Here is a 56,062-nt window from a genome sequence, read left to right as displayed (position 1 = left end):
CAACTTTGGGTTCAACTTTGGGTTCAACTTTGGGTTCAACTTTGGGTTCAACTTTGGGTTCAACAATTACAGCCTTGGGTGGGGCTGGTTGCTCTGGTGCCGCTACTGGCTTGGGCGTCTCCGTTTTTGCGAGTTTTGGCTCAGGAGTTGTCGTGTTTGCAGGTGCTGAGGGTTCTTCGATACGTGCTTCCGGCACCTCTGCCGCTTGTGCGGGAGTTGGCTTATTGGCAACAGGGGCTATTTCGTTATCGATGACCACCTCATCATCGGGTAACTCAAGGATGGGTTCACGATTAGCCTGGCGGTTAACAACCGTGATTTCAACATTGTCGTGACTGGATTCGACCACTCTGTCCTTAAGCACAAAAGGCAGGATAATCAACATCAGGACCACCAGGGTAATCGCCCCTACCAACCGCCTGCGAGCGGTTTTTTTGAGCAACAGTTCATTGTCGGTCACAGCATCTCTAGCCATAATGTTTTGAAGTTCTCACTCAGGTCAATGCGCAAACAGGACAGCCTTTACAAGGCCCACTGATCAGGCGTTAATTCCAGTATCGCGGCCACCGTAAAGAATGAACCGAACACAATAATTTTATCATTTTTTGCAGCCTTTTTATAAGCGGACTGTAATGCAGCGGCCAAATCAGCATACGGGTAAATATGTTGGGGAGAAACATATGGGGTTAAACAGGTTTGCAGGAAGTCTATGCTGGCGGCGCGAGGATGCTGTATAGGTGCAACATGCCACTCATCGATCACATCATGCAAAATATCTACCACGCTGGCGATATCTTTGTCAGACAGCATGGAAAATACGGCAATCACTTTTCCACCTTCTACGCTGAGGCGCTGCAAATTATCGCGCAAGGCACGGGCAGCATGGGGGTTATGCGCCACATCCAGAATCACATCAGGTGAGCGGTGCCAATACTGGAACCTGCCGGTCACCTCCGTCCCAGTCAACGCCTGTAATAGCTGCGCTTCTGCCACGGGCAATCTGTCATGGAGCGAGCGCACGGCAAACATCACATTGGCGGCATTGTTCCATTGATATCGGCCAAACAAACTTAAGCTGCCGATATCCAGTTGACCCTGCGCATCACGATAGTGGGCTTTTTGCGTATCACTGATATCAATCTGGTAATCGATTCCAAAGCGATTCAATGTTACCCCCAGTGAGCTGGCATACAGCAACAAAGAAGCGGGAGGATTGGCATCACCGCAAATGGCTATCTGCTGCTGGCGATAGATGCCTGCTTTTTCATGACCGATCAATTCACGCGTATCGCCAAGGAACTCCATATGATCCAGGTCGACATTGGTCACGATGGCACAATCCGCATCGACGATATTTACCGCATCCAGACGTCCACCCAAACCAACTTCGAGCACTACGACATCGAGAGGTGCTTGTTCAAAAGCCCACAATGCGGCCAAGGTGCCCATTTCAAAATAAGTCAGCGTAATATCAGCACGCGCTTGCTCTACCGCGGCAAACGCGTCACATAATTGCCCATCGGCGATTTCTTCGCCATTGAAGCGCACGCGCTCCTGATAATGCAGCAGATGCGGGGAGGTGTAACAGCCAACGCGGTACCCGGACAAAGTGTAAATACGCTCAAGCATGGCACAGGTCGATCCTTTACCATTGGTCCCCCCGACAGTAATGACGGTAAAGGGAAATTTCAGTTGCAAGCGGTTTGCGACAGTTTGTACACGGCCCAAACCCATTTCAATGGATTTGGGATGTAGCGATTCGATGTAACCGAGCCAGTCTTCAACGGTTTTTGGCAGCTCGGGTATCACAGGTGGCATCAGGCAGCTTTGGTCAGATTCAACAAGCTGGACAATAACTGACTCAGTTTTGCACGCATTTCACGGCGGTCTATGATCATATCAATGGCGCCGTGCGTCAGCAGGAACTCTGCGCGCTGGAAACCTTCCGGCAAGGTCTCGCGAACAGTCTGCTCAATCACGCGCGGTCCGGCAAAACCAATCAGCGCATTCGGCTCAGCCACAATCACATCGCCAAGCATGGCAAAGCTGGCGGACACACCTCCCATGGTCGGGTCAGTCAGGACGGAGACATAAGGCAGTCCGGCCTCAGATAACTTGGTCAAAGCCGCACTGGTTTTAGCCATTTGCATCAATGACAAAAGCCCCTCCTGCATACGCGCACCGCCACTGGCAGAAATACAGATAAATGCACATTTATTATCGATCGCCGCCTGCACGCCACGCACAAAACGCTCACCGACTACAGATCCCATGGAGCCACCCATGAACTTGAATTCAAACACCGCGGCGACCACGGGCACGCTTTCTATCGTACCGCGCATGACAATCAGTGCATCTTTTTCTTTTACATCACGCTGTGCAGCTTTCATACGCTCAGCATAAGTTTTACTATCCTTGAACTTCAACGCATCCACTGGGGTGACATCGGCCCCAATCTCAACACGCCCTTCTGCATCAAGCAGTACATTGAGACGGTCACGCGCCCCCAGCCGATGATGGTGTCCACATTGAGGACACACTTCCAGGTTGGCATCCAGATCTGTCCGGTAAAGAACCGTCTGGCAAGCATCGCATTTATGCCACAGCCCCTCAGGCACATTGCGCTTCTGCACGGAGCCAACGGCGCGTTTAATCTTTTGTGGAATCTTGTCTAACCAACTCATAATCTCTCCTGCTTAAATATTGCGATGAGGTATAGCTTCGCTCTTGGCGGCCTATACGGAATCAATCGCAGTACGCAATTCCTTCATTAATGTCTGCACATTACTGATCAGATTATTTGCATCCGACCCCTCAATCGCCAGCACCATACGGCTACCAACCACTACCGCGTCAGCTATCGCAGCCACTTCACGGGCAGTCGCAGCATCTTTAACTCCAAAACCAACCCCGATTGGCAGCGTGGTTTGCTTGCGAATCTCTGCGACACGCTTTTTAACTTCAGTAATATCCAGGTTTGCAGCACCCGTCACGCCCTTGAGGGAAACATAGTAAAGAAAGCCCGTCGCCTGCTTCACAATCAACTCCGTACGCGATGGTTCTGTCGTAGGCGACAACAGGAAAATACTATCCATCCCCGCATCGGCAAGCTCGCGATTAAATGCTTCGCACTCTTCTGGTGGATAATCCACCGTCAGTACGCCATCGACACCTGCCTCTTTAGCCAATGCGACGAATTTCGCACTCCCCATGGCTTCAATCGGATTTGCATAGCCCATCAGCACAATCGGCGTCGCTTGATTGGTTTCACGAAAGGTTTTCACCATTTCCAGTACCTTACGCAGCCCCATTTTGTGCACTAGGGCGCGCTCGCTGGCGCGCTGGATAACAGGACCGTCGGCCATCGGGTCAGAAAACGGGACGCCAAGCTCAATCATGTCTGCCCCGGAACTTACCAACGTATGCATCAGCGTGACTGTTTGGTCAGGATGCGGATCACCTGCCGTGATATACGGAATCAGCGCCTTTTTGCCTTGCGCTTTGAGTGCGGAAAATACAGATTGAATGCGTGACATAAGAATATTTTTTTAATGAACTCAAATAATGACGTGTTTTGCTATCCTGCCGAACGATGAACTCACCCCTGAGATCGGCAGGCGCAAAAGTGTCACAGTGTAATGTTAGCCAGGCGTGCCACCGTATTAATGTCTTTGTCACCACGGCCAGACAGGTTCACCAGAACGACCTGGTCTGGGGACATGGTTTTTGCCATTTTCTCGGCATGTGCTAGAGCATGACTGGTTTCCATGGCAGGAATAATGCCTTCAGTACGGCACAGATTATGAAAGGCCGCCATGGCCTCATCGTCGGTAATGGCCACATATTCAGCACGCTTGATATCTTTTAACCAGGCATGCTCAGGACCTACACCCGGATAATCGAGACCTGCAGAAATCGAATGCGTCTCGATGATATTGCCATCTTCGTCCTGCATGAGGTAAGTACGGTTACCATGCAACACACCAATCGGGCTATTTGCGGTCAGTGGCGCCGCATGCTGGCCTGTGTGCAGACCATGTCCGCCAGCCTCCACACCTATCAGGCGTACACCTTCCACATCAATGTAAGGATAGAAAATGCCCATTGCATTGGAACCACCGCCAACACAGGCCACCACGGCATCTGGCTGTCGGCCTATCATTTCCTGCATTTGCTCTTTGGCTTCAATACCAATCACCGCCTGAAAATCACGCACCATCATCGGGTAGGGATGAGGGCCTGCCACAGTACCGATAATATAGAAAGTATTGGAGATATTGGTGACCCAGTCACGCATGGCTTCATTCAATGCATCTTTCAGGGTTTTGGAACCACTTTCGACGGGGACTACCGTGGCCCCCAGCAGCTTCATGCGAAAGACGTTCGGTGCCTGGCGTTTGACATCTTCGGCACCCATATAGACAACACATTCCAAGCCTAAACGCGCAGCAATCGTGGCCGTTGCCACGCCATGCTGTCCGGCACCGGTTTCGGCGATGACGCGAGGCTTGCCCATGCGCTTGGCCAACAAAGCCTGGCCGATTGTATTATTGATTTTATGCGCACCGGTGTGGTTTAAATCTTCGCGCTTAAGATAAATTTGCGCGCCACCCACCTTTTCGGAAAGACGCTTGGCATGGTAAATCGGGCTGGGGCGACCAACAAAATGCTTGAGGTCGTAAGCAAATTCTGCCAGGAATTCAGGGTCATGACGATATTTTTCATACATCACGCGCAGTTCTTCCAAGGCCTCTACCAAGGTTTCTGCAACAAAAACGCCACCAAAAGGTCCAAAGTGGCCGCGCTCATCAGGCATGTCATAGACTTTCATGCTTTACTCCGTCTCTCGTTTGTTACTCTAACCACCCATTACGTGCAGCATCACACTGCATCACCTGCTGCATGAATGCAGCTATTTTTTGTGCGGATTTTATTCCCTTTTCTACTTCAACACCGCCACTGACATCCAAAGCATAAGGATGTACCTGATGCATGGCTTGGGTCACATTGTCAGGATTCAAACCACCCGCCAGAACCAGCGGCTTTTGCATGCCAGCAGGAATCACCGACCAGTCAAAGGCCTCGCCTGTTCCACCTACCGCTTTTTCTGAATAGGTATCCAGCAACAATGCAGTCGCCGATGCAAAATCAAGCTCGCATTGTATCAAATTTACCTCTGGTTTGACGCGGATTGCTTTGTAATATGGCAGATTAAATTGCGCGCAATAGTCCGCAGATTCATCGCCGTGAAACTGCAAACAATCCAGGCCTGCGGTCACAATCGCCTCACGCACTTCGCTGGCTGATGCATTCACAAACAAACCGACTTTGCTGACGAATGGCGGCAACATCGCCGTGATCGCCTGCACCTCAGCGGGCAGGACAGCACGTGGGCTAGGGGCATAAAACACAAATCCTAGCGCATCTGCGCCTGCACTAATCGCTTCTAATGCATCCTGCTGACGTGTGATACCACAAATTTTAACCCTGGTTCTTGTCATCAAATGTCCTAATTTCCCTCATCCCAGCGCGCCTCGCAATGAGGCAATTGCCAGCAGGCATCATAATCGACACCAGTGAAATACAAACCATCGGGCATGAATGTGGGGGGGGAAAGCCGCCTGTCCTTATGCTCAAGCAACTCAGCAAACCCTCTCGCACTCAGCTTGCCCTGTCCGACATATACCAACGCGCCCACCATATTGCGAATCTGGTGCTGCAAAAACGCATTTGCCCGAAAACTGAAAATGAAGCACTTGCCGTGCCGGATAACCTCCGCCCGCTGCATAGTACGTACCGGACTGCTTGCCTGGCACTCGCTGGCGCGAAAAGCGCTGAAATCATGTTCACCTACCAGTAACTGAATGGCTTGCTGCATCACGTCAGTATTAAGCGGTCTATGATACCAACCTACACGGCCGTGCTGGCTAGCGGGGGCAACTGGATGGTTAAACAATATATATTGATAGCTGCGGGCGCGTGCACTAAAGCGGGCATGGAAATCATCCGCCACCTCATTTGCCCACAATACCCGTACCCATGCGGGCAAATGGGCATTTGTGCCGCGTATCCAGGCGCTTAATGGTCTGACCACGGAAGTTTCAAAATGTGCCACTTGCATCAATGCATGTACGCCAGTATCGGTCCGTCCGGCAGCATGTAATCGCACAGGTTCGCCCCCCACCTGCGCTATCGCCCTTTCCAGGGCATCCTGAACACCTGCGGCATTCGGCTGGCTTTGCCACCCTTGAAAATAGGCGCCATGATATTCAATGCCAATCGCAATTTTCATGGCGCCTAGTATAAATGCTGCATGCAATAACACCTAATGCAACAGTTAAAAAAACAAGGCCGGAAATCCCGGCCTTGTTTTACGCAATTTTAGAGAGCAACTCGTTGGCGCGCTGTCGCTGACGCTCGCCGCCTTCGGCCAGCACCTCCTCAATCAACTCCTTGGCACCGATGGCATCTTCCATATCTATGTATGCCTGGATCAAGTCCAGCTTGGTATTCACTTCTTCCGGCTCATCTTCCGGCGTATCTAAACTTGTAGCAGTGGTATCTGCGACATCGAGAGAAATCTCGGGGAATGCAACTTCGTCTGAAGTCGTTGCAGGTGTCGCGACTTCGTTTAAAGACTCGACTGGAGATGCCAGATTGATCTCATCAATATCCAATACGTCATCATCAGGCGCCTGCTTCGTTGTATCGTTTGGACCACCCAGCTCTAGTGACAACTCTGGCAAAGACTCAAAAACAGCATCTTCAGTCGAGAGTGCTTGTTCTCCACTGCCCATTTGTAATGGCTTGTTGGCGCCCGTTTCAGCCACACTGATATCATCCTCGAGGTTCAATGAAGGCAAGTCCAGTGATTTAGGTGTTAACGCTACATCAGCATCCATGGAGACATCGTCATTCAAAGCGGTTTGGGCAGAAGGCTCAACCTCAAAACGGAGAGGTTCTTCAGCTTCCGGCTCTGCTCCAACTTCAGCCGCAAATGATGCTAGCTCGCGCTGTGCCTCATCAGGCTGTGTATCGGCAAAATCAATCGATGGCTCAACCTGGAATGCATTCGTGGTCTCAGTTTCAGGTTGCAAACCAGGGACTTCATTCGTCTCATTTTGTGCGGTGACACTCTCCTTGCGTTCATCAGAGGCTTGTTCCTCAGATGCGCTGGCAGCAGCGACGGCTTGCGAAGCCTCATCAAACTCCAGTGCTGGCGCCTCAAAGTTGAAGTTATATCCCTCTTCTTCAGCTTGCGCTTCATCGGCTGCAATCACAGCAGGCTGTACTAATTGCGCACTAGCGTCGTCTGCGGAAACCGTACCATACAGTGGATTCTCCGGGTCCACTTTCTGGCCCATGGCGGTCACTTTGGACCAGGTAGCATCTGCCGGGCCTATTTTGGCATAAATCTCACTGGCCAATGATTCAAAAGCGACTTTATTGCCAGTCGCCTGATAAATCTCAAGCAATTTCAACTTGAGCTCCTGTCGCTCTGGATCTTTCTGGATCGCATCCTTAAGGATTTCCTCGGCCTGCGCGTCGCGGCCATAGGCCATGTAGACTTCAGCTTCTGCAATCGGGTCTACATCATGCGAATCTATCATGCCACCCACGCCACTTTGCGAGAAGTCGGTCAGGAAGGAAGTATCACCGGAAGCAGCAGCCTGTGTATCACCAAATACGGTGTTATTTTGCATCTCGGTTGCTGGCGATGTCACAATCACGTCTTCAAACGTATCAATCTGTTTTTTACGGCGTATCCTGATCAAGGCCCAGACACACAGCAATATTGGCAATGCGATCAAAGCCCAGGGCAATACCGGGCTTATGTTTTTCAGACGCTCCAGCAACACATGCATAAATGAAGGCGGTTGACCTGCCTCCTCCGCAAAGGGTGCCGGTACTGGTGGCTCAGCCTTGGCTGGCTGCTGCTCAGCAGCAAGCTTATCCTGTGCTTCTGGAGCTGGTGCCGTTTGAGCTTGCTCCGCAGGTTTTTCCTGTGTTGCAGGCTCTGTTTTTACCCCAGTTTGGGATTCGGTCGCCTGCGCAGCATTTTTCTCAGCTTGCGCCATGGCATTATTTTTCATTTCCATGAGCTTCTTCATGTCTGCAACTTGCTTCTCTAGCGCCGCAGCACGCGATTGCTCTTCTTTAATGGCATTTTCCTTGGCAATCGCCTCTTCCTGCGCGGCGGTTGCTTTGCTAGCTGCCTTATCTGCCTGTGAGGTCGATTTTTCATCTCCCGCAGACAACTTCAATACATCTTTGCCAGCGTTGGCTTGCGAGGCTGGCTTGTCACCTGCACTGCCGATCTTGCCAGCCGATTGCTGGGCATTCCCCCCCATGTTGCTTGGCTCAGACTCTTTGACCACTTTAGCCAATGTGTTTTTGTAAGCTAGCCAGTTCGTCGTGTGTTCAGCAACTACGTTCCTGGCTTGCGGTCGGCTGATACTTTCCAGAGTGGCCTGGTCGGGCATCCGAATAATCTTCCCAACTTTTAGGCGGTTCATGTTCTTGCCATCAAATGCCTGTTGGTTGGATTGATACAGAGCAGCCAGCATTTGCTCCGTGCTGATATTGTCAGGTTTCATCTGCCGGGCAATTGCATATAAGGTATCGCCACGTTCTGTAGTCACTGAATCCGAGGGTGTCTCAGTGGTTTCAGGGGTTTCTTTAGGTATGGCCTTTGGCTTGACTGACTTTGCCGATTTTTTCGGCTCAATTGCAGCAGGCTCGCTTGGCGCCGTTTCGGTGGCTGGCGTAGTAGCAGGTTGAGTCGAACTGGGGGATGGTGCTTGCTGGCTGGTAATTGGCAAGCCAGCCGATTCGGAAACATAATTGGAGTTAAAGCCTGGGGGATCAAGCAAAAGCGTATACTCTTTGACCAGACGACCTGTCGGCCAATCGACCTGGATCAACATATCAAGAAAAGCTTCGGTAATCGGCTGCGTACTGCTTAATTTGAGTACAGGCTGACCTTTGGTGTTATTGCCAACTTCAATCTTGATAAATGGGTAAGAAGCCGGTTTTTCCAGCATCTGGTCCTGGTAGACCTGTTCACTGGCTAACGCTGCCTGAATACTATTCAGTTCATTAGGCGTCACCGCCAATAGCTCAATTTCCGCATTCAGCGGTTCCCCAAGTTTTGAGCTGGAAATCATGGTTCCTAAACCGGCTGCGTGCACCGAAAAGGCTGTACTCAAACTCAAGGCAAAGGCTATTTTTTTTAATTGAAATTTACTCACCGATTAACCCTTAGTAATTCATGGCGTTTGTCAAAATAGCATCATTCACCCAGCCACGCAAGCGCACCCAGGCGGCTTGAGAGCAATAAATACAGGATTTGAGGCTACAATAACCATTAAACAGGATTGCACCAAAAGCAAAAGCCCGAAAAGACCATGATTTTATTGATAAATCATAGCTTTACGGGCTGCTACTTAAACAATTACTTAAGATTCGACCAGAATCCTCAACATTCTGCGCAAAGGTTCGGCAGCGCCCCATAACAACTGGTCACCTACGGTAAATGCCGACAAGTATTCACCACCCATCGCCAGTTTGCGCAAACGCCCTACTGGCGTCGCCAGACTGCCGGTAATCGCTGCCGGGGTGAGTTCCCGCATACTGACCTCACGCTCATTGGGAATGACTTTAGCCCAGTCGTTCGCTTCAGCCAGCATCTGATTGATTTCATCCAGCGGCACATCCTTGCGCAGCTTGATAGTCAACGCTTGTGAATGGCAACGCATGGCGCCGATACGTACACACAAACCGTCAATCACAATCGGGTTCGCTTCACGACCTAAAATCTTATTGGTCTCTACGCCGCCCTTCCATTCTTCTTTACTTTGACCATTCCCTAAGTCCTTGTCGATCCATGGGATCAGACTGCCCGCCAATGGCACACCAAAGTTAGATTTAGGCAACTCTTCGCTACGGATGGTATCCGCCACTGTTTTATCGATCTGCAAAATGGCAGAAGCTGGATCCGCCAGCAAATCAGCCACGGAGGCATTCACTACGCCCATCTGGCTAATCAGTTCACGCATATTCTGCGCGCCTGCGCCTGAAGCCGCCTGGTAGGTCATGGAAGTGGCCCACTCGACCAGGTCAGCCTTAAACAGGCCATTCAGCGCCATCAACATAAGTGAGACGGTACAGTTGCCGCCGATCCAGTTTTTGCCGCCATTGGACAATGCATCTTTAATCACATGCATGTTCACCGGGTCTAAAATGATCACGGAGTCTTTTTCCATGCGTAAGGTAGAGGCCGCGTCAATCCAGTGGCCGCTCCAGCCGGTTGCGCGCAATTGTGGGAAGACGTCACTCGTGTAATCGCCACCCTGGCAGGTCACAATCACATCCATCTGGCGCAAAGCATCAATATCCTTGGCATCTTTCAGCGCAGGAGTATCTTTTCCAACTTTAGGCGCAGCCCCTCCCGTTTGTGAGGTCGTAAAGAATTGCGGTTCAATATCCGCAAAATCGTTTTCCTGCATCATGCGCTGCATTAGCACGGATCCAACCATGCCACGCCAGCCTACAAACCCTACTTTTAACATAGTGACTCGATATTTCAGCCGGACAACCCGGCATTACAGTGATTATTTGGAAGATTTTTGAACAGCTTCACCCGCCTGCTCTATATCCTTGCCCATGCCATTGATCGTATTGCAACCAGCCAATACCAACACAGCCAACACCAATGTCATCCATTTTGTCATCCATTTTGTCATCTATTTTCTCCCAAGTTAATCTCTAAAGTTACCAAATTTTAAAGGGAAATCAGTGATATTTTTTTTCACAAACGCAATCGCCTCTTGCAATACGTCACGTTTGGCACCGTTTACCCGCACGGTATCCCCCTGAATCGTCGCTTGCACTTTCATGCCACTATCTTTAATCAGTTTAGTGATCTTTTTTGCCAGGTCACTATCGATCCCGTCACGCACACGCAAATCCTGCTTGACCTTGTTACCAGAGACCTTCTGCACATCTTTGTGTTCCAGCCGCTTGGAGGATTCCGGCTCTTTTTTCTCCATGGCTGGTAACAAAATGTCTTTTACCTGGTCAAGCTGAAAGTCATTATCCCCAAATAGGGTAATCACTTTGTCTTTTTCGTTGAACTCAACCTTGGCCGACGTGCCTTTGAAATCATAACGATTGGTGATCTGCTTCACAGACGCATCTATCGAGTTTTTCAAATTAACCATATCGACTTCAGACGTAATATCAAAGCTTGGCATATTTAATCCTCACAAGCGATGACAGGACAAGGCGTGAGCGCGCAGACAGTACACTCAGTACGGCAAGCGCTCACAACGCAGTCCTGTCGAGCATTCACAATTATTCGAAGTGGCAGACGTAGTCTACGGTCTCGATCACTTCTATATCAAAACTGGAGTTACCTGGCACCGTGAACTTCTCACCGCCTTTATAAGTAGTCCAGTTCTCTTCGCCTTTTTGACGAACCTTGCACACACCGTCATTTATTTCCATCAACTCAGGTGAGCCGGTATTAAAAGTCAGCGTGCTTGGGAAAATCACACCCACGGTACAGCGCGTGCCATTCGGGAACAACACGGTGTGGCTGACACATTTGCCATCAAAATAGACGTTGGCTTTCTTTTTTACACTGACGTTATCAAATTGCGCCATTTTTAATTCCTAATGAATACAAGTTACGACTATATCTTAAAAGTGAGCGAGCGGATGAAGTGCAAGGCGCACGGAATGCAGAAACCGGAGTGTACATTGAGTACATGAGGATTTCGAGTGCCACCCACGCAGCAATTCGCTCACACAGCCAGTTTTTACATGGCTGCAACGATCTGGTCACCCATCTCGGAGCATGACACACGTTTAGTGCCTTCTTCGTAGATATCACCGGTGCGGTAGCCAGCAGCCAGTACTTTCTTCACTGCATTTTCAATACGTGTCGCAGCAGCCTCGTTATCAAAGCTGTAACGCAGCATCATGGCCGCAGACAAAATGGTCGCAATCGGGTTAGCCAGGTTTTTACCTGCGATATCCGGTGCTGAACCATGTGATGGCTCATATAGACCTTTTTTGCTTTCATTCAGTGATGCAGAAGCCAGCATACCGATAGAACCGGTCAGCATTGAAGCTTCATCAGACAAGATGTCACCAAAAATGTTACCGGTCACCATGACGTCAAACTGCTTAGGATTACGGATCAGCTGCATAGCCGCGTTATCAACGTACATATGGCTCAGTTCCACTTCCGGATACTCTTTCGCCACATCAATGACGATTTCTTTCCAGAACTCGGTGGTTTCCAGCACATTGGCTTTGTCCACAGAACACAATTTCTTGCCACGTTTCATGGCAATGTCAAAAGCCACGTGCGCAATACGGCGAACTTCTGGCTCGCTGTAAATCATGGTATTGAAACCTTCACGCACACCCTGCTCGTTGGTACGCATGCCACGTGGCTGGCCAAAGTAAACGTCACCAGTCAGTTCACGCACGATCATGATATCCAGGCCAGCAACCACTTCTGGTTTAAGCGTAGAGGCATTCGCCAGTTCAGGGAACAGTACCGCAGGACGCAGGTTAGCAAACAAACCTAAATCCTTACGGATAGCAAGCAAGCCACGCTCAGGGCGCAAAGGACGATCCAAGTTGTCGTATTGTGGGCCACCGACTGCGCCCAGTAATACGGCGTCGGCTTTGCGACAGATTTCCTGTGTGAACTCTGGGTATGGATGACCGAACTGGTCATAAGCCTGGCCGCCAAGAGGCGCTTCGGTGAAGGTCATGTCCAAACCTTCTTTTTTCAAGACTTCCAGTACGCGCAACGCTTGCGCAATAATTTCAGGGCCAATGCCATCACCAGGCAATACAGCAATATTTAATGCCATTTTAAAATTCCTTATTTTTTGACAGCCACTCTCTTAATGAAGGCAGCCTTATTCATTTATGCGAACAACCAGGGTTGCGCCGCCTGATGCTTTTCTTCAAATGCCTTGATCTTGTCTGCATGCTGCAAGGTCAGGCCAATTTCATCCAAACCATTCAGCAGGTTGTGCTTACGGGTAGGCGTAATATCAAAACTGAATGACTGACCGGATGGTGTGGTCACTGTTTGTGCTTCCAAATCCACGTTCAGTTTGTAGCCTTCATTGGCGAAACATTCTTTAAACAGGGTATCTACCTGCTCGGCAGAAGCCACAATCGGCAAAATACCGTTTTTGTAGCAGTTATTAAAGAAAATATCCGCAAAGCTAGGTGCAATAATGACACGGAAACCTTGGTCTTCAATCGCCCAAGGTGCATGCTCACGCGAAGAGCCACAACCAAAGTTGTCTCGGGCCAGCAGTACTTGCGCACCTTGGTAACGTGGCTGGTTCAACACAAAATCCGGGTTCAGTGGCCGTGTGCTGCAATCCATGCCAGGCTCGCCATAATTGGTGTAGCGCCACTCATCAAACAGATAAGGACCAAAGCCGGAACGCTTGATCGACTTCAGAAACTGTTTCGGGATAATGGCATCCGTATCCACATTGGCACGATCCAGCGGGCAAACCAGGCCATTTAAAGTTGTAAACGCTTTCATAGTGTTCTCCTCTTATGCGCTACGCACATCCACAAAGTGACCTGCAATCGCAGCGGCAGCAGCCATTTCCGGGCTCACCAGGTGCGTACGGCCCCCCGGGCCCTGACGGCCTTCAAAATTACGGTTAGAGGTCGAGGCGCAACGCTCACCGGGACTCAAACGGTCTGAGTTCATGGCCAGGCACATGGAGCAACCTGGCTCACGCCATTCAAAACCAGCCTCAATAAAAATCTTGTCCAAGCCTTCAGCTTCGGCCTGGCGTTTTACCTGGCCAGAACCGGGAACAACCATCGCTAGCTTAATATTGCTCGCCACTTTTTTACCTTTGGCGACGCTGGCCGCGGCACGCAAGTCCTCAATACGAGAGTTGGTGCAAGAACCGATAAAGATTTTATCCAGCTGGATTTGCTCAATCGGCGTATTGGCGGTCAGGCCCATATATTTCAGCGCGTTCTCAATGCTGGTGCGCTTGGTCGCATCGGCTTCCTTTGCCGGATCCGGCACGGTAGAACCAATAGGCAACACTTGCTCAGGTGAAGTCCCCCAAGTCACTTGCGGTGCAATTTCAGCGCCATTTAATACCACCACGGTATCAAAGGTGGCATCTGCGTCAGAACTCAGCGTGTTCCAGTAAGCGACAGCCTTAGTCCAGTTATCGCCTTTAGGCGCATGTAAACGGCCTTCAAGATAAGCGGCTGTTTTTTCATCAGGTGCCACCAGGCCAGCACGAGCCCCAGCTTCAATCGCCATGTTACACAGTGTCATACGGCCTTCCATAGACAGGCCTCGAATCACTTCACCACCGAACTCAATAGCGTAACCTGTACCACCAGCGGTACCGATTTTACCGATAATCGCCAGCGCCACGTCTTTCGCCGTCACGCCTTTGCCTAATTTGCCATCCACACGTACCAGCATGCTTTTGGATTTTTTAGCCACAAGTGTTTGTGTTGCCAATACATGCTCAACTTCGGAGGTACCAATCCCGTGGGCCAACGCACCGAAAGCACCGTGCGTAGAGGTATGACTATCTCCACAGACCACGGTCATGCCAGGCAAAGTGGTGCCATTTTCGGGGCCAATCACATGGATAATGCCTTGGTCCTTGTTTTTAAAAGGGAAATACACCAACGCACCAAACTCTTTGATGTTGTTGTCCAGCGTTTCCACTTGTAGACGGGAAATCGGGTCTTCAATGCCTTTGTCCCAGTCTTTGGTCGGCGTATTGTGATCAGGGTTGGCCACGATACTGGAGTTACGCCATGGCTTGCGGCCAGCCATACGCAGACCTTCAAACGCTTGCGGGCTAGTCACTTCGTGGACCAGGTGACGGTCGATATAAATCAAACAGGTGCCATCAGCCTCTTCATGCACCACATGCGATTCCCATAATTTGTCGTACAGTGTTTTACCTGCCATGACAGTTTCCTTTCTTACCACGCAAATATTTATAAAACCCGCGCAGAATACCTAAGTTTCAATACCCTTACAAGAAGATAGTTTATACTAGTATCAAGACTACTACTTTAATGCTGTGCTTTTCACGCAAGCTATTGAACCCAAAGGAAAAACATTTATGGATACTAGACGTCAGGAACTTGCTGAGTTTTTGCAAGCAATACGCCAGCGTGGCCGTCCCGAAGAATTTGGGTTTCCATCAGGCGCCCGTAGACGCACACAGGGATTACGACGCGAAGAAGTCGCGCAGCTCGCGGGCATCAGCGCGACCTGGTATACCTGGATAGAACAGGCCCGAGAAGTCAATGTCTCTGCAGAGGCCTTGGCCAGACTCGCCAGTGCGCTCAAATTAAGCAAGTCTGAACGCAGTTATTTATTCGATATGGCAGACAGACGCGATCCACAAGCACACCAGACTGAAGTGGATACTGCACCAGAAACACTGGTAGCGATGCTGGCCGCGATGCAGATTCCTGCCTATATCATGGGCCGCACCTGGGATATTCTCGCCTGGAACCGGCCTGCCAGTACATTATTTAGCGGGTTGCTGGATCAAGAATGGCCGTCCGATCAGCGCCCTAACCTGCTGCGCTTTGTATTTGCAAACCCACTGGCAAAGCAGTTTGTCGTGAACTGGGAGATGCGGGCACGCCGTCTGGTGGCGGAATTCAGGGCAGATAGCCGCTCACGTCTGGAGGAATCGGATGTCAAGCAACTGGTGGATGAACTCAGCACGGCCAGTACGGAATTCTCCCAGTTCTGGAAACAACATGATGTACTGGAGAGACAGGGGGGGCAGCGCGAATTCCAGCATCCTCAATCAGGCCTGATTCATTTCCAGCAGGTGACCTTGCGCCCGGTGGAGCAAGAACATTTGAAACTGGTTTTATTACAACCTGCTGAATCAGGCAGCGACTAATGGTTTGACTGTTTGCACTAGTTTGTATTCGAGTGCATCTTTGAGCGCGAGCCATGACGCCTGGATAATGTCCGATGATACGCCTATCGTCGCCCAGCTCGATTGCTGGTCAGACGACTCGATGAGCACCCGTACCTTGGCGGCTGTGGCCAAATTGGAATCAAGCACACGCACTTTGTAATCTGTCAGCTTGATGTCCCTGATGGCAGGATAAAAAGGCTCCAGTGCCTTGCGCATGGCTTTATCAAGCGCATTAACCGGACCATCCCCTTGCGCCGTCGCAGTTGCCTCCCTCCCCCTGACAGTCAAATGTATGCTGACAGAAGAGTTGAGGCCATCCGCAGAAGGCTCGTAGATATTGACGTTATATTGTTTAAGGCTGAAAAACGGTTCAAATTTGCCTAGCAGCTTTTGCATCAGCAAATCAAAAGAACCCTCGGCATTTTCAAACTGGTAGCCTTCATGTTCCAGTGCCTTCAAATGCTCCAGTACATTCACGGCCGCATCGGATTCTTTGGTCAGGCTGGGATCAATTTGCTGCAACTTGCGTAAGATGGCTCCGCGCCCGGCTACTTCAGACACCAGTATCTGGCGCTCATTACCCACCATACCCGGATTGATATGCTCGTAAGACTTGGGATTTTTATTCACGGCATCAATATGCATGCCGCCTTTGTGCGCAAAAGCATCCTGGCCTACATAAGGTGCCTTGTCATTGAAGGCCACATTAGCCACTTCACTGACAAAACGCGCAGCTGCGGTCAACTCAGAAAGCTGTACCTGTGAAATGCAGTCAAAACCCAACTTGAGCTGTACGTTGGGGATGATAGACACCAGGTTGGCGTTGCCACAGCGTTCACCGATGCCATTAATGGTACCTTGCACTTGTATGGCACCGGCCTGTACCGCCGCAACCGAGTTAGCCACTGCCATTTCACAATCGTTATGGCAGTGAATGCCAATCTGCACGGTCGGAAACTGTTTTACAACGGTTTCAGTGACGGCAAAGATTTCGTTCGGGAAAGTGCCACCATTGGTGTCGCATAAAGCCAGCACACTTGCGCCAGCTGCGACGGCTGCCTCTAAGGTTTGCATCGCATAATCGGCATTCGCCTTATAGCCGTCATAAAAATGCTCGGCATCAAACACCACTTCTTTACCCTGCGCCGTTAGATAGGCAATGGTGTCAGCGATCATCGAGAGGTTTTCCTGCAAGGTCGTACGCAAGATATCGGTGACCTGGTAATCCCAGCTTTTGCCAAAAATCGCCACCGCTTGTGTATTGGCCGAAAGTAAAGATTGAAGGTTTTTATCTTCCGCAGCGGTGATGCCGATACGGCGTGTGCTGCCAAAAGCAATGATTTTGGCATGTTGCAATTGCAATTCGCCGACGCGTGCAAAGAACTCCAGGTCTTTGGGGTTAGATCCTGGATTGCCAGCTTCAATGTAGCCTATACCTAACTGGTCCAGGCGTTGCACAATCTTGAGCTTGTCCTCCACCGAGAAGGAAACTCCTTGCGCCTGCGCGCCATCACGCAGCGTGGAATCGTAGGCAATGACGCGTCGGTTGGCCATAAAATTACTTTTTACGGTTGTGCAAGTTAGCGGCGATACGCATACGCAGTGCGTTCAGCTTGATAAAGCCGCCCGCATCTTTTTGGTCGTAGGCGCCCTTGTCGTCTTCAAACGTTGCAATGGTAGAGTCAAACAGCGAGTCGGTTTTGCTGTCACGGCCCACCACAATGACATTGCCCTTGTAGAGCTTGACGCGCACCCAACCGTTCACAGTCGCCTGTGTGTGGTCGATCAGAGTTTGCAAGGCAATACGCTCTGGGCTCCACCAGTAACCGTTATAGATCAGGCTGGCGTAACGTGGCATCAGGTCATCCTTGAGGTGCGCCACTTCGCGGTCCAGCGTGATGCTTTCAATCGCACGGTGTGCCTTGAGGATGATGGTACCGCCAGGCGTTTCATAGCAACCGCGTGACTTCATGCCAACATAACGGTTTTCCACTAGGTCCAGACGGCCAATGCCGTGTTTGCCGCCAATACGGTTCAGTTCAGCCAGGATTTCATGGGCTTTAAGCGCTTTTCCATTCAGGCTAACAATGTCACCATTCTTGAATTCGATATCCAGGTACTCAGCAGCATCGGGGGCTTTTTCTGGGGAAACGGTCCAGCGCCACATATCTTCTTCTGCTTCTGCCGCGGGATCTTCCAGATGGCGGCCTTCGTAGGAAATATGCAGCAAATTGGCATCCATGGAATATGGACTGCCGCCTTGCTTGTGCTTCATTTCCACCGGAATGCCATGTTTTTCGGCATAGGCCAGCAGTTTTTCACGGGACAATAAATCCCATTCACGCCATGGCGCGATAATTTTGATATTCGGATTCAATGCATATGCGCCCAACTCAAAACGCACCTGATCGTTACCTTTACCGGTAGCGCCGTGTGAGATGGCATCGGCTTTGGTTTCGTTGGCGATTTCGATTAAACGCTTGGCAATTAGTGGACGAGCAATGGAAGTGCCCAGCAGGTATTCGCCTTCGTATACGGTATTGGCACGGAACATAGGGAATACAAAATCACGCACAAACTCTTCACGCAAGTCATCAATGTAAATTTCGCTGACACCGAATTTCTTGGCTTTTTCACGCGCCGGTTCCAACTCTTCCCCTTGGCCCAGGTCTGCCGTAAAGGTCACCACTTCACATTGATAGGTGTCTTGCAACCACTTCAAAATCACGGAGGTATCCAGACCACCGGAGTAAGCTAACACCGCTTTTTTAATATCGCTCATCTAAAATTATCCCAAACTGAATTCAACAGGCCTGTGAAAACTAGCCACTTTTTCTAACAACCACTCTTGAAGCTTGCGCTTATGAAACTTTTCCTAACAGCAGGTACTCCATGAGCGCCTTCTGCGTGTGCAACCTGTTTTCCGCCTCATCCCACACCACACTTTGCTTGCCATCGATCACTTCAGCAGACACTTCTTCACCACGGTGTGCCGGCAGGCAATGCATAAATACGGCATCAGCCTTCGCCACCTTCATCATATCTGCATCGACTTGCCAATCGGCAAAGTCTTTACGACGTTCTTCGTTTTCGGCCTCAAAGCCCATCGATGTCCACACATCAGTGGTGACCAAATCCGCACCGCGCGCAGCTTCCATCGGGTCAGCAAACGATTCGAAATGGGACGTGCCATAGAGATTGGCGCGCTCTGGTTCGACTTCATACCCAGGTGGCGTAGACACATGTACATTGAAGTCCAGCACCTCTGCCGCTTGCAGCCAGGTATTGCAGACGTTGTTACTGTCACCAATCCAGGCCACGGTCTTGCCCTGGATAGAGCCTCTATGTTCGATAAAGGTAAATATATCCGCCAAAATCTGGCATGGGTGATACTCATTGGTCAGGCCATTGATCACCGGCACGCGTGAATTTTGCGCAAAACGCTCAATAATGCTTTGCTCAAACGTACGGATCATCACGATATCGCTCATGCGCGAAATCACTTGTGCCGCATCTTCTACCGGCTCGCCACGCCCCAGCTGTGAGTCACGGGTATTCAAGTAAATGGCTGAGCCACCCAATTGCTGCATACCGGCTTCAAAAGACAAACGTGTACGTGTACTGGCTTTTTCAAAAATCATGACCAGCGTGCGATCAACCAGAGGCCAGTATTGCTTGTAGTCTTTAAACTGCGCTTTAATCCATTTTGCACGGGCGAAAATATGCTCAATCTCGTCGCGGGCCAGGTCATTAAATTGCAAAAAGTGTTTGATACTCATCATATGTTGGGCGCCTTTTCAATCAAGCGCTTGCTTTTAAAAAATTTAATATCAGTGGCGTCAATCTATTGACCAACTCATCGGCTTCCTGTTTATTCATGACCAGGGATGGCAACAGACGGATCACTTTCTCGGCAGTCACGTTAATCAGCAACTTCGCCGCCAACGCCTGCTTGACCAGATCAGCACATGGTTTGTCCAGTTCAATCCCTATCATCATGCCCGCATTGCGTATGTTGACGACACCTGCAGCGCCTTTGATTGACTCGGTAAACTGCTGGCGGATATAATCGCCAACAACTTGTGCATTTTCGCGCAGTTTTTCTTCGGCAATAATCTCCAGCGTCGCCAAACCGGCAGCTGTCGCTAATGGATTACCGCCAAAAGTAGATCCATGTTTGCCAGGCGTGAAAGTTTCCGCCGCCACACCACGAGCCACACACGCGCCAATTGGCACACCTGAACCCAGACCTTTGGCCAGGGTCATGACATCGGGCACGATGCCGGTATGCTGGAAGGCAAACCAGGTGCCGGTTCTGGCAATCCCGGATTGCACTTCGTCCAGCATAAGCAACCAGCCATTGGCGTCACAGATTTCGCGCAAGCCTTGCAGGTAAGCCTTGAGGCTGGCGGGAATATGGATACCGCCCTCACCTTGCACTGGCTCAACCAACACGGCAACCACATTGTTTTTATGTGAGGCAATCGTTTTAATCGCTTCTATGTCATCAAACGGCACGCGCAAGAAGCCGCTGACCAAAGGTTCAAACCCTGCCTGCACTTTGCGGTTACCAGTGGCGGACAAAGTTGCCATCGTCCGGCCATGGAAGCTTTGGTCCATGACGATGATCTCGGGATGGTCTACGCCTTTGTTGTGACCATACAGGCGCGCAAGTTTGATCGCGGCCTCGTTGGCTTCACAACCGGAATTACAGAAAAACACACGGTCCATGCCCGAGAGCTCGGCAAGCTTGTCAGCCAGCGCTGCTTGCTCTGCTATTTGGTAGATATTTGACACATGAATCAACCTGGCAATTTGCGCATTCAATGCTGCCACGAACTTAGGATGAGCATGGCCCAGCCCATTCACGGCCACGCCAGACAGCGCATCCAGATAGCGATCACCGGCAGTGTCTGTCAGCCAGACACCCTCGCCTTTGACAAAAGTCACCGGCTGCCTGCCATAGGTGTTCATTAAGTGTTCCGAATGCATTTCAAACCCTTTTTCAAAAAACAAAAACGGCGGCTTAAGCCGCCGTAAACGTCTTAAACCCGCTAAAAACCCAATACTGCGCGATGGCTCAATCCATTGGCCATGAAAAATAACATGGGCAGTGAGAGCACTAAATTAGTACGTGATGCCAGCATGGCCACACGTCGCGCTTTATTTTTTTCATCATCGTCTGCAGCAACGATGCCAAGAATTTTTTTCTGGTTAGGCCAAATGAATAGCCAGACATTCAACAACATGATAGTGCCCAGCCATGCCCCAACACCAATCAGCTCAAAACCCTGATGCAAAGCAAAGGCATCGGTGAAGTGAGCACCAAGCAAGGCTGCACCTGCGAGCCAAGTCACAACGGCTGACCAGCGAAACCATAGCAACGCACGTGGCGCGATATGCTTGTTAATGCCAGCGGCTGTTCCATCGGCTACGGCGGCCTTTAAACCGGCCATTTGCACCAAGTTAAAGTAATATAACAAACCGACCCAGGTAATTCCTGCCAGGAAATGGATCCATCGTGCGAGTGCTGGTAGCAGTTCCATGAATCAGCCTCCAGCCACAATAAAATTTTTCAGGAAAAAAACCAGAGCCAGGGTTAATAGCAGCCCTGATATGATGGACCCAGTCACAGATTCCAGCGGATTTTTCATACGTACCCCAATCATCTATCCCACAATCGCCCTGACGATCCGGCAAACTCAGCTTAAGCCCTTGATAAAGACTTGCACATGTTCGCCCTAACCTCAAGTCAGGACTCGTTTTTTTGTAGTTTTGAACCATTTCTGGTGAATGCTAGAGATTACCGCAAAAGCCTGGTGTTGACAAGTTTACGCCATCGCCATCCCGGTGAGCAAACACACAGCGACTTGAGCCGAATGCAGCGTGTTTTTCGATTTATATTATAATGCGCGGCGGCATTATCATTGTGCGTTTGACATCCAGGCGCCTCAACACAGGGGAATCATATACCATGGCAACAACTGATCTCGATGTATTGCTGGTCGGTGGCGGCATTATGAGCGCTACGCTGGCAGTTCTGCTACATCGACTCGACCCAACCCTGCATATTTGCATGGTAGAACAACTGGAAGATGTTGCCCTTGAAAGCTCAGATGCCATGAACAATGCCGGCACAGGTCACGCCGGTTATTGCGAACTCAACTACACGCCCAAAGCCAAAAATGGGGATATTCAAATCCGTCGGGCACTGGAAATTAATGCCGCATTTGAAGTTTCCTTACAGTGCTGGTCTACGCTGGTCAAAGAAGGCATATTAAATGCGGCGGACTTTATCCAACGCGTGCCACATCTAAGTGCCGTTTGGGGGAATGAGGATGGTGCTTTCTTGCGCAAGCGGTTTGAGTTATTACAAGCACACCCGCTGTTTGCCGAGATGCAGTGGAGTGATCAACTCAATATACTCAACGACTGGATGCCTCTGATGATGTCTGGCCGCCAGTCAGCTGAAAAAATATCAGCAACGCGTGTGGCCCATGGCTCAGATGTCAATTTTGGTGCCCTGACACGCCAATTGGTCGCTTACCTCAAAACACGCCCCAACTTCACATTGCTGACACAGTCCCGGGTCACCAAACTTAAGCAACAGCAATCACGTGAGCACACAAGCTGGCAAGTGCGCATTCAGGATATGGTGTCTGGTCACACGCAACACTATCATGCAAACTTTGTCTTTTTGGGTGCCGGCGGAGGCGCACTGCCCTTGTTACAACAATCAGGCATCCCAGAAGCACATGGCTACGGTGGCTTTCCAGTCAGTGGCCAGTGGCTGATCTGCAATAACGAACAACTGATCCGGACGCATCACGCCAAAGTGTATAGCCAGGCGGCGGTAGGTGCTCCGCCCATGTCCGTACCGCATCTGGATACACGCATGATACAAGGCAAACCCGCCCTGTTGTTTGGCCCCTATGCAGGATTCACAACGCGTTTCCTGAAACAAGGGTCGCGCTTTGACCTGGCCAAATCGGTCAAACTCAAAAACATCAAGAGCCTGCTCGGTGCCGGACGCCATAATCTGGATTTGACCAAATATCTGATCAAAGAGGTGTTTCAAAGTCACGAGGAGCGCATGGCGTCTTTGCGTGTCTTTTTACCAGATGCGCGTAGTGAGGACTGGCAACTGGCGCATGCTGGCCAACGCGTCCAAATCATCAAGCGTTGCCACCAGCACTGGGGCAAGCTGGAATTTGGCACTGAAATTGTCGCCAGTGCCGATGGCAGCCTGGCCGCACTACTTGGGGCCTCACCTGGCGCCTCTGTCAGCGTAAAAGCGATGTTGGATGTACTACAACGATGTTTTGGTCAGAAGATGCAGACCCAATCGTGGCAGGACACGCTTAAATACCTGATTCCCTCTTTTGATGAATCGCTGATTGACGATAAAGCACTGCTTTCTCGCGTTCGCAAAAACACCTTAAGCACTCTGAACCTAGGCTAAGCTCAAGCGGTTTGCGCTGCAAAAAAGTGTCTCAAATTGATGACATTTTTAAGGGAAATTGAAAGTAGGCTATGAAAAAATTTGAATTTCATCCGTGCTGTTGCGGTCATGTATAAATGATTTCTCTTGGAAACTACTTATCTATGCGTTCGTTTTTGCCAGATTATTCCGCTCTCAAAGCTCCTACATTTAAAACACTAGGCGCTGGATTTGCCACCCTTCTTTTACTCGGCTGCCAGGAAACAGAAGCCCATAAAGTGCAGGCAACCACTCCTGATTTTGGCCAAAATGTCATTATTCTAGACCCAGGCATGCCATCAGATGATATCCAGCAAAAACTTGACACCCTGTTCAAACAGCAGGAAAGCAACCAATTTGGCCCTGAACGCTACGCGGTGTTGTTTAAGCCTGGTGTTTATCACAACAAAATCAAACTTGGCTTTTACACTCAGCTATCAGGCTTGGGGCAATACCCGGACGATGTCATGCTGCAAGGCGGCATTGAAGTCAAAGCCACCTGGCATGAAGAAGACGCCACACAAAACTTCTGGCGCAGCGTGGAAAACTTGTCTGTCACACCGGATAACGGCACCATGCAATGGGCCGTCTCGCAAGCGGCGCCACTACGCCGCATTCATGTACGTGGCAATATGCTGCTGGATGACAATGGCGGCTGGTCCAGCGGTGGTTTTATAGCCGACAGCCTGATTGACCAACAGATCAACTCCGGTACGCAACAACAATGGCTCACCAGAAATTCGACGCTGGGTAGCTGGACCAATGCCAACTGGAATATGGTGTTTGTCGGCGTTAATAATGCACCCAATGCTGAACACTGGCCCAACCCGCCTTATACAGTGGTAGAGCAAACGCCTGTGATGCGTGAAAAACCTTTCCTGACCATCAACCAGGCTGGTGCTTACGAGGTATTTGTGCCTGCTTTACACACCAACACACAAGGCATTTCCTGGCAAGACGCGCATTTGCAAGATGAATCACTACCGATTGACCAGTTTTACATTGCAAAAGCTGCCACAGACACTGCAGACAGCATCAATGCAGCTTTGAATAAGGGCAAGCATCTTTTGCTGACCCCCGGCATTTACAAGCTGGACAAGGCGTTGCAAGTCACCCGCCCCAACACCATCGTCCTTGGTCTTGGGATTGCGACTTTGGAGCCTGTGGCCGGCAACGTAGCCATGACGGTGGCAGATGTGGATGGCGTCAAACTTGGTGGCATCTTGTTTGATGCTGGTGAAAAAAACTGTGACACCCTGCTGCAAGTGGGTGAACGTAAAAGTGCTGTCAGCCATGCAGGTAATCCCATCACCCTGCAAGATGTTTTCTTCAGGGTCGGCGGTGCTGCTGTCGGCAATGCAACCCATAGCGTGATTATCAATAGCAATCACGTGATTGGTGACAATTTGTGGGTATGGCGGGGTGACCATGGCACCGGTATCGGCTGGGCAAGTAACAAAACTAAACATGGCATTGTCGTCAATGGTGATGATGTCACTATGTATGGTTTATTTGTCGAGCATTTCCATGATTACCAGACTGTTTGGAACGGCGAAAACGGTGCAGTCTATTTCTATCAGAGTGAGGCACCTTATGATGTACCAGACCAGCAAGGCTGGATGAATGGTAGCGTCAATGGCTTTGCTTCTTATAAACTTGCTGACCATGTGACCCGCCACACAGCCATAGGCATGGGCATTTATTGCTTTTTTAATGAAAATCCCAGTGTCAAACTCAATAGCGCGATTGAAGCGCCGCAGGGGCCCAACATCCGCTTCAGCCATGTGACCAGCGTTTCACTAGGTGGAACAGGCGAAATCACACATGTCCTGAATGATGTTGGAGAGACCGCCAAATCTGGTCATGAAGTGAGCAGGCTTCCATAAGCCTACGACGCGAACAGCCAGTTTTCAGGCTGTTTGCGACCCATAAAGCCGCTGGTAAACGCCACCAGTGCGATTGACCAGAGCATCGTGCTGGCCTTCTTCAATAATGCGGCCACTATCAAACACTAATACGCGGTCGGCTTCTTTTACCGCAGATAACCGGTGCGCAATGATAATTGTGGTGCGGCCACGCAGGAATTTGCGCATGGCTTGATGCAACAAGGCTTCGGTATGCGTATCCAGCATCGAGGTTGCCTCATCCAGAATCACGATTTGTGGCTGCTTGAGCATCATGCGAGCAATGGCCAGGCGTTGACGCTGCCCGCCAGATAACCTGACTCCGCTGCGACCCAACGGTGTATCCAGCCCTTGTGGCAGATCACGCACAAACTGCGATAGCTGCGCCACTTCCAGCACCTGCCACAAGTCTTCGTCGGTATAAGGCTGATCCAGGCTCAAGTTCTGCCGCACGCTATCATTAAACAGCATGGGATGTTGCAAGACGACCCCGAGATGTTCACGCACCTGGGCATAACCCAATTGTTCTATTGCCTGACCATTAAACAGGATTCGACCTTGATTGGGTGCATACAAGCCAAGTAATAGCTGCACCAGTGTCGATTTACCTGCGCCCGAAACCCCAACCAAAGCCACTTGCTCACCCGGCGCGATAGTCACTGAGACCTCTGCCAGGATAGGATCGCCTTCGCCATATGAAAAGGTGACATTCTGTAAACTGATGGCGGCGGGAACCTGACCGGAAAATGCATGAACTGTGGCTGCATAATGCGGTTCCTCTTCTGCGGCGAGTACCTGGTTGATCCGCCCCAGCGCGGCTTTGGCAGCATAAAATGAGACCTGAACTGACAGCAATTCCTGCACCGGCCCCATCATGAACCATAAATAGCCAAACACGGCGATCATTTGCCCGACTGACAGTGTGGAAAACACGACCATCAACATGGCGACGGCACGAAAGATTTCAAATCCAAACAGGAACACACCAAAAGATAAACGCGACAAGGCATCTGATTTCCAGCCAGAAGCAGTGGCTGCTTCACGGACAGCCTCAGCCGCCTGTTTGGCTTTATCCAGAAAGCGTTTGTCGCTATTGGTGGCGCGCAATTGCTGCATCACTTCCAGGGTCTCAGTCACAGATTGCGACAGCATTTCAAAGGCGCTATTTTCACGCTGCTTCCACGCTTTAACCTTTTTACCCAGCACCATGGTCAGTGCAATGACAAACGGGTTCACTAACAGGATGATCAACGCCAGTTGCCAGTGCATCCATAACAGCACAATAGCCACCCCAATCACGCTCAATATGGCTACCAGCACTTTGGCAATCGTCTCACCCAAAAACTTGTCCAGGGTTTCAATATCTGTGAGTAATCGTGCCGTCACCTGCCCCGCGCCCAGGTTTTCATACACCTGCATGCGGATGCGTGAGAGTTTATCGAGCAAGGTCTGGCGAACGCCCAGGGTCACTTGTTTGGACAAACCAACAAAAATGCGGGTGGTGGCGACACCAAGCAGCACACTGCCCAAGCGCAGACTCATAGTCATCAGCGTCACCAGCAGGATGATGGTGGTCGCGCCAAGCCAGGTTTGCGGCAACAACCAGGTCATGAACTGGGTCAGCCTGCCAGGTTGATTCAACAGTACCTCATCGACCAGCAGAGGCATCAGCAAAGGAATAGGCACGGCTACAACGGCGCCCATAAAAGCCAGCGCCTGCCCTAACCACAACCGCTCGGACTGCTGACGTAATTGCAGCCATAAATCTCGCAGTGTCAGCATACAATCAAGCCCAATTAAGCTTTACCGCCAGCCAATACTCGTTGCCTGCGAATTTCATATAAGGCAATCCCGCTTGCCACGCTCACATTCAAACTCTGTACCGATCCAAACATCGGAATGGTAATCAGCGAGTCACAGGTTTCTTGCGTCAACCGGCGCATACCATCGCCCTCAGCCCCCATCACTAACGCAATCGGGCCCTCCAGCTTGCTATTGTGCAAAGTGCCAGGCGCATCCATGGTGGTACCAACAATATGCACGCCAGCCTCTTTCAACTCACGCATGGTGCGCGCCAGGTTAGTCACCGCAATAAAAGGCACGGTCTCTGCGGCGCCGCTGGCAACCTTACGCACGGTACCATTCAAACCAACAGAACGGTCTTTAGGCGCGATAATGGCATGGACACCCATGGCATCCGCCACACGCAAACAAGCACCAAGATTGTGAGGATCCTGTACGCCATCCAGGATCAGGAAAAATGGCGCTTCATCGAGATCTGATTCCAGAACATCATGAATATCCTTGTAAGGCATGGGTGTTTCCACCACGCGTGCAATTACCCCTTGGTGACGGCCATGTGCACCGATAAAACCATCCAGGCGCTGACGCTCAGCTTGTATCACTCGAATATTCTGTGCCTTGGCCATTTCGAGCAGGTCACGCATGCGCGCGTCAACTCGCTCCTGGTCAATAATAATTTCCTGAATGCTGTTGCCATGCTGACGCATGCGACTCAACACCGCATGAAAACCAAACAAAATGCGGGTTTCTGACATAGTGACTCCTAAATTTCTTTTGATGACCTTTGCAAACCATACGCAAAAGCTTAAATGAATCACGCAGCAAACAGGGTAAAACTGCTTGCTGCGTGTATTGGCTACTCAATCACATGCATTGTGATTCAAGACGCTATTATCGGGCTTTTGCCTTTGGTTTGCCTTTATTTTTTTGTGCCGAATGACGGCCTTTGTCTTTTGCGGAACGCGATTTACCTGTCGCGGGCTTGCCTGCAGAAGCCGAAGCGGGCTTACCACGTGAGGACTTGGACGCTGGAGCAGCTGGTTTTGCAGCCGTCGCCGCGCTTCTGGCCCAGGCCGCTGGCGTCGCTTTCGCTGTAGTGCTCCCGGGCTTAGATACCCTCACCTTTTTACTGACAGACTGAGGCTCATCACCCCCTGCATCGCCACCTTCAATATCGGCAGACGCTTCTACTGCGCCAACCAGCGTAAAGTCTATGCGTGATGTTTCCAGATCTACGCGTACAACCTTAACTGTTAAGCGGTCGCCCAGGCGATACCTGACGCCCGTACGCTCACCAACCATTTCATGCCTGGCCTTGTCATGGATAAAGTAGTCATTCCCCAGGTCGGTCACATGCAACAAGCCTTCGACATACACCTCATCCAGCGCAACAAACAAGCCAAAACTGGTGACGCCAGCCACGGTGCCGCTAAATACTTCACCGACTTTGTCCTGCATATAAAAGCATTTCAGCCAGTTGGTCACATCGCGTGTGGCGTCATCGGCACGACGCTCTGTCATTGAGCAATGCACGCCTAGCTGATGCCAGTCTTTGGCCTGGTAGCGCTTACCCTCCACCACGGCCTTGATGGCACGGTGTACCAGCAAATCCGGGTAGCGGCGGATGGGGGAAGTAAAGTGGGTATAGGCCTCGTATGCCAAACCAAAGTGGCCAACATTATCCGGGCTGTACACGGCCTGCTGCATGGAGCGCAGCATCACGGTTTGTAATAACTGTGCGTCCGGGCGTGATTTGATACGCTGCATCAATTTGGCATAGTCTTTGGCACGTGGACTTTCACCACCACCCACACCAAAACCGAACTCGCCCATAAACAGGCGCAACGCTTCCAGTTTCTCAGGCGTTGGGCCTTCATGGATACGGAATAAACAGGTCTGCTCGTTCTTGAGCAAAAAGTCGGCGGCACAGACGTTAGCTGCCAGCATGCACTCCTCAATCAGCTTGTGCGCATCATTGCGGACGACAGGTACAATCTTGTCGATCTTGCCGTTATCGTTGAACACCATCATGGTTTCCGCAGATTCAAACTCCACTGCACCGCGTTTTTCACGTTGTGTCAGCATCAAGCGAAATACGCTATTCAAATCTTGCAGATGCGGCAATAACCACGCGTACTCCTCGCTCAGGGCTGCATCTTCGTCCTGCAATAAGGCAGCCACTTTGGTATAAGTCATACGTGCTTTTGAAAGCATGACTGAAGGGTAAAACTGGTATTGTTTGACCACGCCCTGGCCGTCGATCTGCATATCGCACACCATACACAGACGTTCCACATCCGGATTTAGCGAACAAAGGCCATTAGACAAAGCCTCTGGCAACATGGGGATCACGCGCCGCGGAAAATACACTGAGTTACCGCGATCATAAGCCTCTTTATCCAGCGCATCGCCTGGCTGTACATAAAAACTCACATCGGCAATCGCCACCACCAGGCGCCAGCCCTTACCTTGTGGTTCGGCAAATACCGCATCATCAAAGTCTCGGGCCGTTTCACCATCAATGGTAATCAATGGCAAAGCACGCAAATCCTTGCGCCCCTTGTAATCTTTGGCTTGTACGGTTTTAGGAAAGTCTTCCGCCTGCTTGAGCGCAGCCGGGTTGAATTGATGCGGCAAATGGTGCTTGCGTAGCGCAATCTCAATCTCCATGCCACTGTCAGCATAGTTACCGAGTATTTCCACCACCTTGCCCATGGGCATGGAGTGTGAAGACGGATACTCCGTCAGCTCAATGGTGACGATCTGCCCGACCTGTGCGTCCATATCCAAGTGATAAGGGATCACAATATCCTGGCTGATGCGTTTGTCTTCTGCTGCCACAATGGTGACACCTTGCGCACGGATCACACGCCCTACCAGGGTCTTATTGGCACGTTCCAATACTTCGACAAGTTTGCCCTCAGGGCGGCCTTTGCGGTCTACACCCGCCAAGCGCACCATGGCGCGGTCACCATGCATGACCAAAGTCATTTCTTTAGGCCCAAGGAAAATATCTTCGGGATTCTTGGTTTTATCGTCTGGGACAAGAAAACCATAGCCATCGGTATGGCCAAACACAGTCCCAGCGATCAAATGAATTTTATCCGGTAAACAAAATGCGCCCTTGCGGTTGCGCATCAACTGGCCATCGCGTTCCATCGCGCCCAGCCTGCGGTTAAAGATGTCCCGCTCATCATGACTGATGTCCAGCAGCACATAAATCTGCTCGGCACTCAGGGGAACCCCCTGGTCTGACAACAACTGCAACACCAGCTCCCGACTGGGTAAAGGTGTCTGGTATAACTCGGCTTCTCGCTTGGCCTGCGGGTCATTTGCACGCAGGGATTTTTTAGTTTTTCTGGTTGACAATATTTATTCTTCCTTTAAAATGCACAGCTTCTTTAGCCCAGATGGCGAAATTGGTAGACGCGCTAGTTTCAGGTACTAGTGTTTAACGACGTGGAGGTTCGAGTCCTCTTCTGGGCACCATCAAGCAGCTTACCAGCTGCGCCAAATTAGACTCCCAAGCAATCGTTATTCTTACTGTACTCAAAAGAATTTGCCTGGCTACTGCTTGAATCAACATAAAGCAAGTTTAACACTCTTTCCCACTCGCGCCTTAATTAAGTCAAACTTCTCTTTGGACAAGCTAAACCATGATTTCATTCCAGCGCTTTGGCTCCATCATTTAATATCTTTTGAGTGTAGTGGTAAATTTCCAGTGCCATTTAATGCTCTAAGTATCGTGTCAGGTAAAGCTGTAACTTTAATTAATTGCCCCTAATCTCCTTAGTTTTAATTATCTTTTTTAGACCCACTTCCTCTCTGTACGTTTTTAAAACTCTTGATCACAACCAAACAAAAAGACCCAGGCATGACCATGGATCTCCTATCACCGTCGGTGAGGCCCGGCTAGTGCAATTAGTATTCTCTGAATAGCCACAAACCCAGTGAACACCTTTCAAAAATCGCATGAGCAATTTATTTTGATCAACGGCTCTTTTTGAAGGAACGAGCAAAAATAAAAAAACCCCGGTCACCCGAGGCTTTTTAGAAACTACCGTTTTTAATTACTTATCGGTTATTAAAAAAACCAATATTCATCACCCTGTCATTCACAAAAGTGACTTCGGTTTCTTTATAAGTATGTTTATCATCGTATCTCACCAAGTTTTTGTAGTACCACATTTCAACCTGCACAGGCTTGGAGTTGTCTTGTTGCTTACCCATGGTGCCTATCATGTTATTGGCATTACTTGGCTTGACAGACTGTTGCTTTTTAAAAGGCTGTCCGAGCTTTTCAATAATCAATTTTTTTGATTTGCCACTAAAGCCGCTGATAAATTCATCTTCTGTGTAAGTTTTACCGGCGAATGCGCTTGTCGCCGCCATCAGCACTGAAGCTGCTACCAGTATCGCCGAAATTTTTGCATATAACTTCATGTTTACTTCCTGTTATCCAAAATCGAGTTGCTGAATTATTATTTGGTGCAAGTATAACTGCTTATCGCCCGATTTGGTTGACCTGGCATGCCAGCAACATGGCTAAAAATGCAGTTGCAGTCCATCATAACCAACGACGACATTGGCTGGTAGCCGGGGTTGCAAAGCGTTGTATTCGAGTTCGTGTGTCATGTGTATCAGCACATTACGCTTGGCGCCTATGCGCTCAATCAAGCCCAGTGTTTGTTCCAGGCAGACATGGGTGGGATGCGGTTTTTCACGCAGGCAGTCAATCAGCAGGACATCGACGCCTTGTAACAAGGCATACGAGCTTTCGGGGATCTCTGACACATCGGTCATATAGACAAAATTACCGATACGGTAAGCGTAGATGCGGATCTTGCCGTGCATGATGGGGATAGGGATGATCATTTGCCCGGCGGCTTCAAAAGGCCCCTCAACGACATTGGCAGCCAGCACCGGCAAATCCCAATATTGGGGAATTGGGTCGCGCAGGGTATAGCCAAATTTTTCCTGAATATGGCTAATCGCCTCAGGGTAACTGTAGAGCGGAATCTGGCAGCGATTCACTTGGCAGAAGGCGCGCAGGTCGTCAATACCATGCAAATGGTCTGCATGTGTGTGGGTATAAAGCACCGCATCTACCCGGTTCATCTTTTCACGCAACGCTTGCTGGCGTAAATCAGGAGAGGTGTCGATGAGGATGACCCTGCCGTCATCGAGGGTCACCATGCTGGAGCAGCGCGTGCGCTTGTTACGGGTATCGGTGGAGGTGCAGGTATCACAACGACAGCCAACGGCAGGTGTGCCCGCACTGGAGCCTACGCCTAAGAGAGTGACTTGCATGGCTGGGCGTGCTTGAATAACTTGAAGAAATTGGCTGTTGTCGTATCCATGAATTGCTGTAATGGTACGTCTCTCAAGCGGGCAACCTCTTCAGCGACATGCCGCACATACGCTGGCTGATTGGTTTTGCCACGGAAAGGGATAGGAGCCAGATAGGGGGAATCGGTCTCTACCAGAATTTTATCTAATGGCACCTTTTGCGCGACGTCTTTCAAAGCCTGCGCATTCTTGAATGTCACAATACCGGAAAACGAGATATAAAATCCCATTTCAATGGCTGCCTGCGCCACTTCCCAGCTTTCGGTAAAACAATGCATGACTCCCCCGATCTCTGCTGCGCCCTCTTCCTCCATCAGGCGTAGCGTATCCTCGGCCGCATTGCGTGTGTGGATAATAAGCGGTTTACCTGTGGCCTTGGCTGCGCGGATGTGGATACGGAAACGGTGACGCTGCCACTCCAGATCGCCCGTCAGGCGGAAATAATCCAGCCCTGTTTCGCCAATCGCCACCACACGTGGATGGTTAGCCAACCTGACCAACTCCTCCACCGTCGGCTCTTGTATGTCTTCGTAATCCGGATGCACGCCGACTGAAGCGTATATATTCGGATGCTGCTCAGCAATCGCCAGCACTTCGGGGAATTTGTCCAGTGTCACGGAAACGCACAGGGCATGCCCGACTTCATTGCTACGCATGGTGTCTAGCACCTGGTCCATATTTTGGACCAGTTCGGGGAAATTAAGATGGCAATGCGAATCGACTAACATGTGACTTAAAGAAGCTCTATAACAGGATTAAAATGGGGCTAAATGGTATTGGATGGTCGGCTGGATTTGAGTGCTGCACCCAGGATGGTTTCAATGCGTTTCTTGGCTTCGACACCACCATCTTTGTCCAAGAACTGTATGCCTATGCCTTGTGGCTTGTTGTTAACCGCTTGCGGCGTAATCCAGATGACTTTACCGACTACCTTAAGCTTGTTTGGATCATTGAGCAAGGTGAGCAGCATAAATACCTCCTCCCCCATTTTAAACGGCTTGCTGGTGGGGATAAACAAGCCTCCCCCCTTGACAAAGGGCATGTAAGCGGCAAACAGGGCCGCTTTTTCACGGATAGCCAGCGACAAAACACCTGGTTTTGCAGCAGCGGGTGGTAAGGTATCGTTCATTGCCTAAGCTCCAGAATGCCTGGCGATGCTAGCCAAACATTTTTTTATACTGCAGTAATAGCTGTTCCAGCTGTAGCTCCTGATTGAGCGGATGCTGTGCTGTCATTTTAAAACGATTTAGTTGTTGTTGAAATGCCAGCAATCGCGATAAATTGACACCAGATGCCAGGGTTTGCATAGGCCCGGCATCACCAGGATGGTAACGCAGTGGTTGCTGGTTGCAAGATAACCATACATCCAGCAACCACTTTTGCAATGCCTGTATGGCCTGCTCCATGCCAAGTTTGATCAACACGGGTACCACGGCGATGACATCCATCTCAGCCCCTCGCAGCAATTGCGGCCGGAACTGCTGATACCAGCTATGCAAATCCAGCTCGTCCTGTAAGACCGTCGTGGGCGCACCACCGCTGTAGTGCCACACCCACTCCGCATGAGCAACTGATTGTGACTGCAGCCATTGCAGGCCCTGCTCAATGCTGGGCACAGGCATTTCCACCTGCATGCAACGGCTTAAAATCGTTGGCAGCAAGGCTTGCCGCTGATGTGACACCAGCAAAAACTGCGTCCGTTGCGGTGGCTCCTCAAGCAATTTCAATAACGCATTGGAGGCAGCAACATTCATGGCCTCAAGCGGATGAATCAACACCACGCGTATGCCATCCACTCTATGTGTGCTCAAGGCGAGGTAATCATGCAAGGCGCGGATCTGGTCAATCAAAATCTGCTGCCGTTTGCGCGTTTTCTTTTTACTGCCTTCGCTGCCACTGTCATCATCTTCAGGGGTGATTTCCCTGAAGTCCGGATGTGCGCCTTCCGATAGCCAATAGCAGGATTCGCACTCGCCACAAGCCATCCCATTTTGGGGTTGCAGGCACAGCAAACCGGCAGCCATGGTGCGTGCAAAATCCAGCTTGCCTATGCCAGCTTTTCCATGAAACAGCAAGGCATGGTGGCGGCTATCCCCTGCTTGCATCCATTGCGAAAACAGTGAATATTGCCATGGATAAATCTTTTTAATCATATGGATAAAATGATTTCTTCAACTGTTTTCTTCACTTCTTCGATCGGCCTATGTGCGTCGATGACGCGGAACCTTTGCGGATAATCGGCAGCCCTCTTTAAGTATTGAGACCGTAATCGGGCAAAAAATTCCGCCCCCTGGGCTTCAAACTTATCCGGCGTACGCGCGCTCGCCAGGCGTTGCAAACTAACTTCAACCGGTACATCAAACAGCAAGGTGACGTCAGGCTGCAACTCACCTTGCACCCATTGCTCCAATTGTTGCATCTTATGCATGGGCAAACCCCTGGCCCCACATTGATAGGCATATGAAGCATCGGTAAACCGGTCTGACACCACAATCGCATCACGTTGCAAGGCAGGTAATATCACCTGCTGCAAATGTTCGGCACGGGCGGCGAACATGAGCAAAGATTCTGTTTCCACATGCATCTCCCTGTGCAACAAGAGTTCACGCAACTCTTCCCCAAGTGGTGTGCCCCCTGGTTCACGTGTAGAAACAACCTCGCGACCACCTGACGCCAGCAGTTGCAGAATGGTAGGGATATGCGTGCTCTTGCCCGCACCATCCATGCCTTCAAGCGTAATAAATAGACCCGCCATTACCTCATCATCCCTCAGTCATTTAGTGTTTTTTTAATTGATAGGCCCGTACCGCCTGGTTATGTGCTTCCAGCGAGCTGGTAAATACATGCCGTCCCTGCCCATTTGCTACAAAATACAAGGCATTCGTCTTCGCCGGATGCAATGCAGCCTGAATAGAAGCCAATCCAGGCAAAGCGATCGGCGTGGGCGGCAAGCCACTACGCGTATAAGTGTTATAAGGCGTATCCGTTAACAAGTCTTTCTTGGTGATATTGCCGCGATACCGCGTGCCCATGCCATAAATCACCGTGGGGTCGGTTTGCAAGCGCATGCCTTTACGCAGGCGGTTGACAAACACGCCTGCAATTTGTGGCCGTTCTTCCTCTACCCCGGTTTCTTTTTCCACAATCGATGCCATCACCAGCGCCTCATACATGGACCGGTAAGGCAACCCAGCCTCACGCCCCTCCCAAGCGGCAGTCAAATGCTGCACCATTTTCTGGTAGGCCCGCTTGTAAAGGTCGACATCACTGCTTTGCGCATCGAGGAAATAAGTGTCGGGGAAAAACCAGCCTTCAGGATGTTGGTCCTGGCCGCTGACCAACTGCATCAGCTCATGGTCTGACAGCATCACCGTGTCATGACGGATCCCGGGCATTTGTGCCAGTTTCTGACGGAAATCGGAAAAGGTTTTCCCCTCTGTCAATTGCAACTTGAACTGGTCAAAGGTGCCATGCTTGAGAATATCCAGCAAAGATAGCACTTGTAACGGCGTATTCAGGGCGTAATCTCCCGCCTGTAATTTGTTGCCACTCCCTGTCAGCTTGACCATGAGCAAAAAACTGTATGGCTCAGTCAGCACGCCCGCAGCCACCAACTGATCAGCAATCCCGCGCACACTGGCCCCGGCTGGAATCTGCAACCCAATTGTTTCTGACGCCATGGGCAAAGGCCGGATCATAAAAATCACCATCCAGATGCCAAGTGCCAACCCACCGAGGCCAAGCAATACAGCCCCGTATTTCATACCCTGCTTAATGAACCACATAATTCAAATATGCTCTTAATTCCTTGGCCCAGTCATTGCTGGTAATCGCCTGCTCATCAATCTGCGTCACCTGCAATACACCATACACACTATTTGCGATTACCACCGCATCGGCAGTCAACAGGTTTTCCATCAATAAGCTAGTGGTCACGACTGTGTTGCCACGCGTTTTGTACCAGTCGAGAATTTTTTGCCGCATGACGCCGGCCACGCCGCAATGGTCCAGCGCTGGTGTCATGACCAAACCATCTTTGCTGATAAACAGGTTGCCGCTGACAGCTTCAATCACATGATCATCATAATCACGCAATATGCCGTCAAAAAAGCGGGGATCCTTGAGTTCTGCACGGGCCAATACGTTTTCAAGACGATTCAGGTGCTTGATGCCAGCCAGTAATGGCTGCGAGGCCAACCGGGTCTGGCAGGTATATAGGGCGACTCCCGCACTGTAAATCTCCGCAGAATACTCTGGCAGCGCACTATGGACAAACACTCGCGTGGGTTCACAAATGGCTGGCGGCGCATATCCCCTGGCGCCATCCCCGCGCGTAATGATGATCTTGATGATGCCGGAGGATTGCTCGACCTCCAAGGCAGACGCCATAAAGTACTTGAACTCCTGCATCAGCAATTCCGCTGATGGGCACACAATCTGGATTTTGCTGCAATCGGCCACCAGCGTCTGGTAATGCAACGGCCAATCCAGCAACTCACCATTGAGCAGGCGCATGGTGCGGAAAATACCATCCCCGTAGGCGAAACCACGGTTGGTCGGCGCAATGCCAGAGACCAATTTACCATTGACGCAATAGCGGACTGAGGTCATGAGATGCCAAAAAGAGTGATATCGAACAAGGCTGAAACCTTACCATAAATCGTCGCTGTCAGCCTCGCCACATCATGAAAAACAGCCATCAAACGGTAGTCAAATAGCGAAATGAAGGACTTTCTAAAGTTTATTAGATCAATGCCGTTAATGAGTTAAGTCGTAATGTATCCCTACTATTTTTACGAGGTAAGGCCATGTCAGTTTCAACCATTCAAACCAACCTCTCAGCATTATTGAATAAAGCCTATAACACCGGCTCAAGCGACGCCATCAGCCAGCTCGCCAAGGAAACGACAGCAAGCCCTGAAAGTACTGACTCCTCTTCAGCAAGCAGCCAGGTCACGCTAAGCGGTGCTGATAGCACAGCAGCCACCTACACCGCTAAAGGTTTGATGCAACAATTACGGCAATATCAATTGAGTAATGCTACCTTGATATTTGGCAACGGGGATGATAGCAATGAAGACACCATCGGCCTCACTGGCTTAATGGGCGGATCATTCAATACTGAGCAGGAAGGCATGAGCGAGGACTGGGTAGCTGATATCAGTGAAAATCCCGGCAAAGCGGCCGTCATGGTGGCCAGCACTAAAAGCAGCACGCTCAATACCATTCTCGGCAATGATTAACCGCTGATACCCCGCCATGCTACTCTTTGACAAAACTGCCTTGCGTTTTGCTGCTCAACAATTGCATCAAATCGGCTGAGCGTACAGCCAAGGCATAACCAAGCACACCGCTACCTATCACTACCGTCTCATAGCGAGACACACTGCTATCGACCAACACACGCAACCCTTCAGGTAAAGCGATGGGCGGCACAGCACCCACGACATAGCCTGTTGCTTCGGGCACTTCATCATACTCGGCCATCCGGCATTTACGTTCGTTTAAATGGCTGCGTAACAAAGCCCAATCAGCGCGGCCACCACCAGCAACAGCCAGCAAACAAAAGCCGCTGCTCTCTCCTTTGAATACCACACTGCGCACCACAGACTGCGGGTCTAAACCCTGGGCAGACAGTAATTCTTCCAGGCTACGGATAGGTTTCTTGTCTTCACTGAGTGGGATTTCAATGACCTGAAACTGGATGTGATGTTGCACGAGCAACTCAGTGACGGGCGAATGAATATTGGCGGTCATGGGTGTATTCCTTCACAAATCGCGATCAATCAATGGACTGGTATTCGGTGTATTTTGCATTGCTACCCTTGCATTTTTCAACCGGGTATTTTTGTGCATTGAGGTCGATTTTCGCATTGGCAGCCTGAATCAAATCAATGCCACATACCTCAGCAATGCGCAGCAGGTAGACAAAGGTATCTGCCAGCTCCTGCCCCACTTTTTGCCTGGTTTCTTCATCCAGTTGGCGGCTATCTGCTTCTGTCATCCATTGAAAATGTTCAACCACTTCGGCGGCTTCGACGATCATGGCCATGGCCAGGTTTTTGGGCGAATGAAACTGTGCCCAGTCGCGCTCTTCAACAAAGGCATTCACACGAGCTCGCAACGCATCAATTGAATCAGTCATTTTGCTATCCTGTTAACAATCAAAAGCTTACTGAGTATCATCCACCAATGGTGACTCTGACTTCTCACGGCGGTTGCTGCCTGCCACCATTTTGATTTCAAACAATCGGCATTCCAGCGGGCCATTATACAAAGGCGTTTTTTTGCTGGGGCTTAAGCGCATCAGCTTGGGCATCTGCAAATCGTTGGTGAGGAAATAGGTGTTCCAGCCAGAAAAGCGCTGCTTGAGCGTGGCGGCCATTTGCGGATAGAGCGCGGCCAGCGTTTCATCTTCACCGATACGCACACCATAAGGCGGGTTGGCGACCAGCACACCACTCTCGGCAGGCGGCACTACCTGGGTGAACTCCCAATGCGTCAGTTGTACGGCGTCCAGCCACCCTGCCATTTCCAGGTTCTGCTTGGTGACGCGTACGGCGCGTAAATCCATATCTGAACCGTAAATGCTTTGGAAAGTCACTGGTTTGACGGCTTTAGCTGCGGCATTGCGGATTTTGCGGAAGGTATCAGATTCAAAGTTTTTGAGTTTTTCAAAGCCGAAATGACGGTTTAACCCTGGCGCAATATTGAGCGCCATCATCACTGCCTCGAGCAAAAACGTACCACTGCCACACATTGGATCCAGCAGGGCCTGGCCAGGCTGCCAGCCGGTGAGCTTGAGAATACCCGCAGCCAGGTTTTCACGCAACGGCGCTTCTATGCTGTTTTTACGGTTGCCGCGCTGGTAAAGCGGGTTGCCAGAAGTATCGACATAGAGTTGGTAACTGTCGCTGGTCAGGTACACATGCACACGCACCGCGGGTTCGCGGGTATCAATATTCGGGCGGCTGCCGACGGCCTGGCGGAATTTGTCGCAAATCGCATCTTTGACACGCAGGGTAATAAATTCCAGGCTTTTAAGCGGGCTACGCACCGCCGTGACCTTGACCATCATGCTGTGCTTCACATCAAACCAGTTAGGCCAATTGATTTTTAACGCACCCTGGTAGATATCATCTTCTTTGGTATATTTGCCTCGTCCCACTTGCATGAGGATACGTGTCGCTACACGCGAATGCAGGTTGGCGTGGTAACAGACCGACAACTCACCGCTAAAACTGGCACCGCCATCGGTGGCTGTGATATCACGCGCTCCGCTCTGCTTGAGCTCATCGACGAGAATGGCTTCCAGGCCACGCGGGCAGGTTGCGAAAAATTGATTCAGGAAATTAGCCACCGAGTTGAAACTCCTTGCCGTTATTAGGGTTTGCGCCTTGCAGGCGGTCTATGAGGTCTGGAAAGTTGATATTGTGCGTTTGCATGGCTTCTTGTGCACGTTTGCGTAAAGTCGCCAGATCCGGGATAGGCAGTTCGGCGTTGAAGCCGAACACAATGATGTTGCCGGGCTTGCCTGTAGGCATCATCAGTACGCGTTGGTCGAATGTCTGCTCCATGCGCTGCATGTAGATATCAAACTTCTTGTCCGAGCCCCACAGGTTGATCGTAAACAGGCCGTTAGGGGTCAAGGCCTCGGCACAATCATCAAAAAAAGATTGTGTACAAAAGTCTGGCGGCAAACCATTGCTACCAAACGCATCCATCATGAGCCAGTCATATTGCCCTGGATGCTGTTGAATGTAAGCAATACCGTCACCTTCGATAATCTGCAGGCGTTCATCATCGTCAGGCACGTAAAAATGACTGCGTGCTGCCTGAATGACCTGCGGATTCAGTTCAATCACGGTCTGCCGGATCTGCGGACAGAATTTCCATACATACTTGGCAATGGAGCCACCGCCCAAACCAACCAGTACCAATTTACTGGCATCTGGCTTGAACAACAGGCTACTCATGGCGCCCCAGGAGTAAGCCAGCACCAAGGCATACGGGTCCTTGACCTTCATGCTGCTTTGTATGGTGGGCGAACCCAGGTGCATGGAGCGTACGCCGTCTGTTTCAGTGACTTCTACCATCTCAAAGTCGGACACGGCTTTATGAATTTTTCGGTTGAATTTAAACATTACGCGCTCTCTGCCTGTTCATCCGAGTGACTGGCGGTTTCAACGGGTGCATTGTTTTCTTCTGGCATGGCTTCTGCTGACATCACCTCTTCAACCACTTGCAAGAATTTGCTCTCCAGCTCCATCAGCAAGGTATCCACTTTCTGCACCGCCAACCTGACTTTAGTGCCAGGTTTGGTCGCTGGCAAACTGTGCACCTTGGTCATATACGGCAGGCTTTCAAGACGCACCAGGTTTTCACGCCAGACGGTCGCGTCGATTTCAGTGATATTTTCCTGGATCAGGTATTGCAAGCACCAGTAACGTTCCATGCGTGTCTGGAATTCGTTATAAGCATTATAGGTTTGATCAAAATTCCGCATATGGCCGACGATTTCATCGCCGTTGGCTGCATAGACAGGGTCTTGTAGCGTCAGCACACTGATCAGTTGCCGCTGGTTGATTAAATCCACCGCACGGCGTAAGGGAGAAGTACACCAGGCATATTGCGCCACGCCCAAGCCTTGATGGCTTTCAGCCTTGGTCGTCATATACACTTTGCCGCCATTTTGCGCGCGGTAAATACCAGGTACGCCATGCTCGGCCAGCAACAGACCCCACTGACTATTGGCGGCAATCATGAGCTCGGCCACCAGTTTATCCATGGGGGAACCGCGCTGGCGATTGATAATGCTGACTTTTCCCTCAGTCACATAAAAGTTGTAATCCACCGGTTGTGGGCGCGTCGGATCATATTTGCCACGGGCTTTTTCCAGGCTCTCGGCAAAACGGAACAGGAATACCAGCGATGACCACAATGGATGTCCGCTATCCTGTTCTAAAGTGGTTTCATTGAAATAAGGTTCCAGCGTATCGTGGCGCAAGTTATCGGCAATCTGCACCCGCTCCAGTCGGCTGTGCTGATGCACGATACTGAAATCAGGGGCCACTTCCAGATAGAGTGATAATGCGGGCTTGGTCTCACCCGCATCCAGGCTGAATGGTCGGATCGCCACTTCTGGCAACATGGTAATTTTGTGCCCTGGCATATACACGGTGGAGAGGCGCTTCATGACCTCATTGTCCAGTGCCTCACGCGGTGCAACCCCCAAGGACGGCGCAGCAATATGGATACCCACCTGTGTATTGCCATTAGCTAGCGGCGTCACCGACAAGGCATCATCAATCTCGGTGGTTGTACTGTCATCAATACTAAATGCCTGTACACCAGACAATGGTAAATCTTCAGGGGTCGCTGTCAGCGTAAATGGCGGGAATTCAGTGCCATGCGAAAAATACTCGCGCAGAAAAGCACCCAGATGGTAATCATGTACAGAAGGAATCGCGCCAGCATCATGCAATACCTGGATAGGCAACTTTTTGAGTTCAGCAGCGGCCTGGTCCAAGGCTTTCCACTCCAGGCTACTTTTGTCAGGCGCATACAATAACTGGTCTTGCTTGCCAGCGAAGCTATCTGGTAGTGTTGCTGCTTTGAGCTGAGTCACCATTTGCGCCATCAGCTCGGCTTGCTGGCGTTTTTTTTCCATGCCAGCAAGGGCTGCTTTCAAGGTGTCATCAGGCGCCGCTTTATACTGCCCCTTGCCTTTGCGGTAAAAATACATGGGCGCGCCATGTAATTTAATGGCAATAGCGGCTGCCTGTTGCCGACTGGGCTTGCCGCCATAGTACTCTTCAGCCAGCGCTTCAAAACTGAATTCAGACTCACCACAGCATTCCCACAAAAAGTCTGTATCCAATGTGTCAGCCTCAGCCTGTGCGGCCTCCAGAAAACCTGACAGGCTACCGTCAAACCGCATCAGTACGTTAGCGGTTTTGATTTTGCTGCGCTTGCCCGAGCTCGCTTCGACCTGCATGCTGCTATCGGCCTCGGACATAATGGAGGCGACTTTAAAGCCTCCATCTTCTTCATAAAAAACATTCATCTGGGAAATAACTGTGCGAGGTTCACACTGTGGATATTCAAAACGCTATTTTACCCGAGAAGCGCACTGTTTTTTGGCAAGCAGTGAACTTTAAGCGGCGAGACCGACTAAAATAACATGATGAAGCCGCTTAATTTTGATAACCGTTTTGTCCGAGAACTACCGGGCGACCTTATCCGCCACAACTACACCAGACAAGTCAGTGACTGCTTGTGGTCTGCTGTACAACCGACACCCGTTAAAGATCCGCAACTGATCGCTTACAGCGCAGAAGTGGCCGACATGCTGGGCCTCACAGCCGCCGACTTGCAAGACCGCGAACTGATAGAAACACTGGGCGGCAATGGCATGCTGGACGGCATGTTTACCTATGCCACCCGCTACGGCGGCCACCAGTTTGGGCACTGGGCTGGTCAACTGGGCGATGGGCGGGCGATTTACCTCGGTGAACTGGTGCATGGCGGAAAACGTTTTGAGTTACAGCTCAAGGGCGCTGGCGAAACCCCCTACTCACGTTCAGCCGATGGCCGCGCGGTATTGCGCTCCAGCCTGCGCGAATTTTTATGCTCGGAAGCCATGCACCATCTGGGCGTACCAACCACGCGAGCCTTGAGCCTGGTCACCACTGGCGACCAAGTCGTCCGTGATATGTTTTACAACGGCAATCCGCAGCTCGAACCAGGCGCGATTGTCTGCCGCGTGGCGCCCTCATTCACGCGCTTTGGGCATTTTGAACTGCTTGCCAGTCGCGAAGAGCTTGGGCTGTTAAAACGCCTGATTGGCTTTACGCTGGACCGCGATTTTGCCGACTGGTGGCCTTCCACCGGCCTGCAGCTGGATGTCAACAATCCTGCCCCCGAACTGATTGAAGCCTGGTTTGAAGAAGTGTGCGCCCGTACGGCAGTGATGATCGCGCACTGGATGCGCGTGGGATTTGTCCACGGCGTGATGAATACCGACAATATGTCTATCCTCGGCCTGACGATTGACTACGGCCCGTATGGCTGGATAGACAATTTTGATCCTGGCTGGACACCCAACACGACGGATGCCCAAGGAAGGCGCTATTGCTTTGGCCGCCAACCCGATATTGCACGCTGGAATCTTGAACGGCTCGCAGAAGCTTTAAGTACTATCCTGCCCTCGCAACAAGGCCTTGAAGACGGATTAGCTACCTATGACCAGACTTACTTCCGCGCCCTCACCACTAACCTCGCTGACAAGTTTGGCTTTGAACGCTGGCAGGAGGGGGATGGCGAGCTCATCAACCAGATTTTTGAGATCATGACCCGTGCCGAAATTGACCAGACACTATTTTTTACCCACCTTGCGCAGATTGACCTGCAACAGCCGCAAGTGAGCACGCTGCAAAACGCTTTTTACACGCAAAAAGGCTGGCAAGATTTTAACCAGGATATCCAGGCCTGGCTCATGACTTATTGCCAACGCCTGGCGCAATCCCAGCAATCATTAGAGCAACGCCAGCACCGCATGGCTGCCGCCAATCCGGTCTATGTGCTGCGCAATTACCTGGCGCAAGAAGCCATTAATTTAGCCACAACTGGCGACAATAGCCGCCTGCTGGAGTTACTGGAAGTATTACGCCACCCGTATACCCTGCAGCCTGGCAAAGAAAAGTTTGCGGAAAAGCGCCCCAACTGGGCAAGACAAAAGGCGGGTTGCTCCATGCTGTCGTGTAGTTCATAATTTTAGCCATGGTTACCGCTGAACAATTGATGATAGAAGCCGGGTTACGCCCTACACAAGCACGAACGGCCGTGCTCACGACGCTGATCAACTCGCATACCGCCTTAAGTCAGCCTGAAATCCTCAACGCCTTGCAAGGCGTGAAAGAAATTGACCGGGTCACGGTGTATCGCGTCCTCGACTGGTTGCAGGAAAATGCCCTCATCCACAAAATATCCACCGAAGACCGTGCATGGAAATACCAGTTAAACAGCCCAAAACGTAGTTTTAAAACGCCGAGCAGCTCCTCTCCGGGCATGCTTAACAACCACGGCCACGCCCACCTGCTCTGCCAGTCCTGCGGCACCGTGTTATGCATACACGAACTCGCTGCACATATTCCACAAGCGATTTTTGATACTTATCAGGTGTCAAATATTGAGATTAGCTTGAAGGGATTGTGTCCGGATTGCCAGAAAACAACTGCAGTCGTACACGCTTAACCTGCTGGTGTTGTAGACGCAATGAGCACGCGAACTTGCGTGATTTTTGATGCTCATAAGTGAGTGGATTCAAGGGCTAAGACCAGCGCTTTAATCTAGCAGAATTCCTTTGAGAACTTAATCATGCGCTCAGAAATTACCTTTCCGCTGACCATTTATTACGATGCATCCTGTCCCTTGTGTCGGACTGAAATGGAGACGCTGAAGCAAGCTGATGATACAAACCAGTTAATACTGGTCGACTGTTCACAAACTGCAATGCAGTTACCCGACAGTTGCCCAGTCACGCGTGACGCCCTGATGAACAGGATTCATGCGCAAGACGCCATGGGACGCTGGATCAATGGTGTCGATGTGTTTGCCGCGGCATACACCGTGACAGGCTTCACAAAGATTGGCAAACTCTGGTCCAGTCGAATATTAAGGCCCTTGCTTAGCCGAACCTATCCGTGGGTGGCAGACCATAGACAGTGGCTTAGCAAAACGCCCCTACCCTGGATCATGCATAAACTTATTTCTAGAAAAGTTGCCAAGAGAGGTTAGTTCGCCGAATCGAATACTGTCGTTATTTTTTAGCCCTCTCAATCTAAATCTTAAATTTTCATATCCTGCCAACGTAAGTCTATCCTAATGACAAGCTTACGCTCGGACAATGCTATTGATCTGAGACACTCTAATTCACAAAATCTTAACTAATCATAATTGCAACATTGTTGCAATTAAATCCCTCAACCTTTAAAATGCAACAAAATTGCATTTTAAAGTTCAAGCATGTTATTCCCCAGTTTAATGCTGGCTTGTACCGCCGGTGGTGTGGTTTCGGTACTGATCGCCGGCTGGTTATCCAATACCCTGTTCGCCAATCATGCGCGACGCATGGTGGCATTTGCCGTTGGTGTTCTTCTCGGGTTTGCTTTCACGGATTTATTACCGGAAGCCTTAAATCAAGGCATCAACCTAACCAACGCAGGCTGGATGCTGGTAGCCGGGATGTTGTTGTTTTTCATTCTGGAGAAGCTGGCATTGTGGCGGCATTTCCATCATGCGGACACTGCACCTGTTTCTACACATCCTGCAAAACATCAGTCTGGTGGCCAAGTGGCCATTATTCTGCTGGGCGATGGCATCCATAATTTTGTCGATGGCATCTTGCTGGCGGCCAGTTTCCTGACAGATATCAAGTTGGGCTGGGTGACAGCGTTTGCGATTGTCGCGCATGAAATCCCGCAAGAGATTTCAGATTTTATGGTGTTGATCAATGCTGGCTTGAGTAAATCCCGTGCGCTCCTGCTCAATATGCTCTCGGGCTCGGCCATGATTTTGGGTGGCTTGGTTGGCTGGTTGAGTTTTACCCATATCGCTCCGTTGATTCCCTACGCCTTGTTACTGGCCGCGGCCAGTTTTATCTACATCGCCCTGGCAGACTTAGTGCCAACGCTGCAAACGCAATATCGCCCGCAGGATTTACTGGTGCAATGCCTGTTGATTGCTTGTGGTCTCGGCGTGGCCTGGATTTCACCGTTTATTCAGCAACAGATCATTACACTTTGGGGAACCGCATGACGCAAGCCACACCCAGAATACCCGTCACAATTTTGACCGGCTTTTTAGGCGCAGGTAAAACCACCCTGCTTAACCGCATTCTGCAAGAACAACACGGCCAGCGCATTGCCGTGATTGAAAATGAGTTTGGAGAGAGCGGCATAGACGGCGAGCTGTTGTTTCAGGGTGACGAGCAAATCGTGGAAATGAATAACGGTTGCATATGCTGCACCGTGCGTGGCGACCTGGTGCGTATACTGGGCGATCTGGCGCAAAAACGTGCAGCACAGGAAATTAGCTTTGACCGCGTGATTATCGAAACCACGGGCCTGGCTGACCCGGCGCCCGTCGCACAAACTTTTTTTGTCGAAGATGTCGTCTATGCCAACTACCACCTGGATGCCATTATCACGGTGGTGGATGCGGTGCATGCCATGCAGCAACTGGATGCGCACCATGAGGCGCAAGAGCAAGTCGGGTTTGCTGACCGTATTCTGTTGTCAAAAACGGATCTGGTCACGCCAGAAGCAGTGAGCGCGCTCTCGGCAAGGCTGCATAACATCAACTCCCGGGCCACCATTCACAGCGTGCATTTTGGCCAAACCGACCTCAGGCAGATTCTGGATATTGATGGTTTTTCACTAGATGCCATCCTGGAAATCGAACCAGACTTTTTGCGTGATGTGAGTCATGAGCATGATGACGACGTCACCTCGTTTGTGTTTAGTAGCGAGCGGCCATTTGACCTGCAAAAACTGGAAATCTTTCTCGAAACCATGATCAATGATTACGGCCCGCAGCTACTGCGTTACAAAGGCATTGTGCATGCCTACAACGATCCACAACGCATTGTTTTTCAAGGCGTACACATGCTCATGAGTGGTGACCATACCACGCAATGGCAGCCTGATGAGCGCAAAGTGTCTACGCTGGTATTTATAGGTACCGACCTCCCTAAAGAACTTTTCACGCAAGGACTCAATTTATGTCTGGTTTAAGCGCTTCTAGTCTCAAAAAACTCCCTGTCACCGTACTCTCCGGCTTTTTGGGCGCGGGGAAAACCACGCTGTTGAATCATGTACTCAATAACCGCGAAGGCAAGCGTGTCGCGGTGATCGTCAACGACATGTCTGAAGTCAATATCGATGCCCAGCTGGTACGCGACGGCGGGGCCGAGCTATCACGCCAGGAAGAAAAACTGGTCGAAATGAGCAACGGCTGCATTTGCTGCACCTTGCGAGAAGACCTGCTGGTCGAGATCACCCGCCTGGCCAAGGAAAACCGTTTTGATTACCTACTGATTGAAACCACCGGTATCTCGGAGCCCTTACCGATTGCCGAAACCTTCACGTTTGCCGATGAAGAAGGCGTGTCTCTTGCTGACGTGGCACAACTCGATACCATGGTCACAGTGGTGGATGGCTACAATTTTCTCAAGGACTACAGCTCACAGGAAAGCCTGACTGACAGAGGAGAATCCCTGGGCGAAGCAGACGAACGTACCGTGGTTGACCTGCTGGTCGACCAGATTGAATTTTGCGATGTGCTGGTGTTGAACAAGACCGATTTGATGACGCTGGAGGAAATTGCCAGGCTGGAAGGCATCCTCAAAACGCTTAACCCGCGTGCACACATCCTGCACAGCAGTTTTGGCAAGGTGCCGTTAGACCGCATCATGCACACTGGCCTGTTTGACTTCGACCAGGCTGCTGAAGCACCAGGCTGGCTCCAAGAGCTACGCGGCGAGCATGTACCAGAAACCGAGGAATATGGCATCTCAAGCTTTGTTTACCGTTCACGCATCCCGTTTCATCCGCAACGTTTATGGCAATGGCTGAATAGCGAATGGCCAGGCGTAATCCGCTCCAAAGGCCGCTACTGGATTGCCTCGCGCCCGGAGTTTTGCGCCATGTGGTCACAGGCCGGAGCGGTCACGCGCACCGAGCTGGCGGGTATCTGGTGGGCGGCCACCCCCGCAATACATTGGCCCCAGGATGAAGAAAGTCTGCAACATATTCGTTCGCGCATGCAAGCTCCTTATGGTGATCGCCAGCAGGAGCTGGTCATCATCGGCATGCAGATGGACAAAGCTGCACTAACGGCTAAATTTGATGCCTGCCTGCTCACGGAAAGTGAGCTTGCACAAGGGATGGAAGCCTGGCGCAAGCTGCCAGATCCATTCCCACACTGGTCAGTGAATCTACAGGATGAAGACGAGGCTGCGCTGGAGGAGGTAGTTTAATCATGTTGACCAGCCTCCCCTCACCCACCAGCCAAGCGTCTGTCGCTACTGTTTGGCCAGACTTTAATCCTATGGATTTACTGTCTATTTTTGAGCCTGCACAGCAGATCACGGTGGTACCCCGGCCTGAGCAACCAGCTTTAACACACTACTTGCAACAGGTAAGCGCAAAAATGGCAGGTGGCTTCAGGCTAACACTGCCCCCTGAGCAGGCAAGCCCAGACATGCTGGATCATCAATGGCGATTACCGGAAGCGGCAGGAAAAATGGCCTTGTTGACTGATATCTGCCAATTAGTCCAGCTATATGCCGACCTCATGGATTGCCCGCAGGTAGGCCTCCGACTCGAAGTGCTCACACAAGCCATGTGTCCCAGGTTTCATATTGATCGCACCGGCATCCGGCTACTTTGTACCTACACTGGCCCGGGGACTGAGTGGTTGGAGGACGCCTTTTGCAATAGAGCAGCTTTGAAACACACCCATGCAACGCTTGAAGCCTTTCATTCAGCGCTTATTCTGCATCCGCAAGGCTTGCGGCAGGCCTCGCAACATGCGCTTGTATTGTTGAAAGGTAGCCGTTGGCAAGGTAATGATCACGCCGGAGTGATTCACCGCTCGCCGCAGATCCCGCCGGGCGTCACACGCGTAGTCCTGGCACTGGATACGATTTGGTAGGAAGTCTCTCTGAGTAAGCTTAATATCTTCGCAGTTAACAAGCTCAAATTGCTGCTAGAGCGAGGATTCCGGAAAAATTTTTAATATTTTTTTACGAGACATTTATAGGGAAGAAACATCATGATGCATAAAAAAACGATTGCCAGCTTGCTGGCAATGATGGTGTTGCCGGCAACTCAAGTGTATGCCGAAGACGCCATTGCGTTAAAAAAAACCAATAAAAGCAATGCAAATCAAACGGATGAAACGGCAGTCAGCGTGGAGCTGGATAGTGTCGTTGTTCTCGGTAAAAAAGAACAAGTGACCACGACAGACAAAGGGCTGGCAGGCTCTGTCGATGTCATCACACGCGAAGAGCTGGAATATGAACATGTGACCGATACGCTGGAGCTGTTTAGCAAAACGCCTGGTGTCGTCTTGTCACGCTACAGTCAGGGCATCGTTAACACCGAAGTCTCTATCCGCGGCTTTAGTGGTGACGGCGAAACACCTAATGCCAAAGTGCTGGTAGATGGCATTCCTTCCAACCTGTTTTCAGGCTTGAGCGAGCTCGATTATTTATTCCCAACCAATATCCAGAGTGCTCAGGTATTTAAGGGCACCAGCGATGCCACCACTGGCCTATTTGCGACCGCGGGCAACTACAAGATAGAAACGCGCAAAGACGTGGGCAAACAATTGCAGTTTGGCTATGGCAGTTTTCAAACCCGCGAAATGCAGGGCTATTATGGCGAAAAGCAAGGCAATTTTACGCAGAACTATGCGATTGGCTATCGCAAAGGCAACGGTTTCCGCGATCATACAGTGAACGAAAAAATTGCCTTGTCCGGACGCTGGCAAATGGATTTTGAGCAGTCTAGTCTGGCGTTAAGTGCCAAGTATGGCAAATACAACTCGCCTGAAGCCCCAGGCTTTATGTCAAAACAGCAGGCGCGAGATGATCGCAGAGGCGTGGCTCCGAATGCACTGAATGATAGTGGCGAAAAAGAGTTCAAGCATTTAAGCCTGCATTATGACTACTTCTTTAACAACGATGTGGATTTAAGCCTGAAGACCTATTGGCAGAATTTTGATCGTGAACGCAGTGTGCGCTTTATTGGCTCGCCAGGGGTTGAGAATCGACAAGATGATCAAACCTCCACAGGATTGATTGCAAAATTAAATTGGAAAATCAATCCGCAATGGTCATTTGAAACAGGCTACGATATCGAGCATCAGGAAGTCAGTGAGTTTCGTCAGCGGTTAACCACCATCCGCCGCGACGCAGAATACGACTTTACGGCACAAGGTGTTTACGCAAAGGTTGAGAATACCCCGTTAGACTGGCTACGCTGGAATATGGCTTATCGCGTTGACCGACTTAGCAGTGCCCCCAAAAATCGTTTTGTGAATAACGGAACGACTTTAGTCACCACATTGCTGGATGACCAAACGATAGTACAACCTAAATTCAATGTATTTGCTAATTTGAGTGAGCAACAAACCCTGTTTGCGAACGCTGGAAGAAGCTTCCAGACGCCTACCGGAACTGATTTGAATACGCGTGGCGGTACGGTGCCGGTGGATGTAGCCATCAATGACGGCTGGGAAATCGGTCTCAAAAGTGCATGGCATACTGATCTGAACACCCGCTTCTCATACTGGCAACAAAAGGCAGATGATGAATTCATCAATATTGACGGTACCCGCCGCTTGCTTGGCGCCACCCGCAGGCAAGGCGTCGACGCCAGCTTCGATTACAAACTCAATGATGCATTCAGCTTTTGGGGCAATGTTTCCAGGGTCTATGCCAAGATTGAAGAATCAAACGCTCAAAACCCTGAGTTCAGGGGAAACAACATTCGCAGCATCCCGTCCTACACTGCCTCACTGGGTCTGCAGTTTGTACCCAACGCAGACTGGATTGCCCGTATTCACATTGACAGCCAGGGCGACTACTACATCAATGAAAGTAATCGCGGTGGCAAATATGGCGGCTATACGCTCACCAATGCCAATATCGATTACAAAACCAGTTGGGGCCGTGTCAGCCTGTTAGCGAATAATATTTTTGATCGTTATTATGAGTATGTCTTCGATTTCAACTCAAACGGCAGTGCAGGAGGCGTTAACTTCGCCCCAGGTGCAGGCCGCAATTTCATGTTGACCGCTACATTGGACTACTGATGACATCCTTACTTTCTGTACAGCAGTTGAGCCTGCTATTTGCGGGTCGTTCCATCTTGAATCAGCTGAATTTAACCGTAGAAGCGGGTCATGTGGTCTCAGTATTGGGCAGTAATGGTGCCGGTAAATCGACCCTGCTAAAAAGTATTTTAGGCTTACATGACAGCGCCGAGCAAACAGGCAATATCCTGATTGCCGGGATTGATATGGCGCAGGACCGGCAGCGGGCGTTGTCCCACCTTGCCTATGTGCCTGAGCAACCTGCTGTCTACGGACATCTTTCAGCCATAGAGAATATCCGCTATTTCTTGAGTCTGAGCCATGTGGGCGAGCAAAAAGAGATTGCTACCTGCCTGACCCTGGCAGGCTTGCCGGAAACAGCCTGGCACCGGCCTTGCAGTGAATATTCCAAGGGCATGAAGCAAAAAGTGATGCTGGCATTTGCGCTGGCAAAGCAGGCAAAACTGCTGTTGCTGGATGAGCCTAACTCCGGGCTGGATCCCCAGGCGACCGAGGAGCTCAACCAGCTAATTGTTCAATGCAAGCAACGTGGCATGGGCGTGCTGGTCGTCACCCATGATGTCCTGTCAGCCATTGGCTTTTCTGACCGCTTACTAATGCTGACACATGGCCAGCTAGCGCCGATAGCGCTGGATCAGTCAACATTCACATTGGATCGCCTGCAGAGACTATATCAGGGGCAAGCATGACTTCACTGATCTGGAAAATCGCCTGCAATGAATGGTGCAGATTATGGCATGCGCGTGTGCCGGTGCTTTTGCTCATGGTGTTAGTGACGCTATGGGCGATTGCTGTACTTGCGGCGCATCATCACTGGCAAGACCATGCACGCACGGTGGATGAAGTCACGGCACGCAGTCAGCATGACTGGCAATCTCAACCGGACCGTCATCCGCATCGCGTCTCGCATTACGGCGATTTCGTCGCCAAGCCGGTACATCCACTCAGTGTGATCGAGCCTGGCATACTCGACCAGTCCGGTCATTTGGTTTATCTGGAAGCGCACCGCCTGAACAGTGCCAACTTTAACCCGGCGACCGAAGCCACCACGCTAGGACGTTTTTCATTGATGACGCCAGCCATGATCGTGCAATGGTGGATGCCGCTATTTTTGATCATGATTGCGTATGCCACCGTCACTTCTGACAAAATCACCGGCATTCTGGCTTTCATGCGTGGCAATGGCATCCCTGGCTGGGCAATTGCAGCAGGAAAATGGCTGGCACTATTTTTACCGCTACTGTTACTTTTGTGCCTGCAAGCACTGTTGACGTTAGCATGGAGTTGGCACAGCGAACAGCTGTCAGTCAGGTTATCCATCATGCTGCTGGCGCAATCGCTATACATCGCCAGCTGGTGCATGCTGGTTGTCACTGTGTCATGGTTCAGCAGGCAACTCCATGGCGCTTTACTGACCTTGCTGCTGGTTTGGGTATGCGTCTGTATTATTTTTCCGCGCGGACTGGCGAATCTGGCGCAGATTAATCATCCCACCCAGCCACGTGCCGAAGCCGAATATCATGCGGAAGCAAAACTAAAAACCATAGGGGATAGCCATAACCCAGACGACCCGCATTTCCTGGCCTTTAAACAGGGCATCCTCAACAAATACCAGGTCAGCCGGATCGAAGACTTGCCAGTCAACTACCAGGGCCTGCTCATGCAGGAAGGCGAACGCCTGACCACGGCCGTTTACCGGGAGCAACAGGCATTGCACGACGCACAACTGGCGAAACAGAATGAAAGTATCCGGCGCTGGTTATGGTTCACACCGGCATTGGCACTGCAATATATACAGATGGCAGGTAGCGGGAATGACCTGCCGCACCATCAGGACTTTATCCGGCAATCTGAAGCCCGGCGCTATCAATTAATCCAATACCTGAACCAGATCCATACGTTCAAAGTCCAGCAGCATGACGACAAGAACACGCGTCTTTCTGCAGACTTCTGGAAGAAAGCGCCTCGACCGCCAATCACCCTGCCCTCCCTCACCGTGAGCCAACCTAGCATCCTCGCTGGCTTCCTGGTGCTGTTCGGCTGGCTGTTGCTGCCAGGCATACTGCTTTTTAAAGTTTCCCACCGCTTATGAAACATGAATTGACCCTGCTGCTTAAGCAACGCAGCATTATTTCGTTGCTTTTTCTTAGCCTTTTGTTAACGGGGTTTAGCTTGTTTAACGGCTGGCAGAATATCAGTCACATCCACGCCCAGATCAACGAGGCCACACGGGCAGAAAATCTGCGCAAGCCGGATTTTTTCGAGCATCACAGCCATGAAGGACCGTCAGATAGTGATAAAACGATGGATGCAGGAGAGCTGGGTTACTACCTGTTCCACAATATTTATCATGCGCCTGGTGAATGGAGTTTTATTGCCCTGGGTAACCGTCTGGTCATTCCATCTGTGCAACGCATACGTTTACTGGGCTTGCAGGGCCAGCTCTATGATGGTGAGTCGCATCACCCAGAATATGTCATGCTGGGCAGCTTTGATTATGCCTTTTTGCTGGTATTTTTTGCCCCTTTGCTATGCATCGCCCTCATGCATGACCTCAAAGCCAGTGAACAACAGGCGCAGCGCTTGTTGTTCCTGCATAGCCAGGTCAAAGAGCCTCTTTATTTCTGGGGTAAACGCGTGTTATCGCGCTGGCTGCTCATCACACTCACCTTTGCGCTACCGGTGTTAGTGTTTGCCGGGCTTTATAAGCTTTCGCTGGCACCATTGTTACGCGTGCTGGCAATCACTGCACTCTACATTTTTTTCTGGGCCGTATTGTGCGCCGCCGTGAGCCTGCGTAAACGCGCGCTCAATGCCAACTTCAATGCCATGTTGCTGACCAGCATTTGGCTCATGCTCTGTGTTGTGCTGCCTAACCTTTCCCAGCTGTGGCTGCATTATCGTTACCCTGTGCAGGACGGTAGCCAGATCGCCTTGCAGCACCGTCAATGGGTGCATGGCGCTTGGGATTTACCAAAAGAAGACACGCTGAGGCCTTTCTATGCATTGTACCCACAGTGGAAAGACACACCGCCTGTCACAGGCCGTTTTCACTGGAAATGGTATTTCGCCTTTCAACATATGGCAGATGTCAAACTGCAACCTCAGATCGTTGAACGTGAACACACATTGATGCAACGCGATCGTGCGACGGGACTGCTGGCCTGGGTGTTACCAACAGTCTGGGTGCAACGCAACCTGGAAGAGATTGCGCAAAGCAATGTGACGCACTTGCTTGCACATAGAAAACGGATTGAGCGCTTTCATACCGCCTTGCGGCATGCTGCGTACCCGTTCTTGTTTGAAGAAAAACCATTGACCGAGCAAGATTTCCAGCACCTGCCAACCTTTGAATCAACGGGGTCTGATTGAACACTGATATTTATTGCGGCACGCCAATATCAGTGGTTGACTCGCCTTGGCGAATGGGCGGTGTTTCTTTTTGCATGAGCACCGTCCCTGCTACCGGTGCATGTAAAGTCTCCAATGGCTGGCCAAAGTAATTTTCTACTCGTCCCACCGCTTGCCCTGCAACCACGGTCTCACCGACCTTGACCAGCGGATAAAAAATGCCGGTCACCGTGCTGCGCACCTCCACTAGCTTGCGATAGAGCACCGGCTTTAACTTATGCGGCTCAGTGGCTGCATCCACAGCACTGCCGTTTACCGCTGACGCATCAAGCATCTCTAAATGACGCATGGCGTTCAGGCACGCCTTTACAATCAGGGCACTATCCTCAGCTGGGCGCTGCCCTAACTGTCCGACTTCCAGCGTCAGCCCTGGTTTGCCTCTGGTTTGCGCCGTATTCGGATAGGAAATGGAATGCGCAGGGTCATGGGGACGCTCGTCGTATAGCACAATCTGCGGTATGTCCAGTGATTTGGCAAATGCGAATGTTTTCTCATCCAGCTCGACCTGATGCATGACTGGAGAATACACATGAGGTAATAGCGTCTGGTTGGCACTGCCGGAGTGAATATCAATCAGATAATCGGTCTTGCTAATGATCTGCTCAGTCATAAAATAGGCAATCTGTTCGGTCAGTGTGCCATCCGCACGGCCAGGAAACTCACGATTGAGATTTTTCTCATCCACCGGACTCAGGGCAATTCTGCGCCCGTGGAAACCCTCCAGATTGGCTAGGTGTACCAAGACCAATGTGCCATGCAGTTGGTCAGGCCGTATGGTTTGGGCCAATTGCTGCAAAGCAAATATCGCTGGAAACTCGTCACCGTGAATCCCAGCAGTCAGTGTCAATACCGGGCCAGAAAATTGACCATGGATGACCGTGATCGGCAATGCCGTTTGTCCGACGGGCTGCATCCATGCTTGCACGGTTCCCGCCGACACGTGCTGGCCAATGCCAACAAATGGTGCTTGTGCAAATGCACCTGATAGATGAGAAATCATCATCATGATAACCAAGTAACGCATCACCTCTCCAGAATTGCAACATTGTTGCGAAAATCTGTCATTGTACATGAATCGCGATCATTTCAGACTGCATTAGCACCTCATCAAACTACGTAAAATCATGAGCTGATTTTACGTGATCGCTTCAGGTTTATTTTGAAACACGGGCGTATAGTAGAAGTCATACAAGCACATCAAACACGATGTGTTACTTGACAACCAA

Annotated in this window: 51 protein-coding genes, 1 tRNA gene and 1 pseudogene; 16 read left to right on the top strand and 37 right to left on the bottom strand. The window is 50.6% G+C overall.

The genetic code is table 11. From position 1 onward, the window contains the following. From F463_RS15005 to leuC, 15 genes and pseudogenes are all read right to left on the bottom strand, one after another. Nucleotides 1-475 (bottom strand): annotated as a pseudogene (locus F463_RS15005) (SPOR domain-containing protein); the annotation flags it as partial. Nucleotides 476-522: 47 nt separating this feature from the next. Continuing rightward, entirely contained in the window at nucleotides 523-1,818 is a 1,296-nt protein-coding gene (gene folC / locus F463_RS0100830; protein WP_018985136.1) for a bifunctional tetrahydrofolate synthase/dihydrofolate synthase, read from the bottom strand. After that, on the bottom strand, nucleotides 1,818-2,684 hold the full coding sequence (accD, locus tag F463_RS0100825; RefSeq protein ID WP_018985135.1) for an acetyl-CoA carboxylase, carboxyltransferase subunit beta: 867 nt from the start codon (nucleotides 2,682-2,684) through the stop codon (nucleotides 1,818-1,820). Before accD ends, folC begins: the two co-directional genes overlap by 1 nt. A gap of 51 nt (nucleotides 2,685-2,735) precedes the next feature. After that, nucleotides 2,736-3,536, bottom strand: a complete 801-nt coding sequence (gene trpA, locus F463_RS0100820) for a tryptophan synthase subunit alpha (RefSeq protein WP_018985134.1) — start codon at nucleotides 3,534-3,536, stop codon at nucleotides 2,736-2,738. Between the two features lie 92 nt (nucleotides 3,537-3,628). Next, nucleotides 3,629-4,831: a tryptophan synthase subunit beta gene (trpB, locus tag F463_RS0100815; protein ID WP_018985133.1), complete on the bottom strand. Its 1,203-nt coding sequence runs from the start codon at nucleotides 4,829-4,831 to the stop codon at nucleotides 3,629-3,631. Nucleotides 4,832-4,853: 22 nt separating this feature from the next. Further along, entirely contained in the window at nucleotides 4,854-5,501 is a 648-nt protein-coding gene (locus F463_RS0100810; protein ID WP_018985132.1) for a phosphoribosylanthranilate isomerase, read from the bottom strand. A gap of 8 nt (nucleotides 5,502-5,509) precedes the next feature. Next, nucleotides 5,510-6,292 (bottom strand): tRNA pseudouridine(38-40) synthase TruA, encoded by a 783-nt coding sequence (gene truA / locus F463_RS0100805; protein ID WP_018985131.1) that lies wholly within the window; start codon nucleotides 6,290-6,292, stop codon nucleotides 5,510-5,512. 79 nt (nucleotides 6,293-6,371) lie between these two features. After that, nucleotides 6,372-9,191 (bottom strand): motility hub landmark protein FimV, encoded by a 2,820-nt coding sequence (locus F463_RS0100800; protein ID WP_483819022.1) that lies wholly within the window; start codon nucleotides 9,189-9,191, stop codon nucleotides 6,372-6,374. Nucleotides 9,192-9,458: 267 nt separating this feature from the next. Further along, complete coding sequence (asd, locus tag F463_RS0100795) at nucleotides 9,459-10,571, bottom strand: aspartate-semialdehyde dehydrogenase (RefSeq protein ID WP_018985129.1); 1,113 nt, start codon at nucleotides 10,569-10,571, stop codon at nucleotides 9,459-9,461. A 42-nt stretch (nucleotides 10,572-10,613) separates the two neighbouring features. After that, nucleotides 10,614-10,745 carry an entericidin A/B family lipoprotein gene (locus F463_RS0100790; protein WP_245545091.1) on the bottom strand — a complete coding sequence of 44 codons (132 nt, stop codon included), beginning with the start codon at nucleotides 10,743-10,745 and terminating at the stop codon, nucleotides 10,614-10,616. Nucleotides 10,746-10,760: 15 nt separating this feature from the next. After that, complete coding sequence (locus tag F463_RS0100785; protein WP_018985127.1) at nucleotides 10,761-11,255, bottom strand: YajQ family cyclic di-GMP-binding protein; 495 nt, start codon at nucleotides 11,253-11,255, stop codon at nucleotides 10,761-10,763. 100 nt (nucleotides 11,256-11,355) lie between these two features. Then, nucleotides 11,356-11,667: a pyrimidine/purine nucleoside phosphorylase gene (gene ppnP, locus F463_RS0100780; RefSeq protein ID WP_018985126.1), complete on the bottom strand. Its 312-nt coding sequence runs from the start codon at nucleotides 11,665-11,667 to the stop codon at nucleotides 11,356-11,358. 155 nt (nucleotides 11,668-11,822) lie between these two features. Next, the gene (gene leuB / locus F463_RS0100775; protein WP_018985125.1) at nucleotides 11,823-12,893 is read right to left on the bottom strand and encodes a 3-isopropylmalate dehydrogenase; all 1,071 of its coding nucleotides are present in this window, start codon (nucleotides 12,891-12,893) and stop codon (nucleotides 11,823-11,825) included. 56 nt (nucleotides 12,894-12,949) lie between these two features. Then, nucleotides 12,950-13,588 carry a 3-isopropylmalate dehydratase small subunit gene (leuD, locus tag F463_RS0100770; RefSeq protein WP_018985124.1) on the bottom strand — a complete coding sequence of 213 codons (639 nt, stop codon included), beginning with the start codon at nucleotides 13,586-13,588 and terminating at the stop codon, nucleotides 12,950-12,952. 12 nt (nucleotides 13,589-13,600) lie between these two features. Continuing rightward, nucleotides 13,601-15,007, bottom strand: coding sequence for a 3-isopropylmalate dehydratase large subunit (leuC, locus tag F463_RS0100765; RefSeq protein ID WP_018985123.1), 1,407 nt, complete (start codon nucleotides 15,005-15,007; stop codon nucleotides 13,601-13,603). A 157-nt stretch (nucleotides 15,008-15,164) separates the two neighbouring features. Here leuC and F463_RS0100760 point away from each other — a divergent pair, with 157 nt between their 5' ends. After that, a complete protein-coding gene (locus F463_RS0100760; protein WP_018985122.1) occupies nucleotides 15,165-15,965 on the top strand; it encodes a helix-turn-helix transcriptional regulator in 801 nt (266 codons plus the stop codon). Here the strand turns inward: F463_RS0100760 and cimA are convergent. From cimA to F463_RS0100735, 5 genes are all read right to left on the bottom strand, one after another. Further along, nucleotides 15,951-17,540: a citramalate synthase gene (gene cimA / locus F463_RS0100755; protein WP_018985121.1), complete on the bottom strand. Its 1,590-nt coding sequence runs from the start codon at nucleotides 17,538-17,540 to the stop codon at nucleotides 15,951-15,953. The genes F463_RS0100760 and cimA overlap by 15 nt on opposite strands. 4 nt (nucleotides 17,541-17,544) lie before the next feature. Next, nucleotides 17,545-18,768: an argininosuccinate synthase gene (locus F463_RS0100750; protein ID WP_018985120.1), complete on the bottom strand. Its 1,224-nt coding sequence runs from the start codon at nucleotides 18,766-18,768 to the stop codon at nucleotides 17,545-17,547. A 79-nt stretch (nucleotides 18,769-18,847) separates the two neighbouring features. Further along, nucleotides 18,848-19,765 carry an ornithine carbamoyltransferase gene (gene argF / locus F463_RS0100745; RefSeq protein WP_026295183.1) on the bottom strand — a complete coding sequence of 306 codons (918 nt, stop codon included), beginning with the start codon at nucleotides 19,763-19,765 and terminating at the stop codon, nucleotides 18,848-18,850. Nucleotides 19,766-19,787: 22 nt separating this feature from the next. Further along, nucleotides 19,788-20,978 carry an aspartate aminotransferase family protein gene (locus F463_RS0100740; RefSeq protein WP_033413074.1) on the bottom strand — a complete coding sequence of 397 codons (1,191 nt, stop codon included), beginning with the start codon at nucleotides 20,976-20,978 and terminating at the stop codon, nucleotides 19,788-19,790. Between the two features lie 62 nt (nucleotides 20,979-21,040). Beyond that, the gene (locus F463_RS0100735) at nucleotides 21,041-21,532 is read right to left on the bottom strand and encodes a urate hydroxylase PuuD (protein ID WP_018985117.1); all 492 of its coding nucleotides are present in this window, start codon (nucleotides 21,530-21,532) and stop codon (nucleotides 21,041-21,043) included. Nucleotides 21,533-21,894: 362 nt separating this feature from the next. Between F463_RS0100735 and mqo the strand changes: the two genes are divergently transcribed. Both mqo and F463_RS0100720 read left to right on the top strand, forming a co-directional pair. Beyond that, entirely contained in the window at nucleotides 21,895-23,448 is a 1,554-nt protein-coding gene (gene mqo, locus F463_RS0100725; protein WP_018985115.1) for a malate dehydrogenase (quinone), read from the top strand. 143 nt (nucleotides 23,449-23,591) lie between these two features. Further along, a complete protein-coding gene (locus F463_RS0100720; protein WP_018985114.1) occupies nucleotides 23,592-25,352 on the top strand; it encodes a hypothetical protein in 1,761 nt (586 codons plus the stop codon). A 24-nt stretch (nucleotides 25,353-25,376) separates the two neighbouring features. Here the strand turns inward: F463_RS0100720 and F463_RS0100715 are convergent, their stop codons facing one another. The 3 genes from F463_RS0100715 to rnr form a co-directional block, all read right to left on the bottom strand. Next, on the bottom strand, nucleotides 25,377-27,152 hold the full coding sequence (locus F463_RS0100715; protein ID WP_018985113.1) for an ABC transporter ATP-binding protein: 1,776 nt from the start codon (nucleotides 27,150-27,152) through the stop codon (nucleotides 25,377-25,379). Nucleotides 27,153-27,166: 14 nt separating this feature from the next. Next, nucleotides 27,167-27,928, bottom strand: a complete 762-nt coding sequence (gene rlmB, locus F463_RS0100710; protein ID WP_018985112.1) for a 23S rRNA (guanosine(2251)-2'-O)-methyltransferase RlmB — start codon at nucleotides 27,926-27,928, stop codon at nucleotides 27,167-27,169. Between the two features lie 136 nt (nucleotides 27,929-28,064). Then, on the bottom strand, nucleotides 28,065-30,542 hold the full coding sequence (rnr, locus tag F463_RS13930) for a ribonuclease R (protein ID WP_018985111.1): 2,478 nt from the start codon (nucleotides 30,540-30,542) through the stop codon (nucleotides 28,065-28,067). A gap of 35 nt (nucleotides 30,543-30,577) precedes the next feature. On the opposite strand from rnr, the gene F463_RS0100700 reads away from it, so the two are divergent. After that, nucleotides 30,578-30,662, top strand: a tRNA-Leu gene (locus tag F463_RS0100700). A gap of 585 nt (nucleotides 30,663-31,247) precedes the next feature. On the opposite strand, the gene F463_RS0100695 is transcribed toward F463_RS0100700, so the two are convergent. The 8 genes from F463_RS0100695 to pabC all read right to left on the bottom strand — a co-directional run bounded on the left by F463_RS0100695 (nucleotide 31,248) and on the right by pabC (nucleotide 37,133). After that, nucleotides 31,248-31,616: a hypothetical protein gene (locus F463_RS0100695; RefSeq protein ID WP_018985110.1), complete on the bottom strand. Its 369-nt coding sequence runs from the start codon at nucleotides 31,614-31,616 to the stop codon at nucleotides 31,248-31,250. 102 nt (nucleotides 31,617-31,718) lie between these two features. Next, nucleotides 31,719-32,483, bottom strand: a complete 765-nt coding sequence (locus F463_RS0100690) for an MBL fold metallo-hydrolase (RefSeq protein WP_018985109.1) — start codon at nucleotides 32,481-32,483, stop codon at nucleotides 31,719-31,721. Then, nucleotides 32,465-33,250, bottom strand: coding sequence for a TatD family hydrolase (locus tag F463_RS0100685; RefSeq protein ID WP_018985108.1), 786 nt, complete (start codon nucleotides 33,248-33,250; stop codon nucleotides 32,465-32,467). The genes F463_RS0100690 and F463_RS0100685 overlap by 19 nt, the downstream gene beginning before the upstream one ends. 38 nt (nucleotides 33,251-33,288) lie before the next feature. Further along, nucleotides 33,289-33,651, bottom strand: coding sequence for a PilZ domain-containing protein (locus tag F463_RS0100680; RefSeq protein WP_018985107.1), 363 nt, complete (start codon nucleotides 33,649-33,651; stop codon nucleotides 33,289-33,291). A 28-nt stretch (nucleotides 33,652-33,679) separates the two neighbouring features. After that, a complete protein-coding gene (holB, locus tag F463_RS0100675; RefSeq protein ID WP_018985106.1) occupies nucleotides 33,680-34,675 on the bottom strand; it encodes a DNA polymerase III subunit delta' in 996 nt (331 codons plus the stop codon). Then, a complete protein-coding gene (gene tmk, locus F463_RS0100670) occupies nucleotides 34,672-35,277 on the bottom strand; it encodes a dTMP kinase (RefSeq protein ID WP_026295180.1) in 606 nt (201 codons plus the stop codon). Before tmk ends, holB begins: the two co-directional genes overlap by 4 nt. Before the next feature lie 22 nt (nucleotides 35,278-35,299). After that, nucleotides 35,300-36,307: an endolytic transglycosylase MltG gene (mltG, locus tag F463_RS0100665; RefSeq protein WP_018985104.1), complete on the bottom strand. Its 1,008-nt coding sequence runs from the start codon at nucleotides 36,305-36,307 to the stop codon at nucleotides 35,300-35,302. After that, on the bottom strand, nucleotides 36,294-37,133 hold the full coding sequence (gene pabC / locus F463_RS0100660) for an aminodeoxychorismate lyase (protein ID WP_018985103.1): 840 nt from the start codon (nucleotides 37,131-37,133) through the stop codon (nucleotides 36,294-36,296). The genes mltG and pabC overlap by 14 nt, the downstream gene beginning before the upstream one ends. A 197-nt stretch (nucleotides 37,134-37,330) precedes the next feature. On the opposite strand from pabC, the gene F463_RS0100655 reads away from it, so the two are divergent. Continuing rightward, a complete protein-coding gene (locus tag F463_RS0100655) occupies nucleotides 37,331-37,765 on the top strand; it encodes a hypothetical protein (protein ID WP_018985102.1) in 435 nt (144 codons plus the stop codon). A 19-nt stretch (nucleotides 37,766-37,784) separates the two neighbouring features. Here F463_RS0100655 and F463_RS0100650 read toward each other — a convergent pair whose 3' ends face one another. From F463_RS0100650 to F463_RS0100630, 5 genes are read right to left on the bottom strand one after another with little or no spacing between them, the layout of a single operon-like run. Continuing rightward, nucleotides 37,785-38,279, bottom strand: a complete 495-nt coding sequence (locus tag F463_RS0100650) for an aminoacyl-tRNA deacylase (protein WP_018985101.1) — start codon at nucleotides 38,277-38,279, stop codon at nucleotides 37,785-37,787. 25 nt (nucleotides 38,280-38,304) lie between these two features. Then, nucleotides 38,305-38,667 carry a nucleotide pyrophosphohydrolase gene (locus tag F463_RS0100645; RefSeq protein ID WP_018985100.1) on the bottom strand — a complete coding sequence of 121 codons (363 nt, stop codon included), beginning with the start codon at nucleotides 38,665-38,667 and terminating at the stop codon, nucleotides 38,305-38,307. A 27-nt stretch (nucleotides 38,668-38,694) separates the two neighbouring features. Beyond that, nucleotides 38,695-39,882, bottom strand: coding sequence for a THUMP domain-containing class I SAM-dependent RNA methyltransferase (locus F463_RS0100640; protein ID WP_018985099.1), 1,188 nt, complete (start codon nucleotides 39,880-39,882; stop codon nucleotides 38,695-38,697). After that, entirely contained in the window at nucleotides 39,875-40,666 is a 792-nt protein-coding gene (locus F463_RS0100635) for a polyamine aminopropyltransferase (RefSeq protein ID WP_018985098.1), read from the bottom strand. Before F463_RS0100635 ends, F463_RS0100640 begins: the two co-directional genes overlap by 8 nt. Continuing rightward, nucleotides 40,666-42,588 carry a ribonuclease catalytic domain-containing protein gene (locus F463_RS0100630; RefSeq protein WP_018985097.1) on the bottom strand — a complete coding sequence of 641 codons (1,923 nt, stop codon included), beginning with the start codon at nucleotides 42,586-42,588 and terminating at the stop codon, nucleotides 40,666-40,668. The genes F463_RS0100635 and F463_RS0100630 overlap by 1 nt, the downstream gene beginning before the upstream one ends. Nucleotides 42,589-42,705: 117 nt before the next feature. Here F463_RS0100630 and F463_RS0100625 point away from each other — a divergent pair, with 117 nt between their 5' ends. The 11 genes from F463_RS0100625 (at nucleotide 42,706) to F463_RS0100575 (ending at nucleotide 54,797) form a co-directional block, all read left to right on the top strand. Then, nucleotides 42,706-44,295, top strand: coding sequence for a protein adenylyltransferase SelO (locus F463_RS0100625; RefSeq protein ID WP_018985096.1), 1,590 nt, complete (start codon nucleotides 42,706-42,708; stop codon nucleotides 44,293-44,295). Between the two features lie 8 nt (nucleotides 44,296-44,303). Continuing rightward, on the top strand, nucleotides 44,304-44,777 hold the full coding sequence (locus F463_RS0100620) for a Fur family transcriptional regulator (RefSeq protein ID WP_018985095.1): 474 nt from the start codon (nucleotides 44,304-44,306) through the stop codon (nucleotides 44,775-44,777). Nucleotides 44,778-44,900: 123 nt separating this feature from the next. Continuing rightward, nucleotides 44,901-45,320 (top strand): thiol-disulfide oxidoreductase DCC family protein, encoded by a 420-nt coding sequence (locus F463_RS0100615; RefSeq protein WP_018985094.1) that lies wholly within the window; start codon nucleotides 44,901-44,903, stop codon nucleotides 45,318-45,320. A gap of 228 nt (nucleotides 45,321-45,548) precedes the next feature. Then, nucleotides 45,549-46,340 (top strand): ZIP family metal transporter, encoded by a 792-nt coding sequence (locus F463_RS0100610; RefSeq protein WP_033412977.1) that lies wholly within the window; start codon nucleotides 45,549-45,551, stop codon nucleotides 46,338-46,340. Further along, nucleotides 46,337-47,317 (top strand): CobW family GTP-binding protein, encoded by a 981-nt coding sequence (locus F463_RS0100605; RefSeq protein WP_018985092.1) that lies wholly within the window; start codon nucleotides 46,337-46,339, stop codon nucleotides 47,315-47,317. The genes F463_RS0100610 and F463_RS0100605 overlap by 4 nt, the downstream gene beginning before the upstream one ends. Continuing rightward, nucleotides 47,305-48,561, top strand: coding sequence for a zinc metallochaperone GTPase ZigA (zigA, locus tag F463_RS0100600; RefSeq protein ID WP_018985091.1), 1,257 nt, complete (start codon nucleotides 47,305-47,307; stop codon nucleotides 48,559-48,561). Before F463_RS0100605 ends, zigA begins: the two co-directional genes overlap by 13 nt. 2 nt (nucleotides 48,562-48,563) lie before the next feature. Next, nucleotides 48,564-49,238: a DUF1826 domain-containing protein gene (locus F463_RS0100595; RefSeq protein ID WP_018985090.1), complete on the top strand. Its 675-nt coding sequence runs from the start codon at nucleotides 48,564-48,566 to the stop codon at nucleotides 49,236-49,238. 120 nt (nucleotides 49,239-49,358) lie between these two features. After that, nucleotides 49,359-51,404 (top strand): TonB-dependent receptor, encoded by a 2,046-nt coding sequence (locus tag F463_RS0100590; protein ID WP_018985089.1) that lies wholly within the window; start codon nucleotides 49,359-49,361, stop codon nucleotides 51,402-51,404. Next, nucleotides 51,404-52,114: an ATP-binding cassette domain-containing protein gene (locus F463_RS0100585; protein WP_018985088.1), complete on the top strand. Its 711-nt coding sequence runs from the start codon at nucleotides 51,404-51,406 to the stop codon at nucleotides 52,112-52,114. Before F463_RS0100590 ends, F463_RS0100585 begins: the two co-directional genes overlap by 1 nt. Further along, nucleotides 52,111-53,517, top strand: coding sequence for a DUF3526 domain-containing protein (locus F463_RS0100580; RefSeq protein ID WP_018985087.1), 1,407 nt, complete (start codon nucleotides 52,111-52,113; stop codon nucleotides 53,515-53,517). The genes F463_RS0100585 and F463_RS0100580 overlap by 4 nt, the downstream gene beginning before the upstream one ends. A gap of 80 nt (nucleotides 53,518-53,597) precedes the next feature. Then, on the top strand, nucleotides 53,598-54,797 hold the full coding sequence (locus F463_RS0100575; RefSeq protein ID WP_245545089.1) for a DUF3526 domain-containing protein: 1,200 nt from the start codon (nucleotides 53,598-53,600) through the stop codon (nucleotides 54,795-54,797). A 10-nt stretch (nucleotides 54,798-54,807) separates the two neighbouring features. Here F463_RS0100575 and F463_RS0100570 read toward each other — a convergent pair whose 3' ends face one another. Then, on the bottom strand, nucleotides 54,808-55,860 hold the full coding sequence (locus F463_RS0100570; RefSeq protein ID WP_018985085.1) for a M14 family metallopeptidase: 1,053 nt from the start codon (nucleotides 55,858-55,860) through the stop codon (nucleotides 54,808-54,810). Between the last annotated feature and the right edge of the window lie 202 nt (nucleotides 55,861-56,062).

It is taken from the genome of Methylophilus methylotrophus DSM 46235 = ATCC 53528, assembly GCF_000378225.1.
GTDB lineage: Bacteria > Pseudomonadota > Gammaproteobacteria > Burkholderiales > Methylophilaceae > Methylophilus > Methylophilus methylotrophus.
Note: the sequence above shows the minus strand (reverse complement) of the source record. Positions and strands in the feature narration are given on the sequence as shown.

Bases quoted from the DNA above. Each gene is read 5' to 3' on its own strand.
- folC (WP_018985136.1), bottom strand. From the start codon at position 1,818: ATGCCACCTGTGATACCCGAGCTGCCAAAAACCGTTGAAGACTGGCTC.
- accD (WP_018985135.1), bottom strand. From the start codon at position 2,684: ATGAGTTGGTTAGACAAGATTCCACAAAAGATTAAACGCGCCGTTGGC.
- trpA (WP_018985134.1), bottom strand. From the start codon at position 3,536: ATGTCACGCATTCAATCTGTATTTTCCGCACTCAAAGCGCAAGGCAAA.
- trpB (WP_018985133.1), bottom strand. From the start codon at position 4,831: ATGAAAGTCTATGACATGCCTGATGAGCGCGGCCACTTTGGACCTTTT.
- F463_RS0100810 (WP_018985132.1), bottom strand. From the start codon at position 5,501: ATGACAAGAACCAGGGTTAAAATTTGTGGTATCACACGTCAGCAGGAT.
- truA (WP_018985131.1), bottom strand. From the start codon at position 6,292: ATGAAAATTGCGATTGGCATTGAATATCATGGCGCCTATTTTCAAGGG.
- asd (WP_018985129.1), bottom strand. From the start codon at position 10,571: ATGTTAAAAGTAGGGTTTGTAGGCTGGCGTGGCATGGTTGGATCCGTG.
- F463_RS0100790 (WP_245545091.1), bottom strand. From the start codon at position 10,745: ATGACAAAATGGATGACAAAATGGATGACATTGGTGTTGGCTGTGTTG.
- F463_RS0100785 (WP_018985127.1), bottom strand. From the start codon at position 11,255: ATGCCAAGCTTTGATATTACGTCTGAAGTCGATATGGTTAATTTGAAA.
- ppnP (WP_018985126.1), bottom strand. From the start codon at position 11,667: ATGGCGCAATTTGATAACGTCAGTGTAAAAAAGAAAGCCAACGTCTAT.
- leuB (WP_018985125.1), bottom strand. From the start codon at position 12,893: ATGGCATTAAATATTGCTGTATTGCCTGGTGATGGCATTGGCCCTGAA.
- leuD (WP_018985124.1), bottom strand. From the start codon at position 13,588: ATGAAAGCGTTTACAACTTTAAATGGCCTGGTTTGCCCGCTGGATCGT.
- leuC (WP_018985123.1), bottom strand. From the start codon at position 15,007: ATGGCAGGTAAAACACTGTACGACAAATTATGGGAATCGCATGTGGTG.
- F463_RS0100760 (WP_018985122.1), top strand. From the start codon at position 15,165: ATGGATACTAGACGTCAGGAACTTGCTGAGTTTTTGCAAGCAATACGC.
- cimA (WP_018985121.1), bottom strand. From the start codon at position 17,540: ATGGCCAACCGACGCGTCATTGCCTACGATTCCACGCTGCGTGATGGC.
- F463_RS0100750 (WP_018985120.1), bottom strand. From the start codon at position 18,768: ATGAGCGATATTAAAAAAGCGGTGTTAGCTTACTCCGGTGGTCTGGAT.
- argF (WP_026295183.1), bottom strand. From the start codon at position 19,765: ATGAGTATCAAACACTTTTTGCAATTTAATGACCTGGCCCGCGACGAG.
- F463_RS0100740 (WP_033413074.1), bottom strand. From the start codon at position 20,978: ATGCATTCGGAACACTTAATGAACACCTATGGCAGGCAGCCGGTGACT.
- F463_RS0100735 (WP_018985117.1), bottom strand. From the start codon at position 21,532: ATGGAACTGCTACCAGCACTCGCACGATGGATCCATTTCCTGGCAGGA.
- mqo (WP_018985115.1), top strand. From the start codon at position 21,895: ATGCGCGGCGGCATTATCATTGTGCGTTTGACATCCAGGCGCCTCAAC.
- F463_RS0100720 (WP_018985114.1), top strand. From the start codon at position 23,592: ATGCGTTCGTTTTTGCCAGATTATTCCGCTCTCAAAGCTCCTACATTT.
- F463_RS0100715 (WP_018985113.1), bottom strand. From the start codon at position 27,152: ATGCTGACACTGCGAGATTTATGGCTGCAATTACGTCAGCAGTCCGAG.
- rlmB (WP_018985112.1), bottom strand. From the start codon at position 27,928: ATGTCAGAAACCCGCATTTTGTTTGGTTTTCATGCGGTGTTGAGTCGC.
- F463_RS0100695 (WP_018985110.1), bottom strand. From the start codon at position 31,616: ATGAAGTTATATGCAAAAATTTCGGCGATACTGGTAGCAGCTTCAGTG.
- F463_RS0100690 (WP_018985109.1), bottom strand. From the start codon at position 32,483: ATGCAAGTCACTCTCTTAGGCGTAGGCTCCAGTGCGGGCACACCTGCC.
- F463_RS0100685 (WP_018985108.1), bottom strand. From the start codon at position 33,250: ATGTTAGTCGATTCGCATTGCCATCTTAATTTCCCCGAACTGGTCCAA.
- F463_RS0100680 (WP_018985107.1), bottom strand. From the start codon at position 33,651: ATGAACGATACCTTACCACCCGCTGCTGCAAAACCAGGTGTTTTGTCG.
- holB (WP_018985106.1), bottom strand. From the start codon at position 34,675: ATGATTAAAAAGATTTATCCATGGCAATATTCACTGTTTTCGCAATGG.
- tmk (WP_026295180.1), bottom strand. From the start codon at position 35,277: ATGGCGGGTCTATTTATTACGCTTGAAGGCATGGATGGTGCGGGCAAG.
- mltG (WP_018985104.1), bottom strand. From the start codon at position 36,307: ATGTGGTTCATTAAGCAGGGTATGAAATACGGGGCTGTATTGCTTGGC.
- pabC (WP_018985103.1), bottom strand. From the start codon at position 37,133: ATGACCTCAGTCCGCTATTGCGTCAATGGTAAATTGGTCTCTGGCATT.
- F463_RS0100655 (WP_018985102.1), top strand. From the start codon at position 37,331: ATGTCAGTTTCAACCATTCAAACCAACCTCTCAGCATTATTGAATAAA.
- F463_RS0100650 (WP_018985101.1), bottom strand. From the start codon at position 38,279: ATGACCGCCAATATTCATTCGCCCGTCACTGAGTTGCTCGTGCAACAT.
- F463_RS0100645 (WP_018985100.1), bottom strand. From the start codon at position 38,667: ATGACTGATTCAATTGATGCGTTGCGAGCTCGTGTGAATGCCTTTGTT.
- F463_RS0100635 (WP_018985098.1), bottom strand. From the start codon at position 40,666: ATGTTTAAATTCAACCGAAAAATTCATAAAGCCGTGTCCGACTTTGAG.
- F463_RS0100630 (WP_018985097.1), bottom strand. From the start codon at position 42,588: ATGAATGTTTTTTATGAAGAAGATGGAGGCTTTAAAGTCGCCTCCATT.
- F463_RS0100625 (WP_018985096.1), top strand. From the start codon at position 42,706: ATGATGAAGCCGCTTAATTTTGATAACCGTTTTGTCCGAGAACTACCG.
- F463_RS0100620 (WP_018985095.1), top strand. From the start codon at position 44,304: ATGGTTACCGCTGAACAATTGATGATAGAAGCCGGGTTACGCCCTACA.
- F463_RS0100615 (WP_018985094.1), top strand. From the start codon at position 44,901: ATGCGCTCAGAAATTACCTTTCCGCTGACCATTTATTACGATGCATCC.
- F463_RS0100610 (WP_033412977.1), top strand. From the start codon at position 45,549: ATGTTATTCCCCAGTTTAATGCTGGCTTGTACCGCCGGTGGTGTGGTT.
- F463_RS0100605 (WP_018985092.1), top strand. From the start codon at position 46,337: ATGACGCAAGCCACACCCAGAATACCCGTCACAATTTTGACCGGCTTT.
- zigA (WP_018985091.1), top strand. From the start codon at position 47,305: ATGTCTGGTTTAAGCGCTTCTAGTCTCAAAAAACTCCCTGTCACCGTA.
- F463_RS0100595 (WP_018985090.1), top strand. From the start codon at position 48,564: ATGTTGACCAGCCTCCCCTCACCCACCAGCCAAGCGTCTGTCGCTACT.
- F463_RS0100590 (WP_018985089.1), top strand. From the start codon at position 49,359: ATGATGCATAAAAAAACGATTGCCAGCTTGCTGGCAATGATGGTGTTG.
- F463_RS0100585 (WP_018985088.1), top strand. From the start codon at position 51,404: ATGACATCCTTACTTTCTGTACAGCAGTTGAGCCTGCTATTTGCGGGT.
- F463_RS0100580 (WP_018985087.1), top strand. From the start codon at position 52,111: ATGACTTCACTGATCTGGAAAATCGCCTGCAATGAATGGTGCAGATTA.
- F463_RS0100570 (WP_018985085.1), bottom strand. From the start codon at position 55,860: ATGCGTTACTTGGTTATCATGATGATGATTTCTCATCTATCAGGTGCA.